General features: G+C 45.9%; 52 protein-coding genes, 5 tRNA genes and 3 rRNA genes (2 of these 60 running past the window's edge). 38 read left to right on the top strand and 22 right to left on the bottom strand.

Annotated elements, in window-relative coordinates; all coding sequences use genetic code 11:
• From mnmE to OCV24_RS14215, 17 genes are all read left to right on the top strand, one after another.
• Positions 1-733: the 3' portion of a tRNA uridine-5-carboxymethylaminomethyl(34) synthesis GTPase MnmE gene (mnmE, locus tag OCV24_RS14295; RefSeq protein ID WP_077681036.1), read on the top strand. Its footprint begins 629 nt before the window's first position; the window shows 733 of its 1362 coding nt (coding positions 630-1362); the start codon falls outside the window, past its left edge; the stop codon is at positions 731-733.
• A gap of 50 nt (positions 734-783) precedes the next feature.
• Entirely contained in the window at positions 784-1218 is a 435-nt protein-coding gene (gene mioC, locus OCV24_RS14290; RefSeq protein ID WP_046224858.1) for an FMN-binding protein MioC, read from the top strand.
• A gap of 483 nt (positions 1219-1701) precedes the next feature.
• Positions 1702-3597: a tRNA uridine-5-carboxymethylaminomethyl(34) synthesis enzyme MnmG gene (gene mnmG, locus OCV24_RS14285; protein WP_150879237.1), complete on the top strand. Its 1896-nt coding sequence runs from the start codon at positions 1702-1704 to the stop codon at positions 3595-3597.
• Positions 3597-4229 carry a 16S rRNA (guanine(527)-N(7))-methyltransferase RsmG gene (gene rsmG, locus OCV24_RS14280; RefSeq protein ID WP_046224856.1) on the top strand — a complete coding sequence of 211 codons (633 nt, stop codon included), beginning with the start codon at positions 3597-3599 and terminating at the stop codon, positions 4227-4229. The genes mnmG and rsmG overlap by 1 nt, the downstream gene beginning before the upstream one ends.
• A 14-nt stretch (positions 4230-4243) precedes the next feature.
• Complete coding sequence (locus tag OCV24_RS14275) at positions 4244-5017, top strand: ParA family protein (RefSeq protein WP_029626854.1); 774 nt, start codon at positions 4244-4246, stop codon at positions 5015-5017.
• Positions 5018-5040: 23 nt separating this feature from the next.
• On the top strand, positions 5041-5922 hold the full coding sequence (locus OCV24_RS14270; RefSeq protein ID WP_017055454.1) for a ParB/RepB/Spo0J family partition protein: 882 nt from the start codon (positions 5041-5043) through the stop codon (positions 5920-5922).
• Between the two features lie 192 nt (positions 5923-6114).
• The gene (locus OCV24_RS14265; RefSeq protein ID WP_010433210.1) at positions 6115-6504 is read left to right on the top strand and encodes a F0F1 ATP synthase subunit I; all 390 of its coding nucleotides are present in this window, start codon (positions 6115-6117) and stop codon (positions 6502-6504) included.
• A gap of 8 nt (positions 6505-6512) precedes the next feature.
• Positions 6513-7310: a F0F1 ATP synthase subunit A gene (gene atpB / locus OCV24_RS14260; RefSeq protein WP_009848124.1), complete on the top strand. Its 798-nt coding sequence runs from the start codon at positions 6513-6515 to the stop codon at positions 7308-7310.
• A 49-nt stretch (positions 7311-7359) separates the two neighbouring features.
• Positions 7360-7617 carry a F0F1 ATP synthase subunit C gene (gene atpE, locus OCV24_RS14255; protein ID WP_004411110.1) on the top strand — a complete coding sequence of 86 codons (258 nt, stop codon included), beginning with the start codon at positions 7360-7362 and terminating at the stop codon, positions 7615-7617.
• Positions 7618-7675: 58 nt separating this feature from the next.
• A complete protein-coding gene (atpF, locus tag OCV24_RS14250; protein WP_032547868.1) occupies positions 7676-8146 on the top strand; it encodes a F0F1 ATP synthase subunit B in 471 nt (156 codons plus the stop codon).
• A 15-nt stretch (positions 8147-8161) separates the two neighbouring features.
• Entirely contained in the window at positions 8162-8695 is a 534-nt protein-coding gene (gene atpH, locus OCV24_RS14245; protein WP_046224855.1) for a F0F1 ATP synthase subunit delta, read from the top strand.
• 13 nt (positions 8696-8708) lie between these two features.
• Positions 8709-10250: a F0F1 ATP synthase subunit alpha gene (gene atpA, locus OCV24_RS14240; RefSeq protein WP_010433235.1), complete on the top strand. Its 1542-nt coding sequence runs from the start codon at positions 8709-8711 to the stop codon at positions 10248-10250.
• Between the two features lie 48 nt (positions 10251-10298).
• A complete protein-coding gene (gene atpG / locus OCV24_RS14235; RefSeq protein ID WP_150879238.1) occupies positions 10299-11165 on the top strand; it encodes a F0F1 ATP synthase subunit gamma in 867 nt (288 codons plus the stop codon).
• Positions 11166-11199: 34 nt separating this feature from the next.
• Positions 11200-12603: a F0F1 ATP synthase subunit beta gene (atpD, locus tag OCV24_RS14230; RefSeq protein ID WP_048610850.1), complete on the top strand. Its 1404-nt coding sequence runs from the start codon at positions 11200-11202 to the stop codon at positions 12601-12603.
• Positions 12604-12621: 18 nt separating this feature from the next.
• Positions 12622-13044, top strand: a complete 423-nt coding sequence (locus OCV24_RS14225) for a F0F1 ATP synthase subunit epsilon (protein WP_017055450.1) — start codon at positions 12622-12624, stop codon at positions 13042-13044.
• A 183-nt stretch (positions 13045-13227) separates the two neighbouring features.
• Complete coding sequence (glmU, locus tag OCV24_RS14220; protein WP_136981368.1) at positions 13228-14589, top strand: bifunctional UDP-N-acetylglucosamine diphosphorylase/glucosamine-1-phosphate N-acetyltransferase GlmU; 1362 nt, start codon at positions 13228-13230, stop codon at positions 14587-14589.
• A gap of 222 nt (positions 14590-14811) precedes the next feature.
• Complete coding sequence (locus OCV24_RS14215) at positions 14812-16446, top strand: sensor domain-containing diguanylate cyclase (RefSeq protein WP_050546265.1); 1635 nt, start codon at positions 14812-14814, stop codon at positions 16444-16446.
• A gap of 70 nt (positions 16447-16516) precedes the next feature.
• Here the strand turns inward: OCV24_RS14215 and punC are convergent, their stop codons facing one another.
• On the bottom strand, positions 16517-17728 hold the full coding sequence (gene punC, locus OCV24_RS14210; RefSeq protein WP_150879240.1) for a purine nucleoside transporter PunC: 1212 nt from the start codon (positions 17726-17728) through the stop codon (positions 16517-16519).
• 163 nt (positions 17729-17891) lie between these two features.
• Between punC and punR the strand changes: the two genes are divergently transcribed.
• Positions 17892-18806 carry a DNA-binding transcriptional activator PunR gene (punR, locus tag OCV24_RS14205; RefSeq protein WP_017055446.1) on the top strand — a complete coding sequence of 305 codons (915 nt, stop codon included), beginning with the start codon at positions 17892-17894 and terminating at the stop codon, positions 18804-18806.
• A gap of 100 nt (positions 18807-18906) precedes the next feature.
• On the opposite strand, the gene ilvA is transcribed toward punR, so the two are convergent.
• From ilvA to ilvG, 5 genes are read right to left on the bottom strand one after another with little or no spacing between them, the layout of a single operon-like run.
• Positions 18907-20451 (bottom strand): threonine ammonia-lyase, biosynthetic, encoded by a 1545-nt coding sequence (gene ilvA, locus OCV24_RS14200; RefSeq protein WP_046224849.1) that lies wholly within the window; start codon positions 20449-20451, stop codon positions 18907-18909.
• 3 nt (positions 20452-20454) lie between these two features.
• Positions 20455-22296 carry a dihydroxy-acid dehydratase gene (gene ilvD, locus OCV24_RS14195; RefSeq protein WP_017055444.1) on the bottom strand — a complete coding sequence of 614 codons (1842 nt, stop codon included), beginning with the start codon at positions 22294-22296 and terminating at the stop codon, positions 20455-20457.
• A 33-nt stretch (positions 22297-22329) separates the two neighbouring features.
• Positions 22330-23298, bottom strand: coding sequence for a branched-chain amino acid transaminase (locus OCV24_RS14190; protein WP_102507254.1), 969 nt, complete (start codon positions 23296-23298; stop codon positions 22330-22332).
• A 12-nt stretch (positions 23299-23310) separates the two neighbouring features.
• Positions 23311-23595, bottom strand: coding sequence for an acetolactate synthase 2 small subunit (gene ilvM / locus OCV24_RS14185; protein WP_017055442.1), 285 nt, complete (start codon positions 23593-23595; stop codon positions 23311-23313).
• A gap of 1 nt (position 23596) precedes the next feature.
• Positions 23597-25243 carry an acetolactate synthase 2 catalytic subunit gene (ilvG, locus tag OCV24_RS14180; RefSeq protein ID WP_017055441.1) on the bottom strand — a complete coding sequence of 549 codons (1647 nt, stop codon included), beginning with the start codon at positions 25241-25243 and terminating at the stop codon, positions 23597-23599.
• Positions 25244-25714: 471 nt separating this feature from the next.
• On the opposite strand from ilvG, the gene OCV24_RS14175 reads away from it, so the two are divergent.
• A complete protein-coding gene (locus OCV24_RS14175) occupies positions 25715-27238 on the top strand; it encodes a YifB family Mg chelatase-like AAA ATPase (RefSeq protein ID WP_150879241.1) in 1524 nt (507 codons plus the stop codon).
• A 69-nt stretch (positions 27239-27307) separates the two neighbouring features.
• Here OCV24_RS14175 and OCV24_RS14170 read toward each other — a convergent pair whose 3' ends face one another.
• The 6 genes from OCV24_RS14170 to OCV24_RS14145 form a co-directional block, all read right to left on the bottom strand.
• Positions 27308-28264: a DUF2860 domain-containing protein gene (locus OCV24_RS14170; RefSeq protein ID WP_150879242.1), complete on the bottom strand. Its 957-nt coding sequence runs from the start codon at positions 28262-28264 to the stop codon at positions 27308-27310.
• A gap of 137 nt (positions 28265-28401) precedes the next feature.
• Positions 28402-29001 carry a thiol:disulfide interchange protein DsbA/DsbL gene (locus tag OCV24_RS14165; protein WP_017055438.1) on the bottom strand — a complete coding sequence of 200 codons (600 nt, stop codon included), beginning with the start codon at positions 28999-29001 and terminating at the stop codon, positions 28402-28404.
• Between the two features lie 55 nt (positions 29002-29056).
• A complete protein-coding gene (locus OCV24_RS14160) occupies positions 29057-30043 on the bottom strand; it encodes a serine/threonine protein kinase (protein ID WP_077681031.1) in 987 nt (328 codons plus the stop codon).
• Positions 30044-30116: 73 nt separating this feature from the next.
• Positions 30117-31535 carry a cytochrome c oxidase accessory protein CcoG gene (gene ccoG, locus OCV24_RS14155; protein WP_017055436.1) on the bottom strand — a complete coding sequence of 473 codons (1419 nt, stop codon included), beginning with the start codon at positions 31533-31535 and terminating at the stop codon, positions 30117-30119.
• Positions 31536-31863: 328 nt separating this feature from the next.
• Positions 31864-32127 carry a YihD family protein gene (locus OCV24_RS14150; RefSeq protein ID WP_017055435.1) on the bottom strand — a complete coding sequence of 88 codons (264 nt, stop codon included), beginning with the start codon at positions 32125-32127 and terminating at the stop codon, positions 31864-31866.
• Between the two features lie 131 nt (positions 32128-32258).
• A complete protein-coding gene (locus tag OCV24_RS14145) occupies positions 32259-32426 on the bottom strand; it encodes a hypothetical protein (protein WP_017055434.1) in 168 nt (55 codons plus the stop codon).
• A gap of 283 nt (positions 32427-32709) precedes the next feature.
• Here OCV24_RS14145 and OCV24_RS14140 point away from each other — a divergent pair, with 283 nt between their 5' ends.
• Both OCV24_RS14140 and trhA read left to right on the top strand, forming a co-directional pair.
• Positions 32710-33501, top strand: coding sequence for a sporulation protein (locus OCV24_RS14140; RefSeq protein ID WP_077681030.1), 792 nt, complete (start codon positions 32710-32712; stop codon positions 33499-33501).
• Positions 33502-33657: 156 nt separating this feature from the next.
• A complete protein-coding gene (gene trhA / locus OCV24_RS14135; protein ID WP_136998751.1) occupies positions 33658-34311 on the top strand; it encodes a PAQR family membrane homeostasis protein TrhA in 654 nt (217 codons plus the stop codon).
• Here the strand turns inward: trhA and OCV24_RS14130 are convergent.
• From OCV24_RS14130 to def, 6 genes are all read right to left on the bottom strand, one after another.
• On the bottom strand, positions 34308-34913 hold the full coding sequence (locus OCV24_RS14130; protein ID WP_150879243.1) for a DUF3157 family protein: 606 nt from the start codon (positions 34911-34913) through the stop codon (positions 34308-34310). The two genes, trhA and OCV24_RS14130, sit on opposite strands and share 4 nt — an antisense overlap.
• Positions 34914-34939: 26 nt before the next feature.
• A complete protein-coding gene (locus tag OCV24_RS14125) occupies positions 34940-36385 on the bottom strand; it encodes a TrkH family potassium uptake protein (RefSeq protein ID WP_150879244.1) in 1446 nt (481 codons plus the stop codon).
• An 80-nt stretch (positions 36386-36465) separates the two neighbouring features.
• Positions 36466-37842 (bottom strand): Trk system potassium transporter TrkA, encoded by a 1377-nt coding sequence (gene trkA / locus OCV24_RS14120; RefSeq protein ID WP_017055428.1) that lies wholly within the window; start codon positions 37840-37842, stop codon positions 36466-36468.
• 108 nt (positions 37843-37950) lie between these two features.
• On the bottom strand, positions 37951-39231 hold the full coding sequence (gene rsmB / locus OCV24_RS14115) for a 16S rRNA (cytosine(967)-C(5))-methyltransferase RsmB (protein ID WP_150879250.1): 1281 nt from the start codon (positions 39229-39231) through the stop codon (positions 37951-37953).
• Positions 39232-39350: 119 nt separating this feature from the next.
• Positions 39351-40298 (bottom strand): methionyl-tRNA formyltransferase, encoded by a 948-nt coding sequence (gene fmt, locus OCV24_RS14110; protein WP_150879245.1) that lies wholly within the window; start codon positions 40296-40298, stop codon positions 39351-39353.
• Between the two features lie 37 nt (positions 40299-40335).
• Positions 40336-40848, bottom strand: coding sequence for a peptide deformylase (gene def / locus OCV24_RS14105; RefSeq protein WP_004735769.1), 513 nt, complete (start codon positions 40846-40848; stop codon positions 40336-40338).
• Positions 40849-40988: 140 nt separating this feature from the next.
• On the opposite strand from def, the gene OCV24_RS14100 reads away from it, so the two are divergent.
• Genes OCV24_RS14100 through OCV24_RS14085 form a run of 4 tightly spaced genes read left to right on the top strand, consistent with a single transcriptional unit; the run spans position 40989 to position 44266 of the window.
• The gene (locus OCV24_RS14100; protein ID WP_150879247.1) at positions 40989-42095 is read left to right on the top strand and encodes a LysM peptidoglycan-binding domain-containing protein; all 1107 of its coding nucleotides are present in this window, start codon (positions 40989-40991) and stop codon (positions 42093-42095) included.
• On the top strand, positions 42092-43204 hold the full coding sequence (gene dprA / locus OCV24_RS14095) for a DNA-processing protein DprA (protein WP_150879248.1): 1113 nt from the start codon (positions 42092-42094) through the stop codon (positions 43202-43204). Before OCV24_RS14100 ends, dprA begins: the two co-directional genes overlap by 4 nt.
• A 3-nt stretch (positions 43205-43207) precedes the next feature.
• On the top strand, positions 43208-43684 hold the full coding sequence (locus tag OCV24_RS14090) for a DUF494 family protein (protein ID WP_077681026.1): 477 nt from the start codon (positions 43208-43210) through the stop codon (positions 43682-43684).
• 12 nt (positions 43685-43696) lie between these two features.
• Positions 43697-44266: a DNA topoisomerase family protein gene (locus tag OCV24_RS14085; protein ID WP_146443526.1), complete on the top strand. Its 570-nt coding sequence runs from the start codon at positions 43697-43699 to the stop codon at positions 44264-44266.
• Between the two features lie 104 nt (positions 44267-44370).
• Here the strand turns inward: OCV24_RS14085 and OCV24_RS14080 are convergent, their stop codons facing one another.
• Together OCV24_RS14080 and purE are read right to left on the bottom strand one after the other, a co-directional pair.
• Positions 44371-45501, bottom strand: coding sequence for a 5-(carboxyamino)imidazole ribonucleotide synthase (locus OCV24_RS14080; protein ID WP_150879249.1), 1131 nt, complete (start codon positions 45499-45501; stop codon positions 44371-44373).
• A gap of 5 nt (positions 45502-45506) precedes the next feature.
• Positions 45507-45992, bottom strand: a complete 486-nt coding sequence (gene purE, locus OCV24_RS14075) for a 5-(carboxyamino)imidazole ribonucleotide mutase (protein ID WP_004735777.1) — start codon at positions 45990-45992, stop codon at positions 45507-45509.
• 195 nt (positions 45993-46187) lie between these two features.
• Between purE and OCV24_RS14070 the strand changes: the two genes are divergently transcribed.
• From OCV24_RS14070 to OCV24_RS14055, 4 genes are all read left to right on the top strand, one after another.
• The gene (locus tag OCV24_RS14070; RefSeq protein ID WP_004735778.1) at positions 46188-46745 is read left to right on the top strand and encodes an L-threonylcarbamoyladenylate synthase; all 558 of its coding nucleotides are present in this window, start codon (positions 46188-46190) and stop codon (positions 46743-46745) included.
• Between the two features lie 19 nt (positions 46746-46764).
• A complete protein-coding gene (hemF, locus tag OCV24_RS14065) occupies positions 46765-47682 on the top strand; it encodes an oxygen-dependent coproporphyrinogen oxidase (protein WP_136981228.1) in 918 nt (305 codons plus the stop codon).
• A 74-nt stretch (positions 47683-47756) separates the two neighbouring features.
• On the top strand, positions 47757-48587 hold the full coding sequence (aroE, locus tag OCV24_RS14060; RefSeq protein WP_017055418.1) for a shikimate dehydrogenase: 831 nt from the start codon (positions 47757-47759) through the stop codon (positions 48585-48587).
• Between the two features lie 17 nt (positions 48588-48604).
• Entirely contained in the window at positions 48605-48874 is a 270-nt protein-coding gene (locus OCV24_RS14055; RefSeq protein ID WP_102507279.1) for a DUF1488 family protein, read from the top strand.
• Here the strand turns inward: OCV24_RS14055 and OCV24_RS14050 are convergent.
• Positions 48871-49416, bottom strand: a complete 546-nt coding sequence (locus tag OCV24_RS14050) for a gamma carbonic anhydrase family protein (protein ID WP_137033832.1) — start codon at positions 49414-49416, stop codon at positions 48871-48873. The genes OCV24_RS14055 and OCV24_RS14050 overlap by 4 nt on opposite strands.
• Before the next feature lie 582 nt (positions 49417-49998).
• Here OCV24_RS14050 and OCV24_RS14045 point away from each other — a divergent pair.
• The 8 genes from OCV24_RS14045 to OCV24_RS14010 all read left to right on the top strand — a co-directional run bounded on the left by OCV24_RS14045 (position 49999) and on the right by OCV24_RS14010 (position 55814).
• A 16S ribosomal RNA gene (locus OCV24_RS14045) occupies positions 49999-51551 on the top strand.
• Positions 51552-51674: 123 nt separating this feature from the next.
• Positions 51675-51750 (top strand) — tRNA-Glu (locus OCV24_RS14040).
• 2 nt (positions 51751-51752) lie between these two features.
• Positions 51753-51828: transfer RNA gene (locus OCV24_RS14035), tRNA-Lys, on the top strand.
• A 25-nt stretch (positions 51829-51853) separates the two neighbouring features.
• Positions 51854-51929 (top strand) — tRNA-Ala (locus OCV24_RS14030).
• A 31-nt stretch (positions 51930-51960) separates the two neighbouring features.
• Positions 51961-52036 (top strand) — tRNA-Val (locus tag OCV24_RS14025).
• Positions 52037-52471: 435 nt separating this feature from the next.
• Positions 52472-55364 (top strand): 23S ribosomal RNA (locus OCV24_RS14020).
• A gap of 137 nt (positions 55365-55501) precedes the next feature.
• Positions 55502-55617, top strand: a 5S ribosomal RNA gene (gene rrf, locus OCV24_RS14015).
• Together the 16S, 23S and 5S rRNA genes with 5 tRNA genes alongside form the textbook arrangement of a ribosomal RNA operon.
• Before the next feature lie 106 nt (positions 55618-55723).
• Positions 55724-55814, top strand: a tRNA-Ser gene (locus tag OCV24_RS14010).
• Between the two features lie 114 nt (positions 55815-55928).
• Here the strand turns inward: OCV24_RS14010 and ilvY are convergent.
• A complete protein-coding gene (gene ilvY, locus OCV24_RS14005) occupies positions 55929-56828 on the bottom strand; it encodes an HTH-type transcriptional activator IlvY (RefSeq protein WP_150879286.1) in 900 nt (299 codons plus the stop codon).
• Between the two features lie 146 nt (positions 56829-56974).
• Here ilvY and ilvC point away from each other — a divergent pair, with 146 nt between their 5' ends.
• Positions 56975-57671, top strand: partial view of a ketol-acid reductoisomerase gene (gene ilvC, locus OCV24_RS14000; RefSeq protein WP_136998772.1) — the 5' end (the start) only. It continues 788 nt past the right edge of the window; the window shows 697 of its 1485 coding nt (coding positions 1-697); it begins with the start codon at positions 56975-56977; its stop codon lies off the right edge, out of view.

The following is a 57671-nucleotide window of genomic DNA, read 5'->3' as shown; positions in this document are numbered from 1 at the left end:
AATCATGCGTGAAGGTATGAAGGTGGTGATAGCAGGCCGTCCAAACGCTGGGAAATCCAGTCTATTGAACGCACTATCAGGCAAAGAGTCTGCGATTGTGACCGATATTGCCGGTACCACACGAGATGTGCTTCGTGAACATATCCATATCGATGGCATGCCATTGCATATTATCGATACCGCAGGCCTACGTGATGCTTCCGATGAAGTAGAAAGAATCGGTATAGAACGCGCTTGGGAAGAAATTTCTCAGGCAGACCGTGTTTTATTTATGGTGGACGGAACGACTACAGGTGCCACTGATCCAAAAGATATTTGGCCAGATTTCGTTGATCGTTTACCAAATAACATAGGCATGACGGTGATTCGCAATAAAGCGGACCAAACCAGTGAAGAGCTAGGAATTTGTCACGTTAACGATCCGACCTTGATTCGCTTATCAGCTAAAACAGGCGAAGGTATCGATGCACTACGTAGCCATCTAAAAGAATGCATGGGCTTTGCTGGTGGCCATGAAGGTGGCTTCATGGCACGTCGCCGTCACTTGGACGCCTTAGAAAGAGCATCGGATCACCTAGATATCGGCAAACAACAGCTTGAAGGTTACATGGCAGGAGAGATCTTGGCGGAAGAGCTACGTATCACCCAACAGCATCTTAATGAGATTACTGGTGAGTTCAGCTCAGATGATCTTTTAGGTCGTATATTCTCTTCATTCTGTATTGGTAAATAACCTTTAAAAGCCGGCTTATGCTGGCTTTTTTTCTTAGTAAGGACAGCTTAATGATCCATATTATTACAGGCAGCACCTTGGGCGGTGCTGAATACGTTGGCGATCACCTTAATGATCTTCTTGAAGAACAAGGACATGAAATAACCCTGCATAATCAGCCAGATTACGATGATATTGCACAACAAGGCTTTTGGTTATTGGTGACTTCAACTCACGGTGCCGGTGAGTTCCCAGACAATATTAAGCCGTTTATCGACGCATTAACCCAGCATTCTCCAGACTTAAGCCAGGTTCGCTTTGCTGTCGTGGCACTAGGAGATTCAAGCTACGATACCTTTTGTTTAGCGGGAAAATCAGTCCACAGCCAACTGGAAAACCTCGGAGCACAGTCTATTTCAGACTGTTTTAGCATCGATGTATTGGAAACCCCTGTCCCTGAAGATGCAGCTGAAGCCTGGTTTAACGATCATATTGACCAGTTTTAACCGCTTCTTTCTTCCAAAAAGCGGCTTATGCCGCTTTTTTTACCTCCGAATATCGTGATTGTGAATAACTTTTTTTTCAAAAAAATGGAAAATCGACGGTTTATTTTCTATTTTCTCTGTGGATAAGATCATACATATACGGTGATTAACCTATAGTTATCCAAATAACAAGTTTTAGGATAATTTCCCCCTGTGAATAAGTAGCCATTTTGATCCCAGCTAATCCTCAACCTGATCAAAGTTAGATCACATCATTTGATCCAAAAAAGATCCATGATCTTGTTGATCATTTTTGACTTATCCACAGACACCCTCGATCCTAATAATAGATCTAATAAAAGATCTCTTTAAAGATCTTATCTATATTAATTAAAAACAGCTTTTTTGAAAAACTCCAAAAACGTTTTCTCAAGCAAGGAAAACAGGTAGTATATCGCTCCTTTTTATCTGTTTAGAAAACGTTTGAATACCTGAGGTCGGTTCATGCTTTATCACGAAAAATTTGACGTCATCGTTGTTGGTGGTGGCCATGCTGGAACGGAAGCCGCACTCGCATCTGCACGTACTGGTCAAAGTACGTTATTACTCACTCATAATATCGATACATTAGGACAAATGTCTTGTAACCCAGCTATCGGCGGGATCGGTAAAGGCCACTTGGTAAAAGAGGTCGATGCTATGGGTGGATTAATGGCGCAAGCTATTGATCATGCAGGTATTCAGTTCAGAACATTAAACGCATCAAAAGGTCCAGCAGTTCGTGCAACTCGTGCACAAGCTGACCGCATACTTTACAAATCCTTTGTTCGTAATGTGCTAGAAAACACACCGAATCTGACGTTGTTCCAACAATCGGTTGATGACTTGATCGTGGAACAGGATCAAGTGGTGGGCGTGGTGACACAGATGGGCCTTAAATTCCGTGCTAACGCAGTGGTACTGACGGTCGGCACATTCTTGGGTGGAAAGATCCATATTGGGATGGAAAGTTCATCGGGTGGTCGTGCGGGGGATCCACCATCGATCGCTCTTGCTGACCGACTTCGTGATCTTCCATTTAGAGTTGATCGCCTGAAAACAGGTACCCCTCCTCGTATCGATGCACGCAGTGTCGATTTTTCTGAGCTTGAGGTTCAACATGGTGATAACCCGACCCCTGTTTTCTCGTTCATGGGAAATCGAGCTCAACAGCCTCGCCAAATTCCATGTTACATCACACATACTAATGAAAATACGCATGATGTTATTCGTGCTAACCTAGACCGAAGCCCAATGTATGCAGGGGTGATTGAAGGCATTGGCCCTCGCTACTGTCCTTCGATTGAAGATAAAGTGATGCGTTTTGCTGACAAGAACAGCCATCAAATTTTCATTGAGCCTGAAGGTCTTACGACACACGAGCTATACCCTAATGGTATCTCAACCAGTCTGCCGTTTGACGTTCAAGTTAAAATCGTTCATTCAATGAAGGGGTTTGAAAATGCCCATATTGTTCGTCCTGGCTATGCGATTGAGTACGACTTCTTTGACCCTCGCGACCTAAAGCTGAGTTACGAAACTAAGTTTATTAAGGGGCTGTTTTTTGCGGGGCAGATTAACGGTACGACCGGTTATGAAGAAGCAGCTGCGCAAGGCTTGATGGCAGGTCTTAACGCGAGTTTATTTACGCAAGGCAAAGAAGCCTGGAGTCCACGTCGAGACCAAGCTTACATGGGCGTTCTTATTGATGACCTATCAACCATGGGCACTAAAGAACCTTACCGTATGTTTACGTCTCGTGCAGAATACCGTCTTTTGCTTCGTGAAGATAACGCTGATATTCGATTGACTGAGAAGTCTCGCGAGCTTGGCTTAGTGGACGATGCTCGTTGGGCTCGATTCAACGAGAAAGTGGAAAATATTGAGAAAGAGCGTCAACGTTTAAAAGAAACATGGATAAATCCAAAATCTGAAGATATCGGTGCGCTTAATCAGATCCTAAAAACACCAATGTCTCGAGAGGCAAGTGGTGAAGATCTTCTTCGTCGCCCTGAGATGACTTATTCACAGTTAACTGAATTGGATCGTTTTGCTCCAGCATTGGAAGATCAACAAGCATCTGAGCAAGTTGAGATCCAAGTGAAGTACGAAGGCTATATCCAACGCCAACAAGACGAAATTGCAAAATCACTTCGTCATGAAAATACCAAATTGCCTGCTGATATCGACTACAGCCAAATTAAAGGACTTTCTAACGAGGTGGTTCTCAAGCTCACAACCACTAAGCCAGACTCGATAGGTCTTGCTTCTCGTATTTCAGGGATTACGCCTGCGGCAATCTCAATTCTTTTGGTTTATCTGAAAAAGCATGGCCTGTTAAAAAAAGGTGAGGAGGCATAATGAGCGCATTACGCGAAAAACTGGATCACCTGATTGGTCAGACTGAACTTGAAGTCTCTGAAAAACAACGTGGCCAGTTGGTTAGTTATGTTGAATTACTCAACAAATGGAACAAAGCTTATAACTTAACATCGGTGCGTGACCCGTTAGAAATGATGGTGAAACATATCTTAGATAGCATCATTGTTAGTACCCACTTACAAGGCAAACGTTTTATTGATATAGGTACGGGGCCTGGATTGCCAGGGATTCCTCTCTCAATCATGAACCCAGACGGTGAGTTTTACTTGCTGGATAGCTTAGGTAAGCGTATTCGTTTTATTAAGCAGGTCGTTCATGAATTGGGTATCGATAACGTAGTACCGATTCAAAGCCGTGTTGAAGAATTTCAACCTGAAGAAAAGTTTGATGTCGTGCTCAGTCGCGCATTTGCGTCAATGACAGACATGGTAGAGTGGTGTCACCATTTACCTAAAGAGCAATCCGGTGTATTTTTGGCTCTTAAGGGACAACATCCTAAAGACGAAATCGACCTGTTACCTGAATGGTGTTCAGTGACAGACATTAAAGCTTTGCAAGTGCCAGAGCTTAATGGAGAGCGTCATCTAGTTACTTTATCGCGTCAGGGATAATCAGCGAGGCCATAGTGGGTAGAATTGTAGCAATTGCCAACCAGAAGGGCGGCGTAGGAAAAACAACAACTTGCATTAACTTAGCAGCATCAATGGCGGCAACAAAACGCAAGGTCTTGGTTGTTGACCTCGATCCTCAAGGTAATGCCACTATGGCAAGTGGTGTCGATAAATATCAAGTTGAAGCAACTGCTTACGATTTGTTAGTTGAAGACACCTCATTTGATGAGGTAGTTTGTCGAAGTACATCGGGCAATTACGATCTCATTGCTGCCAACGGTGATGTTACGGCGGCAGAAATTAAGTTAATGGAAGTGTTTGCCCGTGAAGTTCGCCTTAAGAGCGCACTGGCATCAGTTCGTGATAACTATGATTTCATCTTTATTGATTGCCCACCTTCTCTAAACCTTCTTACAATTAATGCAATGGCGGCAGCTGATTCCGTATTGGTTCCGATGCAATGTGAATATTTTGCTCTAGAAGGTTTAACGGCGTTGATGGATACCATCAGTAAGCTTGCAGCGGTCGTAAACGAGAACCTGAAGATCGAAGGTCTTCTGCGTACTATGTACGATCCTCGTAATCGCTTATCTAATGAAGTATCTGATCAGCTTAAAAAACATTTCGGTAATAAAGTTTATCGAACTGTCATCCCTAGAAATGTACGTTTGGCAGAAGCGCCGAGTCATGGCAAGCCAGCAATGTACTACGACAAATATTCTGCAGGCGCGAAGGCATACCTAGCTCTTGCTGGTGAAATGTTGCGTCGTGAAGAAGTCCCAGTATAGGTCTAACCAAAGGAATTCGCTCAATGTCTAAGCGTGGTTTAGGAAAGGGGCTAGATGCATTGCTTGCAACTAGCTCGTTGGCTCGTGAAAAACAGCACGTTGCTTCTCATAGTCAGGCTTTGTCGGCTGATGGGGAATTGACAGAGCTGGCTGTTGGTTGCTTAAAGCCAGGTGTTTATCAACCGCGTAAGGATATTGCGCCTGAAGCACTAGAAGAACTAGCAGCTTCAATCCAGTCTCAAGGCATTATTCAGCCAATCGTAGTACGCCCTTTAGCGCACGACCAGTTTGAGATTATCGCTGGTGAGCGTCGTTGGAGAGCGGCTCGTCAGGCTGGTTTGAAACAAGTGCCGTGTTTGATAAAGAGAGTGGAAGACAAGGCTGCTATTGCAATGGCATTGATCGAGAATATTCAACGTGAAGACTTGAATGTTATCGAAGAAGCACAAGCGCTAGAGCGCTTACAGAACGAATTTGAACTGACGCACCAAAAGGTTGCTGAGGTGATTGGTAAGTCACGTGCGACGGTCAGTAACTTACTGCGCTTGAATCAGTTGGCTGAACCTGTGAAGGCTTTAGTTGTATCAAAGCAACTTGAAATGGGGCACGCTCGAGCACTGCTTGCCCTTGAAGGTGATATCCAGGTTGAAGCGGCAAATACTGCGGTAAACAAGAAAATGACCGTGCGTCAAATTGAGCAGCTTGTTAAAAAATGCTTAAAACCAGAGGTTGAGACAGAATCGAAGCCTGAAGACACAGAAGCTATCGAACTTTCACGAAGACTTACGGAAAAATTGCAAGCAAACGTTTCAGTTACTCGTTCTGTTAGTGGTAAGTCAAAAGTGACGATTACTCTTGATGAGCCTCACAAATTAGAGCAACTTATTGCTAAACTAGAGTACTAAATGAGATAATTGATTTAGGTCAATTATGTAATAAATAAGTAATTTTGTACAAAAGTTGTAGGTTTGTATACAAAAATGTAAATGATTGCTGCATTGTTATTGCAATCGATTTGGCTGAACGTATAATTTTTGCCAATTTCTCAGCACGCTTTTAAGCGAGTGATTTAGTGGGCTTAAAAGAGGAACGAATACATGGTAGCGGCGTTAGCAAGACCAGGACGAGTGCTTGCAAAGCAAATGTTATTGATCGAGCTTAGCGCGGTTATATTAGTGGCAATAGGGTTAGGTTTAGCTGTTAATCCTGATTGGGGTTTTGCTGCATTGGTCGGTGGCGGTATTTTTGTCATTGCTAATGTGGTTTTTTGTGTGTGTGCTTTCCTATTTTGTGGAGCTCGCGCAACTAAGTTAGTTGCGGCGTCGTTCTATGCAGGCGAAGCTCTAAAAATCTTAATCACAGTTCTACTATTCTCTATTGTCTACATGTATATGCAGGTGGAATTAATTCCCCTCAAACTGACCTATTTACTGGTTCTAGGTATTAATATCTTTGCGCCAGTGCTTTTCATTAACAATAAAAAATAGGATGAGTTATGGCTGCGCCAACAGCATCCGGATACATTGAACACCATTTACAAAACCTTTCTTTAGCTAAGTTTGGTCTTGTAGAGGAAACAAGTTTCTGGAACGTACATATAGACAGTCTGTTTTTTTCGGTGTTGACAGGGATGTTATTCCTTTGGGTTTTTCGCTCAGTCGCTAAGAAAGCAACAGTAGGTGTACCTGGTAAGCTTCAGTGTTTTGTTGAAATGGTAGTGGAATTCGTTGGCGACAACGTTAAAGAAACTTTCCATGGTCGCAACCCTCTGATTGCCCCACTAGCACTGACTATATTCTGCTGGATTATCATTATGAACTTGATGGACTTAGTGCCAATCGATTTCTTACCATATCCAGCAGAGCATTGGTTAGGTATCCCTTACTTGAAAGTGGTTCCTACAGCTGATGTAAATATAACTATGGCAATGGCTTTGGGTGTTTTTGCTCTGATGATCTACTACAGCATCAAAGTGAAAGGCCTAGGCGGATTTGCTAAAGAATTGGCACTGCATCCATTTAATCACCCAATCATGATCCCATTTAACTTGGTACTTGAGGTAATTTCGTTATTAGCGAAGCCACTATCTCTAGGTATGCGTTTATTTGGTAATATGTTTGCGGGTGAGGTGGTGTTTATTCTTATCGCGGCAATGCTACCGTGGTACTTACAATGGGTAGGTGCACTACCTTGGGCTATCTTCCATATCTTAGTTATTTTGATTCAAGCGTTTGTTTTCATGATGTTGACAATCGTTTACTTATCAATGGCTCATGAAGATAGTGATCACTAAAAAATTTTTAAGCTTTATTCTAACTATTAATGTTAATCGGAGAACGTAAATGGAAACTGTACTAAGTTTTTCAGCAATCGCTGTTGCTATTATTGTTGGTCTTTGTGCCGTAGGTACTGCAATTGGTTTTGCTATTCTTGGTGGTAAATTCCTAGAAGGCGCTGCGCGTCAACCTGAAATGGCTCCAATGCTACAAGTTAAGATGTTCATCATCGCTGGTCTACTGGATGCTGTTCCAATGATCGGTATCGTAATCGCACTACTATTCACGTTTGCTAACCCATTTGTTGGTCAACTAGCAGGCTAATTAGCTTTTAATAGTTAATTAAATTTTTGTAGTTGATTCTTAACGAGGGGTAGCTGTTGTGAATATGAACGCAACTCTGCTGGGTCAAGCAATTGCTTTTACACTGTTTGTTTGGTTCTGCATGAAATATGTATGGCCGCCAATCATGCAAGCAATTGAAGAACGTCAGAAGAAAATTGCTGACGGTCTTGTAGCCGCTGAGCGCGCTGCTAAAGACTTGAACCTGGCACAAGCCAACGCTTCTGAGCAAATGAAGGAAGCGAAGCGCACTGCAACTGAGGTTATTGAACAGGCAAATAAACGTAAAGCTCAAATTATTGATGAAGCTCGCGAAGAGGCTCAGGCAGAACGCCAGAAAATCTTAGCGCACGCTGAAGCAGAACTTGAAGCTGAACGCACACGTGCCCGTGATGACCTGCGCAAACAAGTCGCAACTCTGGCTATAGCTGGTGCTGAGAAAATCCTTGAACGTACAATCGATAAAGATGTACACGATGATCTTCTTAACAACATTACTGCAAAACTTTAAAGCAAGGGGCTGTATATGTCTGATTTGACTACAATCGCACGCCCCTATGCTAAAGCAGCGTTTGACTTTGCGGTAGATAAAGGTGAGCTAGACCAATGGGGTCAGATGCTTACTTTTGCTGCCGAAGTGGCACAAAATGATGATGTTCATAATTTATTAAGCAGCTCTATGACTGCTGAAAAATTAGCTGAAATATTCATTGTAATTTGTGGCGAACAATTTGATGAATTCGGTCAAAACTTGATTAAAGTGATGGCTGAAAATGGTCGTTTAATGGCCTTTCCTGATGTGTGTAAACAGTTCTTATTGCTCAAACAAGAGCATGAAAAAGAGATCGACGTTGAAGTAACTTCAGCGGTTGAGCTTTCTAAAGAACAACGTGCAGATATCAGCAGCAAATTGGAACAGCGCTTAGCGCGCAAAGTTCAGCTGAATTGCAGTATAGATGAGACTCTACTTAGTGGAGTTATTATTCGAGCCGGAGACCTAGTCATCGATAACTCAGCGCGCAGTCGTCTAGACCGCCTGAGCGATGCATTGCAGTCTTAATGGGGATTGGAGCATGCAACTTAATTCCACTGAAATTAGCGATCTAATTAAACAACGTATTGAATCTTTCGACGTTGTTAGTGAAGCTCGCAATGAAGGTACTATCGTTTCTGTAAGCGATGGCATCCTTAGCATCCACGGCCTAGCGGACGTGATGCAAGGTGAAATGATCGAACTACCGGGTGGCCGTTACGCTCTAGCACTAAACTTGAACCGTGATTCGGTTGGTGCTGTTGTAATGGGCCCGTATGCTGACCTACAGGAAGGCATGAAAGTTACAGGTACTGGTCGTATTCTAGAAGTACCAGTAGGTCCTGAAATGCTTGGTCGTGTTGTAAACACGCTAGGTGAGCCAATTGATGGTAAAGGTCCAATCGAAGCTAAATTGACTTCGCCTGTAGAAATTATCGCACCAGGTGTAATCGACCGTAAATCGGTAGATCAACCTGTTCAAACTGGTTACAAGTCAGTTGACTCAATGATCCCTATCGGTCGTGGTCAACGTGAACTAGTAATCGGTGACCGTCAGACTGGTAAAACAGCCATGGCGATCGATGCGATTATTAACCAAAAAGATTCTGGTATTTTCTCTATCTACGTAGCTATCGGCCAAAAAGCGTCGACTATTGCTAACGTAGTTCGCAAACTAGAAGAGCACGGCGCACTAGCAAACACTGTTGTTGTTGTTGCATCTGCTTCTGAATCTGCAGCGCTGCAATACCTTGCACCGTATGCTGGTTGTGCGATGGGCGAATACTTCCGTGATCGCGGTGAAGATGCTCTGATTGTTTATGATGATCTATCTAAGCAAGCGGTAGCTTACCGTCAAATCTCGCTACTACTTAAGCGTCCACCAGGTCGTGAAGCGTTCCCAGGTGATGTTTTCTACCTTCACTCTCGTCTACTAGAGCGTGCTGCTCGTGTAAGCGAAGCATACGTAGAAAAATTCACTAACGGTGAAGTGACAGGCAAGACTGGTTCTTTAACTGCTCTACCTATCATCGAAACGCAAGCTGGTGACGTATCTGCATTCGTACCAACGAACGTAATCTCGATTACTGATGGTCAGATCTTCCTACAAACTGAGCTATTCAACGCGGGCGTACGTCCAGCTGTTGACCCAGGTATCTCAGTTTCTCGTGTAGGTGGTTCGGCGCAGACTAAAATCATCAAGAAGCTATCTGGTGGTATCCGTACTGCTCTAGCTCAATACCGTGAACTTGCAGCATTTGCTCAGTTCTCTTCGGATCTTGATGAAGCGACTAAGAAGCAGCTAGACCACGGTCAAAAAGTTACAGAACTGATGAAGCAGAAGCAATACGCTCCTATGTCTGTATTTGACCAAGCTCTAGTAATCTTCGCTGCAGAGCGTGGATACCTTCAAGACGTTGAACTTTCTAAAGTTCTAGACTTTGAAGCTGCTTTACTGTCGTTTGCTCGTGGTCAATATGCCGATCTAGCAACACAGATCGACACAACGGGTGCTTTCAATAAAGAAATCGAAGCTGAGCTGAAGAAGCTTGTTGACGATTTCAAGGCAACCCAGACCTGGTAATTGGTAGGTGGTCTTAGGGCCACCTCATACCATTAACGGAGAGTAACGATGGCCGGCGCAAAAGAGATACGTAATAAAATCGGTAGTGTTAAAAGCACACAGAAGATTACGAAAGCAATGGAAATGGTAGCAGCTTCAAAAATGCGTCGTTCTCAAGACGCAATGGAAGCTACTCGTCCATATGCAGAAACAATGCGTAAAGTGATCGGTCATTTGGCTAATGGTAGCCTCGAGTATAAGCATCCTTATCTTGAGGAACGTGAAGCCAAACGTGTTGGTTACATCATCGTTTCTACAGACCGTGGTCTTTGTGGTGGTTTGAACATTAACTTGTTCAAGAAAGCCATGAACGACATGAAAGATTGGTCTGAGAAAGGTGCTGATGTGGAGCTTGCAATTGTAGGTTCTAAAGCAACAGCATTTTTCAACAACAGCGGCGCGAAAGTAGCAGCTCAAGTTTCTGGTCTGGGTGATCGCCCAAGCCTTGAAGATTTGATTGGCTCTGTAAGCGTTATGCTGAAGAAATATGATGAAGGCGAGTTAGACCGCCTGTTCGTAGTGTTCAATAAGTTTGAAAACACTATGGTACAAGAACCAACGATCGATCAATTACTTCCTTTGCCTAAATCAAATAGCGAAGAAATGAAACGCAGTCATTCTTGGGATTACATTTATGAGCCCGAGCCAAAACCACTACTAGATGCACTATTGGTTCGCTATGTCGAATCTCAAGTGTACCAAGGTGTGGTTGAGAACCTTGCTTGTGAGCAAGCGGCTCGAATGATTGCAATGAAATCAGCAACAGATAACGCTGGTGACATTATTGATGACTTAGAACTTGTGTATAACAAAGCGCGTCAAGCGGCGATTACACAAGAACTTTCTGAGATCGTTTCAGGCGCAGCTGCGGTTTAAGCTTAGGTAAAACTAAATAGTTAGAGGATTAACGATGGCTACAGGTAAGATCGTACAGATCATCGGTGCGGTAGTCGACGTAGAGTTCCCACAGGGTGAAGTACCTCGTGTATACGACGCTCTGAATGTTAATGAAGTACAAGAACGTCTAGTTCTTGAAGTTCAGCAACAACTTGGCGGTGGCGTAGTTCGCGCAATCGTAATGGGTAGCTCTGATGGTTTACGTCGTGGTTTGACAGTTGAAAATACTGGCGCTCCAATCTCAGTACCAGTAGGTACTAAGACATTGGGTCGTATCATGAACGTCCTAGGTGACGCGATTGATGAGTGTGGCGAGATTGGTGCTGAAGAGCATTACGCCATTCACCGTGAAGCTCCAAGCTACGAAGAGCAGTCTAACGAGACAGCTCTTCTAGAAACTGGTGTTAAAGTAATCGACTTGATTTGTCCATTCGCTAAGGGTGGTAAAATCGGTCTATTCGGTGGTGCTGGTGTAGGTAAGACCGTTAACATGATGGAACTTATCAACAACATCGCACTTCAACACTCAGGCCTATCTGTATTTGCAGGTGTAGGTGAGCGTACTCGTGAAGGTAACGATTTCTACTTTGAGATGCAGGAAGCAGGTGTTGTAAACATCGAAAAACCTGAAGAATCAAAAGTAGCGATGGTTTACGGTCAGATGAACGAGCCACCAGGTAACCGTCTACGTGTTGCACTGACTGGTCTAACAATGGCAGAGCGCTTCCGTGACGAAGGTCGTGACGTTCTACTGTTCGTTGATAACATCTACCGTTACACACTAGCAGGTACTGAAGTATCAGCACTTCTAGGTCGTATGCCTTCTGCGGTAGGTTACCAACCTACACTAGCTGAAGAAATGGGTGTTCTACAAGAGCGTATCACGTCAACTAAATCTGGTTCTATCACGTCTGTACAGGCGGTATACGTACCAGCGGATGACTTGACTGACCCGTCTCCAGCAACAACGTTCGCTCACTTGGATGCAACGGTTGTACTTAACCGTAACATCGCATCTATGGGTCTATACCCAGCGATCGACCCGCTAGATTCTACTTCACGTCAACTGGATCCATTGGTAGTTGGACAAGAGCACTACGACATCGCTCGTGGCGTTCAGTCTACTCTTCAGCGCTATAAAGAGCTGAAAGATATCATTGCTATCCTAGGTATGGACGAGCTATCTGAAGAAGATAAGCAAGTTGTATCTCGTGCTCGTAAGATTGAGAAGTTCCTAACTCAGCCTTACCACGTAGCGGAAGTATTTACAGGTGACCCAGGCGTTTACGTACCTCTTAAAGAGACTCTACGTGGCTTCCAAGGTCTTCTATCTGGTGAATACGATGACATTCCAGAGCAAGCGTTCATGTACTGTGGTGCAATTGACGAAGCTATCGAGAATGCTAAGAAGCTATAAGGCTAACTAGGAGGCGATATGGCAGCAATAACCTTTCACCTAGACGTTGTAAGTGCAGAGAAACAAATTTTCTCAGGCCTTGTTGAGACGTTTCAGGTGACCGGTAGTGAGGGTGAACTTGGTATTTTCCATGGTCATACTCCACTGCTGACCGCTATCAAGCCTGGTATGGTGCGTATTGTTAAGCAACACGGCCACGAAGAAATTATTTATGTTTCTGGTGGTATGGTAGAAGTTCAGCCTGGTACAGCGACTGTACTAGCTGATACAGCTATCCGTGGTGAAGAGCTAGACGCAGCAAAGGCGGAAGAAGCTAAACGCAAGGCTGTGGAGAATATCCAAAATCAGCATGGCGACATAGACTTCGCACAAGCGGCCGGTGAACTGGCTAAAGCCATTGCTCAGTTACGAGTTATCGAACTGACAAAAAGGCGTCGTTAATCTTTTATAAGATTATCGATTCTGAGATAAAGGCGACCTAAGGGTCGCCTTTTTGTATTTTGGATATCTCAAAAATGCTCCGTTTACGTATAAGTACTGGTTAAATTGCTATTGCGATTTAATTCGTAAGCCAAAAACGGTTACAATATCGGCTTAATAAAAAAAATGTTGGATAGGTTTACAATGAAGTTTAGCGCAGTAATTCTCGCAGCGGGCAAAGGTACTCGCATGTATTCAAATACACCAAAGGTTCTGCATACACTTGCGGGCAAGCCAATGGTGAAACATGTTATCGATACCTGTAATGGTTTAGGTGCTCAAAACATCCATTTGGTCTACGGTCATGGTGGTGAGCAGATGCAGGCGACTCTAGCTGAAGAGTCTGTGAATTGGGCTCTGCAAGCCGAGCAGTTGGGTACTGGCCACGCTGTGGATCAGGCATCTGCACATTTCGCTGATGATGAAAAAGTACTAGTGCTATACGGTGATGTTCCATTGATTTCACCTCAAACCATTGAAAACCTATTAGACGCTCAACCAAACGGTGGCATCGCGCTACTTACGGTCGTGTTAGACAACCCAGTGGGCTACGGTCGCATTATTCGTCGTAATGGCCCTGTTGTCGCTATCGTTGAACAAAAAGACGCAACCGATGAACAGAAGCTTATCAAAGAGATTAATACCGGAGTGATGGTTGCTACTGGCGGTGATCTGAAGCGTTGGTTATCTGGCCTAAGCAACGACAACGCCCAAGGTGAATACTACCTGACTGACGTTATTGCAGCAGCTCACGATGAAGGTCGTGCGGTTGAAGCCGTGCATCCGATAAGTCCAATTGAAGTTGAAGGCGTTAACGACCGTTCTCAATTGGCTCGTCTAGAGCGAGCTTATCAAGCTGAGCAGGCTGATAAACTATTGAAACAAGGTGTTATGTTACGCGATCCAAGCCGCTTTGACCTACGCGGTGAACTGCAGTGCGGTATGGATGTTGAAATCGACACCAACGTTATTATTGAAGGCAGCGTAAGCATTGGCGACAACGTGATTATTGGTACGGGCTGTGTATTGAAAGACTGTGAAATTGATGACAACACCGTAATTCGTCCATACAGCGTAATTGAAGGTGCGACCGTTGGTGAAGACTGCACAGTTGGTCCTTTCACTCGTCTGCGTCCTGGTGCTGACATGCGTAACGATTCGCATGTAGGTAACTTTGTTGAAGTGAAGAACACTCGTCTTGGTGAGGGTTCTAAAGCTAATCACCTTACTTACCTAGGTGATGCGGAAATCGGTCAACGTGTCAATGTTGGTGCGGGCGCTATCACTTGTAATTATGATGGTGCAAATAAGTTTAAGACCATCATTGGCGATGACGTGTTTGTTGGTTCTGATAGTCAGTTGATCGCACCTGTGATTATTGGAAACGGCGCCACTGTTGGTGCAGGCTCGACGGTAACACGTGATGTTTCTGAAAATGAACTTGTTATCAGCCGCGCTAAAGAACGTAAGATAGCTAACTGGCAGCGTCCGGTTAAGAAAAAATAGTCGCTCAGTTTTGTTATTAGTGAAGTAATGAGAGCCAGTAGCTTAGCTACTGGCTTTTTTGTACCAGGTACTCATAGTTAATGAAACAATCTATTTGATGATTGTGTTTTTTAAACTGGTTGTTAATCTTCGAATATTACTCGGTGTGTTTAAGGTTGGTTTTTTGTGAGGCTGGTTGAAAAGAAATGGCAAACGTTGCCGATAATTATTTTATCTTTTTCAATGTTAATAGGCCTGTATGGTTTTTATATAACCTTGGAAAAGCTGGTGGTTGAGAATGAGCGTGACCATTTGGTTTCTCTAATGTCAGATGTTATTTATGAAATTCGCGAAGACAGCGAGCTATTTACGTCTGATATGGATGTCGATGATTACATTGGCAACCTGACTCAAGCCAATACACGATTAAGAATTCAGGTTATTAATCTTGATGGTGTCGTGATTGGTGATACGGATCTGTCTGACCATGCATTGGCTAGAGTTGAAAATCATGGTAACCGTCCTGAATTCAAGCAAGCACTTCAACAAGGCACGGGCAGTGATGTGCGCTTTAGTACCGTAACCTCAGTAGACCGAATTTATTATTCAATGAAAGAGAGCGTTAACGGGCAAGATTTCGTTGTGATAATTTCTTTGCCAATGCACCAACTTAAGCAGATGAATTTCCAATTAATGGGAATTCTAATTGGTATGGTATTGCTGAGCTTGAGTTTTTTGATTGGTACGTCTTATGTGAGCAACCGTCAAATCGTTCATAAAGTGGAAGAAGAGCAAAAGAAACAAGACGAGCGTATTCGCCAAAGAACCCATGAAATCGAACTGATGCACCGTCTAGCGAATATGCTTGCAGCGTGTAATAACATGGTGGAAGCCCAGCAGATTGTCTCTGATATTTTGCCGAGAATTTTAGGTAACGTGAACGGCAGTGTTTCTTTGATGAGGGCATCTCGAAATCAACTGATTACGCAACTTGATTGGGGAGATATATGGCCAGGAAGCGCAAGCTTTGCCCCTGAAGAATGCTGGTCGTTACGTAAAGGACGGGCTCACTTGTCTAATAATGATTTCCACTCATTGAGCTGTGGCCATATGCATGAAATGGACAACAACCAAACCCTCTGTATCCCGTTGACTGCCCACGGTAATACTATTGGTATAATGCATCTTTACTTTGGTCAGGGCGACATCAAAATTGACCCGATTACCGAACAGTTAGCTTTTAGTGTTTCAGAACATCTCGGTTTAGCGTTGGCTAATCTGAGCCTGCAAGAGAAGTTGCGTTCACAAGCCTTAAGCGACCCATTAACCGGCTTATTCAATCGTCGTTTCTTTGATCAGAAGTTAGAAGAGCACTCAATGAATTCTGCCACCAGCGATCAACCTTTGTCGCTATTGATGCTCGATTTAGATCACTTCAAACGTTTCAATGATAATTTTGGTCATGATGCGGGTGATTTCGTCTTAAAAGAGATCAGCACGCTGCTCAAACAAAGTGTGAGTGACGATGAGATAGCCTGCAGGTTGGGGGGGGAGGAGCTCGCAGTATTGCTTCCGCACTATTCAATGCAACAAGCGACGGAATTTGGTCAGACACTGTGTGATGCCGTGCGTTCTATGCACCTTGAACATAAAGGGCTTTCACTAGGTCAGTTAGGTGTTTCAATTGGTGTCGCTATGTACCCTAAGCCTGCATCTAATACCGAGTCTTTGGTGAAGATGGCAGATAAAGCGCTCTACATGGCGAAAGATATGGGACGTAGTCGAGTGGTTAACTATGATGAATACAGTCGTCATAAAGCGCCAGCTCTAGAAGTTGCCGATGGTGAAGAGGTTTCGACGTCGTTACCAAAACAGTAAGTTGATATTAAGCGCAGGTATAAAAAAGAGCGACTAATCTCGCTCTTTTTGGTTTTTATTAAGCTAGAAGCTAGTCTTGCTTCTCTTCTGTGACGACGCGAGAGTTATCCGGAGTTGCAAAGTGTTCTGATAGCTCTTTGTTCGAAACAATATAGCCAATCCACAGTGCACCCAAACAGATCACAACTGCGATACCTGTTGCGCTTAACGCTTGGCTAGCCATTGCTGCAACTAGTGCGCTTGAGAGGCCACTAATAGTAATTTGCAGGCTGTTTTGTAGACCCGCCGCTGTTGCCGGGCTTTGCTTAGCACTTGATAGCGCACGGTTTACTACGATTGGGTAAAGTGCACCATTTGCTACAGCAATCAAACAGAAAGGTGCTAATAGAGGCCAGATGGACGTCAGTTCCCACTGTGATGCGATAAAGATTAGCATCGCAGCAACACTGAACAAGCCAATAAGGTTTCTTAGTACCAAACCATCGCCGTATTTCTTCACAGCTTGTTTGCCGAAATAACCACCCGCCATGAATGCGATTGTCTGTGGAATAAAGCTAAGACCGATGTCTTTTGCTTCATAACCTAGTTGAGCCATGATCTCTGGCATACCAGTTAGATAAGCGAAGAACGCCGCCGAAGCCGAAGCAAACATCAGCACATTACCCATGTAAGGCTTTGATTTAAGCAACATCTTGATGTCTGTTTTGATCGATGTTTGTTTTACCTCAGGTGCTTCTTTTGGTTGAGCTATTGTCGTTACTGCTAACAATGCACCCATCAAGGTTAATGTGATGAAGATACTGTGCCAACCAAAGTTGTTCGCGAGTAATACACCTAATTGAGGTGCTAATGCTGGAGATAGCGCCACTAAAGGCATGATGGTCGCAAAAATTTGTTGGCTACTGCTCTGAGAGTAGCGCTTGATAACCATCGCTTGCCAAATTACTGCGGGAGCGCACACCCCGATCGCTTGAATGAAGCGCAGTGTCAGTAGGTGCCAGACCTCAGTACTGAACGCTAAGCCGAATGAGGCAATAGTGAATAGCATTAAGCCAACGGCTAACGTATTGCGGTGACCGTACTTGTCACTCGCGAGTCCCCAAAGAAGCTGACCCATTGCCATACCGCCAAGAAACACGGTTAACGACAATGCGATTTGTTCTGGGCCTGTTGCGAAATCGATCTCCATCGCCTTAAATGCAGGAAGGTACATATCGGTCGCAATAAAACCAAGCATTGAGAGAACTGCAAGGTAGACCAATTGAAATTTAGAAATATTCATAAAATGCCATTAAACTAAAAGTAGTGGTGTTTTTATCATCAAAAAAATTGTTTGATATAAAGGACTGAAAGCCCCTGTTTATTAATCATTACATTCTATTTTTCAAAACTGATAAAATAAAACGCTAAAATATGTAGTTATCAATCAAAAAATTTGAAGGCTTATGTTCTCTAAATCCTCTTTAGAAATGCTCGATACGGTTGCCCGCTTAGGCAGTTTTACTGCTGCGGCACAGCAACTGCACAAAGTGCCATCAGCGATCAGTTATGGGGTTAGACAGGTCGAACAAGAATTGGATGTTTTACTTTTCAGACGCTTACCGAGAAAGGTTGAACTGACGCCTGCTGGTGAACTGTTCATTGAAGAGGCTCGTGCGTTGCTGAGGCAGATGGAAGAGATTAGTGCTCAAACTCGACGAGCTGCTCGTGGCTGGAAGAAGACCCTGCGCCTAACGCTTGATAATGTGGTTAAGCTCGACAAAATGAAGCCGATGATTGAAGCGTTTTATCAAACGTTTGAGTTTGCCGAACTTCAGATCAACATGGAGGTATTCAATGGCTCTTGGGAAGCGATAGCACAGGGCAGGGCAGATATCGTGATTGGTGCCACTTCCGCGATTCCTGTCGGTGGTGACTTTGAGGTCAAAGATATGGGGAGATTAGACTGGGCATTTGTGATGTCACCAAGTCACCCGTGTGTCAGAGAGCAAAACCTCAATGAAGAATTCGTTAGCCAGTATCCAGCAATATGTTTGGATGATACCTCTAGTGTGTTACCTAAGCGACACACCGGGCACTATGCGAGTCAGAGACGTCTTCTATTACCTAATTGGTACAGTGCGATTGAGTGCCTTAAGAACGGTGTTGGAGTGGGCTACATGCCAAGACATATCGCTGCGCCTATTATTGAGCAGGGTTTGCTGGTGGAGAAGATCTTGCCAGAACCAAGCCCACAGAGCCATTGCTGTTTGGTTTGGCGAAAAGACGACAACCATAAATTGATCGAATGGATGGTCAAATATCTAGGATCAAGTGAACAGCTTCACCAAGATTGGTTGGATCATCGTAAGGCGATCTAATGATCTGTTTACAAGAAGATCCTTTTCAAGCTTGAGCTGAGTCAGCACCAATAAAAAGAGCGAGTAAATACTCGCTCTTTTTTGATTCGGTCGTTAACTCTTAAGACAAGAAGAACTTGTAGGAAGGGTTATCGGTTTCATCTTTACACTGATAACCAAGCTCTCGGAGGTGTGTCGAGAACTGAGCTAAATCATTATCACCTAGTTCAAAGCCACACAATACACGACCGTAATCGGCACCGTGGTTACGATAGTTGAACAAGCTGATGTTCCAGTGGGTACCTAAGGTATCAAGGAACTTAATTAAGGCACCTGGGTATTCCGGGAACTCAAAACTGTATAGGCGCTCTTTCAATGGTTTTGATGGTTTACCGCCAATCATATAACGAATGTGCAGTTTTGCCATCTCATCATCAGATAGATCGACAACTGGGTAGCCACCTTCTCGTAGGTCATTGATGATGTGTTCGAGTTCTTCTTGGCCACCTTGCAGACGTACACCAACGAAGATATTCGCGAGGCTTTCGTCGTTGTGGCGGTAGTTAAACTCAGTCACCGCTCGACCACCAATAATATTACAGAACTCTAGGAATGCCCCTTGTCGCTCTGGAATCGTCACAGCAAGTAGACCTTCTCGCTTCTCACCCAGCTCACAACGTTCAGAGACATAACGCAGACCGTGGAAGTTGGTGTTAGCACCAGACAGTACCGTTGCCAATTGCTTGTCTTGCAGTTGGTTCTGCTCAGCAAACTTCTTCAAGCCAGCCAGAGCAAGCGCTCCTGAAGGTTCAGCAATCGCACGAGTGTCTTCAAAGATGTCTTTCACCGCCGAGCAGATCTCATCACTAGAGACGGCAATGTGGCCATCGATGTACTGCTGACATAGGCGGAAGGTCTCTTCACCAATGCGTTTAACCGCAACGCCATCGGCAAACATGCTGACCTGATCCAGTACTACAGGTTCACCAGCATCGAGAGCCGCTTTCAAGCAAGCCGAATCTTCTGGTTCTACTGCAATGACTTTAATCTCTGGCATTAGCTGTTTTACCAATACAGCAACACCCGCAGCTAAGCCACCACCACCAACCGGCACAAAGATGTAATCCATGTGACCATTCTGTTGAAGCATTTCCATGCCCATGGTGCCTTGGCCTGCAATCACCAGCGGGTGATCGAAAGGAGGTACAAAGGTAAAGCCATGTTCAGCAGAAAGACGCTCGGCTTCTGCCTTGGCTTCATCAAAGTTGCTGCCGTGCAGAACCACGTTACCGCCAAAGCCACGTACCGCATCAACCTTGATATCTGGCGTGGTTTTTGGCATCACAATCGTGGTCTGAATACCCAGTTTAGAACCAGACAGCGCCATACCTTGAGCGTGATTACCCGCTGATGCAGCAATTACTCCAGCAGCTTTTTGTTGATCTGAAAGACTTGATACCATGTTGTAGGCACCACGCAGCTTGAACGAGTGGACTGGTTGACGGTCTTCTCGCTTTAGCTGAACCTGATTACCGATACGAGCGCTTAGACGTGGCATATCTTGTAGAGGTGTTACGATTGCCGCTTCGTAAACGGGGGCTCTCAAGATCTGACGCAGGTAATCTGCGCCAGTTTGTTGTTGGGGGCTGACCGAGTCATCACTCATAGATTAGCCCTCAAGCTTAGACTTATCACGAACAGCGCCTTTGTCGGCACTGGTCGCCATGCTTGCGTAAGCCTTCAGTGCGAAAGACACTTCACGCTGACGGTTTTCTGGTTTCCAGCCTAGTTCGTCTTGTTTAACACGACGCGCTTCAAGTTCAGCTTCAGGTACATCAAGTGTGATTGAACGGCTTGGGATGTCGATAGTGATGATGTCGCCAGTATTCACTAGGCCAATCACACCGCCACTGGCTGCTTCTGGAGAAGCGTGGCCGATAGACAGACCCGATGTACCACCAGAGAAACGACCATCTGTTAGCAGTGCACAAGACTTGCCTAGGCCCATCGATTTTAGGTAAGTGGTTGGGTAAAGCATTTCTTGCATGCCCGGACCACCTTTAGGACCTTCGTAACGAATAACAACCACTTCGCCCGCTTTTACTTTGCCGCCTAAGATGCCATCAACGGCACTGTCTTGGCTTTCAAATACGATAGCAGGGCCTTGGAATTTAAGGTTTTCTTCATCAACACCCGCAGTTTTAACGATACAACCATCAACGGCGATGTTACCTGAAAGTACCGCTAGGCCACCTTCTTGGCTGAATGCGTTCTCTTTGGTACGAATACAACCATCGACGCGGTCATCATCAAGGCGATCCCAACGGCAATCTTGTGAGAATGCCTTGGTAGTACGGATACCAGCAGGGCCAGCGCGGAAGAACTTAAGCACGGCTTCGTCTTCTGTCTGCATGATGTCGTATTGAGCAAGTTGCTCTTGCATGCTTAGACCAAGAACGGTGCGAGTTTGGTTGTTCAATAGACCGGCACGATCAAGCTCACCTAAGATAGCCATTACGCCACCAGCACGGTGAACGTCTTCCATGTGGTATTTAGGTGTTGAAGGCGCAACCTTACATAGGTGTGGAACGCGGCGAGACATCTCGTCGATATCACCCATATCAAAATCAATCTCACCTTCTTGAGCTGAAGCCAATAGGTGAAGAACGGTGTTACTAGAACCGCCCATTGCGATATCCAGTGCCATCGCGTTTTCAAATGCTGCGCGGTTAGCAATATTGCGCGGCAGTGCTGATTCGTCATCTTGCTCGTAATAACGCTTAGTTAGCTCAACAATGCGCTTACCTGCATTGATGAATAGCGCTTCACGATCGGCGTGCGTTGCTAGCATAGAACCGTTACCAGGTTGAGATAGGCCAAGTGCTTCGGTTAGACAGTTCATTGAGTTTGCCGTGAACATGCCTGAACAAGAGCCACAGGTAGGACACGCAGAGCGTTCTACTTGTTCACTTTGCTCATCAGAAATCGTTGGATCGGCACCTTGGATCATTGCGTCAACAAGGTCTAGCTTGATGATCTGATCTGAAAGTTTGGTTTTACCCGCTTCCATTGGACCGCCAGATACAAAGATCACTGGGATGTTAAGACGCATTGCAGCCATCATCATTCCCGGAGTGATTTTGTCACAGTTAGAGATACACACCATCGCATCGGCACAGTGCGCATTGACCATGTATTCTACTGAGTCTGCGATAAGCTCACGTGATGGCAGTGAGTACAGCATGCCGCCGTGACCCATTGCGATACCATCATCAACTGCGATGGTGTTGAATTCTTTAGCGATACCGCCCGCTTTCTCGATTTCACCCGCAACCAGTTGCCCCATGTCTTTAAGATGAACGTGGCCTGGTACGAATTGAGTGAAAGAGTTTACAACCGCGATGATTGGCTTACCGAAGTCATCATCTTTAACGCCAGTTGCACGCCATAAAGCGCGCGCACCAGCCATGTTGCGTCCGTGGGTAGTTGTTGCTGAACGATAGATTGGCATTGCTTAAATCCTTATAAAATATTTGGCTGTTGCTTACTGATTTGCTTGTGTTTGGTTTGCTGAAGTGTGGTCTGCTGGATAAACGTAATCTAACCAGCCCCACTTATCTTCAGTGGTGCCATTGAATAGACCAAAGTAAGCCGCTTGAACTTTTTCAGTGATAGGACCGCGTTTGCCTTCACCTACTGTAATTTTGTCTACGCTGCGAACCGGAACGATTTCTGCTGCTGTACCTGTCATGAATACTTCATCGGCAAGGTATAGCGCTTCACGAGCAATGTTCTCTTCACGGATCTCATACCCCATGTCTTTTGCTAGTGTCATGATCGAATCACGAGTGATACCCGGCAGAATTGCGCTGGTCGCTGGTGGCGTTGATAGCACGCCGTTACGTACCACAAAGATGTTCTCACCTGCGCCTTCAGAAAGATAACCATCGACACTTAGCGCGATACCTTCATCGTAACCATGACGACGCGCTTCACCACCAACCAGTAGTGAAGATAGGTAGTTACCACCGGCTTTTGCTGCGGTTGGGATGGTGTTTGGCGCTGCACGGTTCCAGCTAGAAATCATCGCATCAACGCCATTTTCTAGCGCTTCTTCGCCTAGATAAGAACCCCAAGGGAAAGCAGCGATGATCAGTTCCATCTCAGTGTTTTCTGGTGGGCATACGCCCAAGCCCACGTTACCGACAAAACCGAGAGGGCGGATGTACGCTGACTCTAGTTTATTTTGACGTAGCGTTTCGCGAGTCGCTTCCATAATTTCTTCCTCAGTAAAAGGAATAGGGAAGCGGTAGATTTTCGCTGAGTCTTTTAGTCGTCTTGCATGCTCTGGGTGACGGAAGATAACCGGCCCCTTTGGCGTGTTGTAACAACGAACACCTTCAAACACAGAAGTACCGTAGTGCATTGCGTGAGTCAGGACGTGAACGTTCGCCTCTGCCCAAGGAACCATCTCACCGTTAAACCAAATATAGTCTGCTGTTTTAGCTGTCATGTTTGCGGTTCCTTATGCGTTTATCTTTTGTTGTAAGTTGTTGTTTGGCAGTTCATTACGGCTGATCGAGATAACGTCAACGGTACGCACATCCCACAGCTTTTCGATTTGATTGACTAAGAAAGATATCGGACGGTCACTGTCGACAATGATCTCAACACTCGCCACTTTGCTTTCGTGGTTTTGAGTGCCCGCGACTTGCTTAACTATAAAGCCACGGTGGCGGATAACACGAAGAACACGCTCTAGTAGTACAGGCTTATCATCGGCTTTGATGTCTAATAGGTATCTTTTCATGTTATGTGTTCTCCAACATCTCACTGTTCGAAGCACCTGGCGGTACTAGTGGCCATACGTTTTCTTCTTCATCGATAAGAACATGAAGTAGGTAAGCGGTTTTGCTCTCTAGCATCTCTTTCAGTGCTGGCTCTACTTCTTCTTTACGCGTGATGGTTTTGCCTGGGATATCGAATGCTTTTGCGAGCATTACGAAATCTGGGTTGTCATCCAAGATGGTTTCACTGTGGCGGCCATCAAAGAACAGTGATTGCCATTGGCGAACCATGCCCAAGCGAGAGTTATTTAGAAGCACCATCTTTACTGGGATCTGACGGCGTTTCAGCGTGCCAAGCTCTTGCACGTTCATCATGAACGAGCCATCGCCAGAGATAAGAATTGATTGGTCATCAGGACGGCCAACCGATGCACCCATTGCAGCGGGCAAGCCAAAGCCCATGGTGCCTAAACCGGCAGAGGTGATGAAGTTTTGTGGATCGCGAGGCTGAATGTGTTGAGCTGCCCACATTTGGTGTTGGCCCACATCGGTTGAAACGATAGAGCTTGCTGGCATCATGTCTGACAGTTGTTTTAACAGTAGTGGAGCAAATATCAGATCGCCTGGGTGATCGTAGCGCCACTTGAATGAACTGCGTAGCCCTTCAGAGTGGTGGACCCAAGATGAGATGTCTTGGCTTAGTTCCAACTGAGGCATGATTTTGTTGATGTCACCACGAATTGGTGCATCGGCCAGACGCAGTTTACTGAACTCTGCCGCATCGATATCGATATGAATAACCTTCGCGTGCGGTGCAAAGGTATCAAGTTTTCCGGTTACCCGATCATCGAAACGAGCGCCAACAACAATCAGCAGATCGCTCTCTTGAACCACTAGGTTAGCAGCTTTGGTGCCGTGCATACCTAGCATACCAAGATAGTGTGGGTCGTCACGTTCGATGGTACCCAGGCCTTTCAGTGTGCTTACTGCTGGCATTGGGTTAAGGCGTAAGAACTCACGAACAGAGTCCGTCGCTTTAGCCAGTTGAACACCACCACCTACGTATAAAACAGGACGGGTCGCTTGAGACAAAAAGTACTGTGCCTGTTCAATGGCATCGGTTGTCGCAACAGGAATGGCTGGTGGAGTAAATTCAGGGAGAGTGTTAACAGGTGCTTCTGCCAATTGAACATCTTTAGCGATATCGACAATAACCGGACCGGGACGTCCTGCTTTTGCAACGATGAATGCTTCAGTTAATGTTGGCGCAAGATCTTCAATGTCGGTAACGAGGTAGCTGTGTTTAGTGCATGACAAAGACATACCAATCACATCCATTTCTTGGAATGCATCGGTGCCTATGTGGGAGCTAGCAACTTGGCCTGTTATAGCAACGAGTGGGATGGAATCCATAAAGGCGTCAGCAAGGCCAGTAACTAAGTTAGTTGCGCCTGGGCCTGAGGTTGCCATGCAAACCGCGACGTCTTGTGTTGCTCGAGCCATGCCGATCGCGGCCATAGCAGCGCCTTGCTCATGGCGACATAGGATATGTTCAACCCCGCCGTCATAGAGAGCATCGTAGATTGGCATGATGGCACCACCTGGGTAACCAAATACGGTCTCAATGCCTTGTTGCTTGAGTGCGGATACGACTAGTTCTGCGCCTTTCATCGTAGTTCCTCCGTATTACCTTTATTTTGGTAACTGTTTCCATTGTCTCTGCACATCTTGTGCTCCCATTCTTCCTGTAAATCGGCAAAGCCGAAAATAATAAAATTATAAAAATTGAGCCGTTAAATTAGAAAAAACCCCCGAACTTTTCAGTGCGGGGGTTTTTTCTAATTCGTGGTTACTTTTTTCCCACTCGCCCCCGCGCAGTCTCAATAATGACTACGATAATCAGGTTAATCAGTGCGTAAATGCGAGCGTTAAAAATCATAAAATTCGAGTTTTCTCGTTTATTGTCTTCAGTAAATGTCTACATCTCTAGTGTTATCACACAAATCTGTTGTATGACAAGGAAAATGTCATTCTTTTTTCACATTAAAACACCATTCCACCAAGCTATATAACAACTTGATAGCTTTGGTGTACAACGAATATCCAGAGCGAATACTTTTAAATCAAAGACAAAGGAAAGTTATGGGACTCGCGATAATTCATAGCCGAGCTAGTGTGGGTGTAGAAGCGCCAGAGGTGACCGTTGAGGTCCATATAAGCAATGGAATGCCCGGTTTTACGTTGGTGGGTCTGCCTGAAACAACGGTCAAGGAATCCAAAGACCGAGTCAGAAGCGCCATCATCAATTCTCGTTTTGAATTCCCATCAAAAAGAATCACGGTCAACCTCGCTCCCGCCGATTTACCTAAAGAAGGGGGCCGTTTCGACCTGCCCATCGCGCTTGGGATTTTGGTGGCATCGGATCAGCTTCCGACATCAAAAATAGCGCAACATGAATTCATCGGTGAGTTAGCGTTGTCAGGAGAGTTACGTTCAGTCAAAGGAGTGTTGCCAGCCACATTGGCGGCCGACAGTGTTGAGCGATGTTTGGTGGTTCCACACCACAACGGTGACCAGGCGGCCTTGGTCGGCAAAGGAGCACATAAATCGGCACAAACGTTATTGGAGGTTTGTTCGGATATGTGTGGGCAGGCTCAGCTTGGGTTGTATCGAACGGAGCATCATCACGTTGACGTGTCTGATAATCGTGATTTACAAGATATTATTGGCCAACAACAAGGCAAGCGCGCCTTAGAGATAGCAGCAGCTGGAAACCATAACTTGCTTTTCCTTGGTCCTCCTGGGACGGGGAAAACCATGCTCGCTTCTCGACTGCGTGACTTGCTACCTGAAATGAGTGATGACGAGGCAATGGAAACCGCTTCGGTGGCCTCGTTAACGCAACAAGAGATTAATCAATACAACTGGAAGCAACGACCTTTTCGATCTCCTCACCATTCAAGCTCAATGGCGGCATTGGTGGGTGGTGGCTCAGTGCCACGCCCCGGAGAGATTTCTTTGGCGCATAACGGTTTATTGTTCTTGGATGAGATGCCGGAGTTTGAGCGCAAAGTGCTTGATTCATTGCGAGAGCCACTAGAGTCGGGCGAGATAATCATTTCGCGCGCGGCGGGTAAGACTCGTTTTCCTGCGCGCTTTCAATTAGTCGGTGCACTCAACCCAAGCCCTACGGGTTACTACGAGGGAAATCAAGCGCGGGCTAACCCACAGATCATCCTGCGTTATCTCAATCGCTTGTCGGGACCATTACTTGATCGATTTGATATGTCATTAGAGATCCCTTTGTTACCTAAAGGAATGCTTGCTGAAGGAGGGGAGCGTGGAGAAACGACCCAAGTGGTTAAACTCCGAGTTAAACAAGCTCGTCAGTTGATGCTATCTAGGAATCATAAATCGAATGCGCTACTAGGTAGCCGAGAAATTGAAAAGTATTGCCCACTTCGACGTGAAGATGCGGAGTTTCTGGAAACCGCGCTGCATCGGTTGGGTTTATCGATTCGTGCTTATCACCGAATCATTAAGGTGGCACGAACCATTGCCGACCTTGACGGTAACGAGCAGATTGAAAAGAAGCATTTATCTGAGGCGCTGGGCTATCGAGCGATGGACCGCTTGTTGAAGCAACTCACGGCTCAAGCTGTGTAGTCGTAAATAGAAAGCCTGCTTGTGTGCAGGCTTTCGTTATTCAGGTTGGTTGCTATGAGTTAGCCGTGATTAGAACTTGTAGTTCAAGCCAACTGAAGCGATGTATTGTGACTCATCGTAGAAGGTAATGTTTGATTCGCTAGTACCGTAACCTGCAAGAGCAATAAACGACCAGTTTTCCCAGTCCATGAACTGTTCATATTCATACGCGGCGAATAGATTGATGTTGTCGTCGTTACGCTTCTTGTCGTAGATCGGGTTGCTTGCATCGTAAGAGCGTTGGCTGTAACCCGCTGTTAGCGCGTACTGGTGACGGCCCGTGCCACCAAATAAACTGACTTCTCCCCCGAATTGCTCGAATGAGTCTGCACCGCCTTCAGCGTCTGTTGATTGATAAATCAAAGACGGAACCAGCATCATGGTGCGGTTAATCGGTTGGCGGTACTGACCTTTTAGGTAGAAGGTATCTGCATCACGCTTTAGTTCTTCATATTCAACTAGGTCGTTATCCACATCTCTGGTCGCGAAAGCCATATCGACAGAGAACGCAGAGCCAGCAATACTATCCAGCTTTAGACGGAACGCATTACCGGTTTCGTCTGTTTTGCTACGAGCTTCTCCAACTTTGTATGGGTTAGCCCAAGTCTCATCAGACATAATGGTTGGCAGAATAGAAGCATCGATCACCATGCCAGATTCAAGTTGGTATTTATAACCCACTTCAAGCACCACGGTACCTGTTGCTACGTCATCACGTGCCGTACCCGTGTAAACTTGATGGTTCAACTTTTCACCAAAGGTGTAAGCAAGGTTACCTAAAGGAGCAATCAGAAATGAGCTTTCCGAAGAAGCCTTCTGATCTATGGATGAAAGATTGCTATCAGCATCGGTATTAAAGTTTGAGGTGGAAGAGGCAACCCCGGTATTGATAGAGATTTCACCACTGAAACCTTGTTGGTCTGCAAGCTTGGCAAAAGCGGGAGAAGCCGCAATACTCAATGCCAAGAGAGTTATTTTTATTTTCATTCAAGGGCTCCTTGCCCACCGGTTCTTAGGACGGGTTATTAATAGCAGTAAAGCTTTAAATTTCTAGGTTAATTATTTATCAATGATGATTTTTGAACAAGCATAAAAAAGGAAGCCGAAGCTTCCTTTATTAAACCTTATTTCTTCAATAAGAAGTTCACTAACTCGAAGTACTCATCGAGAGAACTGATACCTTGAGCGTCTATTAGGTAACGGTTGTTAACCACGACTGCTGGTACGCCTGAAAGGCCGCTATCTTTGAATGCTTTATCGAAACGGCGAACCATTGAATCAACTGCAAAGCCGTTGTACGCCGCGTCAAATTTCTTCGCGTTGATACCTTCATCTAAAAAGATTTGACGCAGTTCCGCTTCATCACGTGGTGGCTTGTTCATGTTGTGGATGCGGTTAAACATCACGGGTACCATTTTGTCTTCCACTTTCAGTGCAATCATCGTCGCGTAAGCTTTGCTCATTGGCATACCCATGTTGCCACCCATGAATGAAACATGGTTCTTCTGCAGTTTAGCGTTTGCAGGTAGCTGTTGTTTTAGCTGCTGGATGATAGGCTCAAAGCTATTACAATGTGGGCAGTAAAAAGAGAAGAACTCTGTCACCATTGGTTTTTTTGATGCTTCTAGATCGAGAACTTTGTAGTGTTCACCTTCGTTAAATTTCGCCGCGTGAGCGGAAAGGCTCAACATGATCAATGAGAAAAATGCGAATAGCTTTTTCATTTATCCAATCTCCATTATGTTTGAATTTTTATCTAGTTGTATGTTGCGATTGCGGTTACCACTGAGGCATTAACGAAAGTGGTGGCTCTTGCAGGGTAGCAATTTGCTCTTTACAAGCAAGTACTTGTTGCTCCCAATATTTCGGGTCATTAAACCACGGGAAGGCCAGAGGAAACGCCGGATCGTGCCATCGTTTTGCCAACCATGCCATGTAATGCACCATACGTAGACCACGTAGTGGTTCGATTAGTTTCAGTTGCGCGGTATTAAAATCGCAAAATTCTTGATAACTCTCTAGCAGAATATCCAGTTGCATTAGCTTATCTTGGCGTTCACCATTAAGCAGCATCCACAGATCTTGTATCGCAGGGCCGTTTCGTGCGTCATCAAGATCGACGAACATTGGCCCGTCACGCCACAGAATATTACCTGGGTGGCAGTCACCATGTAGGCGGATATTCTCAATATTGCTCGGCCATTGGCTCTCCAACTCTTTAATTAGAAGATCGACGTCATTGAAGAACGCGTTCTCCAGGTGTGTCGGGATAAACTGAGAGTTCTCTAGAATCTTACGAGGCTGATAAAGATACTCATCTAAGCTGATGGTCGGACGATGCTGGAATGCTCTTCCGGCACTCGCTTTATGAATACGACCAAGAAAACGTCCTACGCCTTCCAATTGATCTAGATTGTCGACTTCATATTGTCTGCCACCGACACTTTCAAATAGTGCGAATAGATAGCCTTGATATTCATGTAAGGTTGCGCCGTTGATCCGTATCGGTGGAGCAACCGGTAACTCTTGTTCGATCAGCTCTAACGCGAAATCGTGCTCTTCTTGGATCTGCGCTGTGTTCCAGCGCTGCGGGCGATAAAATTTAACCACGTAGCGTTTACGGTCTTCATCGATGAATTGATATACCCGGTTTTCGTAACTGTTGAGAGCGAGAAGCCCGGATTCAGCGCGAACTCCGATGCTCTCCAGTGCGTACCACATGAAGTCAGGAGTCAGGTTATCAAAGTTAAAGGCTTGCATCGTCATAGAATAAAAAAGGCTCATTACTGAGCCTTTTTCCATTTATTGGGGTGTTATACCAAGCACTAGGTGGCTGGTATCAGAGCTTCTTGATAAAGCGGCTTTCGACTTCCATCGTAAACTCTTCATTATCCGAGAGTATAAACTGAATTGTCGAAACTGGTGAGCTCAGTTTTTCTGGATCGACGCCTAAGCTGATAGGAAGGTTTAAAACTTCACCTGGCTCTACGGTAATGGTTTGTTTACCGTACCAGATAGAGTCTGGTAGCCCACTAACATCGAGCTTGTACTCTTGCTCTTGCTGAGTTTTGTTGATTACTTTCAAGTTGTAAGTATTTTCGACAAGCCCTTGGCTATTGATTTTAAATAGCTGGTTTCTATCTCGCAGAACGCTTAGGCCGGCAGGGTCAACACTCGCTATCTGTGCAAAGAACAAACCCAGCATAAGTATCAATATGGCTCCGTAGCCTAGCAGCTTAGGACGCATGACTTTGGTTGAGTGTCCTTCCAACCTGTGTTCTGTGGTGTAGCTGATCAGGCCTTTCTCGTAACCCATACGCTCCATGGTGTTGTCACAGGCATCAATACACGCGCCGCAGTTAATACATTCGTATTGCAGGCCATCACGGATATCGATACCCGTCGGGCAGACTTGAACACACAGGTTACAGTCAATACAGTCGCCTAGACCAAGCTCTTTTGGATCGGCTTTACGAGAGCGAGGGCCACGGCTTTCACCGCGCTCGGTGTTGTAACCAACGATGAAGGTGTCTTTATCGAACATTGCCGATTGGAAACGCGCGTAAGGACACATGTGCAGACAAACAATTGAACGCATCCAACCTGCATTGGCATAAGTACACCCAGCAAAGAACAGTACCCAAAACACCGGCCAGAAAGACGAGTTAAAGGTAAAGAAGCCAACCACTAGCTCTTTGATTGGGATGAAGTAACCAACAAAGGTTAAGCCCGTCGCAATGGCAATCGCCCACCATGCAATGTGTTTGAGGGTTTTTCTGAGAATTAAGTTGCTCGTCAGTTTACCCGAGTCTTGTTTTCTCCGCTTATTGGCAGCACCTTCCAGTTTCTCTTCAAACCAGATATACATAAAGGTCCAGACGGTTTGAGGGCAAAGGTAGCCACACCAAACCCGGCCTAAAAAGGTGGTGATAAAGAACAGACCAAATGCAGCAATCATGAAGAGGATCGCCAGTAGGGTGAGATCTTGTGGGTATAGCGTGGTGCCAAAGAAGTTGAACTGTTGGCTGCCGATATCGAGCAAGATCGCTTGTCGCTCACCAAATGAAATCCATGGGATAAGCGTAAAAAGTAAAAGTAAGAACCAACCGCCGTAACGACGCAACTGTTGGAATTTACCTTTGCTTTCTCGCACATAGATTCGGTTACTTGGGTTAAATCGATCTCCATTACCTTTATGTGTTTTTGGATTAAAGGTTTTAGGAGTCACATCTTTGATATCGATTTTATCCTGACTCATGGAATATCCTTTTTGTGGCATGTATACCCGGTTAAATCGGGTATTGACGACATTACTTTAAAGTATGGTTTAGAGAACCTGTAGAAATTGAGTTTGGTGCATTTGTTGTTATCACACTCACTCTTATTATTTTAGAAGATTCTTATGGGGGCGATTATAGCGACAATCTTGTTCTCATTTCTTTAACGCTATCAACCTTTAACAACAAAAGTCATAACAGTTGTGACGAAAAAATAGCGAACAGAAATAAAAAAGCGGCCAAGTGATCGCTTTTTTCATTGAGTTTTTTATCTGTAAGGTAGTTATAAAACTAAAGCAATAGAGATAATTAAAGGAGGCCGCGTGCTTTTAGAATGGCGGTTTTGAAATCATCTTCTTGGTCTTTTTTTAGGCCTGGGATCATTTCATCTTTTCCGCTGTTGCGCATTTTTAGATGGTAGATAAGAACATCGTCAGTCAGTTCTTCAAGCTTGCCTTGATAGCCCGCTTCTTTTGATAGCTTAATGATGAACTCTAATAGGTTAAGCTCTTGATCTTTCTGCCACTCAGGCTCCATCAGTTCAAGCAGTTCTTCAATGCGGTGACACTTCATACTTTATTTCTCCACAAATTTTATAATGATTTATGGGTAAAGTATCAAATTGAATCGGGAATACCAATGTGTAAACACATTTCAAGATGGGACTGGATAATAAAAAAGCGCAGTAAAAACTGCGCTTTTTGTTAAGCGGCTTTAATCACTTTTGTTGTAGTCGGTGCTAATAAAGCAGTCTTCTCAACTAGAGTCATTGTTGGAGCCATTTTTTTTGCCGTTGGAGCAGCAGCAAAGCCACTACGACGACGCATCGCACTGCGGTTGGTCTGCGAGAACCTGACAGCTGTTGGGCGCATTAAGTTACCTAACGGTCAGGCATATCCATTGCCAATCTAATGGCCTGATTTACCATGAGATCCGCCTCAATTGCTTGAAGAGTCACTCGTCTGGCTTTCGCCAATCCGAATAATAAATCAGGATAATGATATGCATGCATATCAGAGCCTAGACTATCACTATCTAAGTTATCGATCGACGCCTGTGTGATAAATAGACAATATTAGAGCTAAAATAGTGTGAGCAGTATATTTGAGTTTGAACCTCTTTCAGGCTTAAGATGATGTTTTAAAGGAGGTGCATATGTCGTTCTTAAAGAAAACGTTAGCAAGTTTTGGTATTGGGTCTGCCAAGGTGGATTCTGTATTGCAGCAGGAAGTGCTTTATCCAGGGCAAAAGGCGAGCATTATTGTGCATGTGTATGGTGGCGCTCAGCCACAGGAGATAGACAATATTGATCTTAGCTTATGCTGCCGTTACGTTAAAGAGGTCACCATGAACTCGCAAAAGCAAGAAGGTGGTCATAAACGCCGAATGCACCATACGTACTCGTTGGCCAAATGGAGCCTGCCGTATGCCTTTGTTATTCAGCCGGGTGAAACCCGTGACTTTGAATGTGAGTTTGATGTACCGCTTAATACACCGGTCACGATTGGTGATTCAAAGGTGTGGCTGGAAACCGGGCTCGATATTGCGATGGCGATTGACCCATCGGATAAAGACACCTTAACGGTTCGCCCAGATGCACTCCTTGATGGCATTTTTAACGAACTTGAAGCTCATGGGCTGCGCATTCGCCAAGTGGAGTGTGAAGCGGTAGAAGGCTTTGAATTGCCTTTTGTTCAAGAGTTCGAGTTTGTTCCGACGACGGGTCCTTATCATGGTCGTTGGCGTGAGCTTGAAGTGGTTGCTCATCGTGGTGACTCCGAGCTTAAGTTGTGGTTTGAGATAGACCGCAATCGCGACGGTGCCAAAGGCATGTTGGCGAGTTTATTAGGAGTGGGCCAGCTACAGCGTCAATTGAGTGTGCCATTGGATACCTCACCGGAAGAAGCCGGCAAGATGGTGCTTGAGTATTTAGATAGCGCCTCTTAGTCAGCTCTTTGGTTCTTTAGCTATAGAGAGCCAACCCTCATCACACAGTTTAGGCGTTATTAATGTCATAAAAGATGTCATAAAAATTTAAGCTTACACGTGTAAGCTTAATGTGCAATACTAGGCAAATCGAACATTTACTCTAGTAGGATAGTCATGTCTGCATCATCGGTGAGCGAATACTGTGACATCGAAGAACGTGCCAATGCAATAACTCATGGTCTGGGGGTTGTGCTTGGCGTGGTTGGTCTGATCTTGCTCCTGATTCGTGCGTTTGATTACCAAGCCGACATGTTGACGGTTGCCAGTATGGCAATCTATGGCAGCAGCATTATCCTGCTATTTCTTGCTTCCACGCTTTATCACTCGATCACCACAGAAAAAACCAAGCGTTTATTAAAAACCCTCGATCACTGTGCAATTTACTTACTCATCGCAGGTAGTTACACCCCGTTTTTATTGGTTGGCTTAAGAACCCCATTAGCGATGGGCTTGATGGCGGTTATCTGGGGAATTGCGCTGGTGGGTATCATCATGAAGATTGCTTTCGTCTACCGATTTAAGCGTCTATCGCTGTTCATTTACTTAGCGATGGGTTGGTTGTCGTTGATTGTGGTGTATCAACTGGCGATGAATATCGAGATGGGTGGTTTGGTGTTATTGGCGCTCGGCGGCGTGATCTACTCGTTGGGTGTTATTTTCTATGTGGCCAAACGCATCCCTTACAACCACGCCATCTGGCACTTGTTTGTTTTGGCGGGCTGCGCTTGCCATTTCTTCGCTATCTATCTGTATGTGACTCCGGTTTAGCGAGCCAGTACCTCGGTAATCTCAGCTTTGATCTGATATTCAGGGTGTTGTTCTAGGTCGAGCTTGATTAGCTCACCTTCTTCCCCCGTCTTTGGTCGCAGGTATGTGTCGGCCATTCGTTTGATTGATTTCCACACAGCAACCTCTTCTTCTGCCAACAACTCACCTTGTGCAGTAAACACGCTGATGTTAAGTGATACCAAAATGACCGCTTGAGTGCCTTGGTTAGTGATGGCTGTCGGAATGATAAGCTCACCATCTTCATAGCGACTGGCACCCAGTACAACATCCACTCCTGATTGAGAGAGCTGTAAGCTTGGCTTCTTACTATTAACCACAATCGTAGTGCCACGCGTGTTCGTTGCAACAGGTACGGCTACGACAGGGGCTGCTGCAATAGGCGCTGCTGAAACAGGCACTGCGATCTCTGATGTTGTCGCTGCTGCTTCCGTTTGCTTCGGTGCCACGTATTGCCAAGTAAAATCATCTTTGAGTAACACTTGTTTGCCATCAGGCAATGTGACCATTTGCTCAGCAAAGGCAGAACTTACGAATACTGAGTTTGCGAGCAATGCGCCAGCGAGAAGTGCGTATGATTTCATCTGTGTTTCCTTGATTTTGTGCTTGGTTAACGTCGCCAAAAGGCTGGGAAAAATAGAACAATGAGCGTCAATATCTCAAGTCGCCCCATCAGCATTCCTAAGCTTAGCAACCATTTAGCGGCGTCGGGCAGTGGAGCAAAGTTCCCGGTTGGACCGATCACGCTGCCCATGCCTGGACCAACGTTGGCAACGGCTGTGATAGCGCCAGATATACTGGTCACAGGATCAAGCCCCATGGCGCTCAAGCCGCCTGCAATTAAGATAATCGTAATAAAGAACATCAAACCAAATGCCACGAGTGAACGCACAATGTCGTCATTTACGGGGCGTTGGTTGTAGCGTTGAACAAATACCCCCGATGGGTGGATCAGCTTCATCATTTGTTTGTGAAGCATAGTCATCGCGATCTGGAAGCGGAAGATTTTAATACCACCTGAGGTCGATCCCGAGCAGGCTCCCGCCATCATTAGGAAGGCAAACAGTGTGGTTGGCAGTGCTCCCCAAGCAGTGAAGTCTTCTAAGCCAAAACCGGTTGTGGTGACGACTGATACAATATTGAACATTGAGACACGCATTGCATCCAATACCGTGTAGCCATCTCTCATGACCAACCATGTGGAGATCACGGCACTGGCAACCAAGAATAGGTAAGCGAAACCTCTTACTTGAGCATCTTTATAGATCGGTGCGAGTTTTCTACTGCGCAGCGCACTGACAAAGAGTAGGAAAGGCAGACCACCAAGAAACATGAACGCCGTTCCTACCCAATGGGCGCTGTTAGAGAAGTGGTTCATTGAGCCATCGGAAGTCGAGTAACCGCCAGTCGAGAGTGTTGTGAATGCGTGATTGATGGCATCAAAGACGCTCATGCCAGCAAACAAGTAACTCACTAAGCACAAGCCTGTCAGTACCAGATAAACCGCCACGATGTTCTTCGCGACCGTTTTTGCTCGTGGGCTACTTTTATCTGACCAATCGGATGATTCGGTTTGGAACAGGCGCATACCACCGACGTTGAGCATTGGTAGAACCGCTACCGCCATAACGATGAAGCCGATACCACCTAACCATTGCAGTATAGAACGCCACAACAGAATGCTTGGTGCCATGCTGTCTAAGCCGCTTAATACGGTTGAGCCTGTCGTGGTGATACCCGACATGGTTTCGAAGTAGGCGTCAGTGAAGCTGATGTGGTTGATGAAGACAAACGGCAGTGCAGCAAAGGCACTGGCTATCGTCCATACCAGAGAGGTGATCAGGAACATGTCCCGCACCCCAAGTCGGAACTTAGCTGAACGGCCCAAACTCAAGCAGATGAACGCGACTATGTGCGTGATCACTACCGACTGACCAAACTCGAGGAAGCCACCGGTGCCTGTGAAAAAGGCAACCAATGTAGGGATGTACATGAAAAGGGCGAGTTTTGATAACACTAACCCTATCACTAATAATATCGGACGAAAGTTGACCATAGCTTAATAGACCATCGCTTTGAGCCGGAGCGTCGTTCTCACAAGAAGAAAGTTGCGAGAACAAGCTTACGAGAACAAGGCTATAAGAAGAACGGGCTCGGTTGGAATAGAGACTCAACATCTGGTACGTATTTCTTGTCCACTAGGAACATCACTACGTGGTCATCCTGTTCGATTACGGTTCTATCGTGCGCGATAAGTACTTCTTCTCCGCGAACAATCGCACCAATAGTGGTGCCCGGTGGTAGTTTAATGTCGCCAATCGCTCGGCCAACCACTTTAGATGTGGTTTCGTCGCCGTGAGCAATGGCTTCGATCGCTTCAGCAGCGCCGCGACGTAGAGAGGATACGTTGACAATATCAGCACGACGAACGTGAGTAAGCAGCGCAGAAATGGTCGCTTGTTGTGGAGAGATAGCAATATCAATCACACCACCCTGAACAAGGTCTACGTAAGCACCACGCTGAATCAGTACCATTACTTTCTTGGCACCCATTCGCTTAGCCAGCATTGCTGACATGATGTTGGTTTCATCTTCATTGGTTAGGGCAATGAACACGTCCACCTGATCGATGTTCTCTTCTGTTAGCAGCTCTTGGTCTGCTGCATCGCCACAGAATACAATGGTGTTTTCTAACTCTTCAGATAGCTTCTCCGCTCGTGTGGGACTGCGTTCTATCAGCTTGATGCTGTAGCTTTGCTCAAGGCGTTTTGCCAAACTTGCGCCAATGTTACCACCACCGACAATCATGATGCGGCGGTAAGGCTTTTCTAGGCGCTGTAGTTCACTCATTACTGAGCGAATATGATTACTTGCCGCGACGAAGAAAACCTCATCATCGGCTTCGATGATGGTGGTGCCTTGTGGACGAATAGGGCGACCTTGTCGGAAAATAGCGGCAACACGAGTATCGATGTGCGGCATGTGTTCACGCAAAGCAGAAAGTGCATTACCGACCAGTGGGCCACCGTAGTAAGCTTTTACTGCTACTAGGCTAACTTTCTGTTCAGCAAAGCTCACAACCTGCAGTGCACCTGGGTATTGAATTAGGCGCTCGATGTAGCTGGTCACTAGCTCTTCGGGGGCAATCAGGTGATCGACTGGGATAGCCCCTGATTTGAATAGCGCTTCTTTCTCTTCTAGGTATTGAGGAGAGCGGATACGGGCAATACGATTTGGCGTGTTGAACAGAGAGAAGGCAACCTGACATGCCGCCATGTTGGTTTCATCCATGTTGGTTACCGCAACCAACATGTCGGCATCTTGCGCACCCGCTTCACGTAATGTTCTTGGGTGGCTGGCATAACCGTTTACAACCCGAAGGTCGTATTTATCCTGAAGTTCACGTAGTCGGTTAGCGTTACGATCGACAATGGTGATGTCGTTGTTTTCGCCAACTAGGTTTTCAGCAAGGGTACCGCCAACTTGTCCAGCACCTAGGATAATGATCTTCATAGCCTTTCTCTTATTTTTGCCGTTGTAATTCTAATGATCTCATTTTGCTTCGATAATGCACTAGAAAGAAACAGCGGCTAAGAATCCAATTCTTAGCCGCTGTTAGTGTTATGCCTGTTTTACTAGAACTGCATAGTAGAAGCCATCCATATCTTCTTCTCCAGGCAGTATTTGACGACCCGGGTTTTCGATATCAGAGCCAACCAGCGTTGCGTTCTCGGTACGCTCTAAGAATGCTTTCACTTGCAGCACGTTTTCTTGCGGCGTGATAGAACATGTCGCATAAACCATGGTGCCGCCTTCTTTGAGCTGGCGCCACATTGCATCCAAAATCTCACTTTGCAGTTCCGCTAGCGCATCAATATCAGAGGCACGACGTAGCCACTTGATGTCAGGATGACGGCGAATTACCCCCGTCGCTGAACATGGAGCATCAAGTAGGATGCGGTCGAACTGGCTGCCTGTCCACCACTCTTCAGGATAGCGAGCATCACCACAGATCACGTCGGCACGCAGTTGTAGGCGTTCAAGGTTATCGTAAACACGGTCTAGGCGTTTAATATCACTGTCAATCGCAACCACTTCAGTGTCTTGAGTATGTTCAAGAATGTGTGCAGTTTTACCGCCAGGAGCAGCACAGCAATCAAGGATTAGCTCACCATCTTTTGGTGTTAGGTAATCAACAGAAAGCTGAGCGGCAGCGTCTTGCACTGATACCCAGCCTCGGTCGAAACCAGGAAGCAAAGTAACATCACAAGGTGACGCTAATTTTATGGCATCAGCCGCTTCAGGGTGCAGTGTGTATTCAATGTTTTCGTTTTTAAGCAGTTCAACATACTCGTCACGAGTGTGGTGTTGGCGGTTTACGCGCAGCCACATTGGTGCCTTGCTGTTGTTTGCTTCAACTAATTGCTCCCACTGATCTGGGTAGCTTTCTTGAAGCATTTTTAGGATCCAGCTTGGATGGCTGTATTTGCCCGCATTGTGGCTAACGGCTTTCTCGTCTAGTTCTTCTTGATCGCGCAGATAGCTGCGAAGTACGGCATTGATCAAACCACTGAGGCTTGGGCCGCGTAGTGTTTTGGTTGCTTCAACTGTTTCAGCAACGGCGGCATGCGAAGGAATTCGCATAAAGCTCAACTGATAAATGCCTACTAAGATCAGGTGATGGAAGACGCGCTTTTTACCTTTAAGCGAGTTTTCCATCAGTTCGTTAGCGATTGACTCTAAGCGAGGCAGGTAACGAAGTGCGCCGTAGCAAATCTCTTGCAGTAGAGCATGGTCTCGCGGACGGATCGTTTTTTGAGCCGCAGGGAGAGCGTGTGAAAGAGAGTGGCCTTTATCGACAACTTGGAATAGGACATTTGCAGCAGCAGCGCGAACATTCATGAGGGGTACCGAATATTTATTTGAATACATGAGGGCATCTCTGCCCTCGTAAAGGTTTTCTAAACTGTGTTTTTACAAGCTACACATTTTTAAGTGCATATTGAGTAGCTTTAAAGCGGTTAAGAAAGTTGAGTACCAACTTCAAACCAGCTTGCACGTGAGTTCAATATGTCTTGAACTGACATGGCTTTTTTACCTGGAACTTGCAGTTGTTCAAGAACAAGTACGCCTTGCCCTGTCGCTACATAGATACCAGTTTTATCCGCTTGCAGAATGGTACCTGCAGGCTTATCAGAAGTTTGCTCTGCCACACGGCTTTGCCATACTTTAATGCTGTTCTCAGCAGCTTCAAAGTGGCTCATTGGCCATGGGTTGAAGGCACGAACGCAGCGCTCAATATGCGCAGCTTCATCACTCCAGTTGATACGAGCTTCTTCTTTGCTTAGCTTCTTCGCGTAGTTAGCAAGCTCATCGTCTTGCTTCTCTGCAACCGCTTTGCTAGAAGCGATGTCAGCTAAACACTCAACAAGAGCGTCAGGGCCAAGACCCGCTAACTTCTCGTACATTGATGCGCTGGTATCTGTCGCTTCGATAGGCAGCGTCGCTATACTTAGCATGTCGCCAGTATCTAGGCCGATATCCATCTGCATGATCGTTACGCCTGTCTCTTTATCACCCGCCCAGATAGAGCGTTGAATCGGAGCAGCACCACGCCAGCGCGGTAGGATAGAGCCATGTACGTTGATACAACCTAAGCGAGGCGTATCTAATACAACCTGCGGAAGCAATAAGCCGTAAGCGACAACAACCATGATGTCAGCGTTCAATTCAGCTAGCTCTTGCTTAGCCTCATCTGACTTGAAGTTTTCTGGTTGGTAAACCGGAATGTTATTTTCAAGTGCGATGTTTTTTACTGGGCTCGCAGTGAGTTTTTTACCGCGGCCTGCTGGGCGATCTGGCTGTGTGTAAACAGCAACAACTTCATGCTCCGAAGACAACAACGCCGCCAAGTGACGGGCGGCGAAATCCGGAGTACCTGCAAAGACAATTCTTAAAGACTGACGCAAGGTAGGCTTCCTTCTAATTTAGTAATAGCAGCGGTTATTAACCTTGTTTCTCGTTGAAACGCTTAATTTTCGCTAGCTTATCTTGGATACGTTTACGCTTTAGTGGCGATAGGTAATCAACAAACAACTTGCCTTCTAGGTGGTCAAGCTCGTGTTGAACACAAATAGCCAGAAGGTCGTCAGCGTCGAATGTGAATTCATTGCCTTCACGGTCTAATGCTTTAACTGTTACTTCTGCTGCGCGAGGTACTAGAGCTCGAGCGCCAGGTACAGATAGGCAGCCTTCTTCGATGCCGTCTTCGCCACGTTTGTCGGTAATTTCAGGGTTGATCAGAACCATAGGCTCGTCACGTGTTTCTGAAATATCGATAACAACGATGCGCTGGTGGAAATCTACTTGCGTTGCAGCAAGGCCGATACCTTCTTCGTCGTACATGGTTTCAATCATGTCATCAACGAACTTTTGAATCTCTGGGGTAACTTCTTTTACCGGTTTCGCCACGGTACGTAGACGATCATCTGGTAATGTTAATACTTGTAATACAGACATATACACTCGAAATATTGAACTGTGCCGAAACAGCTTAAACCTTGTTGGCTCAATTCTAGACATTTTAGAGGCCAAATGACAGCATCCTGAAGGTAATTCTCTAGTCAGATGTCATATATTGAGACCGAGGAACCTAGGTCATGCGTCATTTTTTACCCACTTTTTCTCTTATTTGTGCTTCGTTTTCGTTCGCCGCTACGGCTGAAAATAGTGAGCAACCTTTAACCATTAAACAAGGCGCACCCGAGGCGTATGTGGTGGTTAAGGGGGATACCTTATGGGATATCTCCGCGATGTATCTCGATAGCCCTTGGTTGTGGCCAAGGCTATGGCAGGTAAACCCTGAAATAGAAAACCCTCACCTTATTTATCCAGGAGATAAATTGTCTTTGGTTTGGATTAATGGTGAACCGGTATTGAGTCTTAAACCTGTTATCAAGTTGAGTCCTAAGATTCGCGTCTCTGAGAAGAAAGCGGTGCCTACCGTCAATGAGGGACTGGTTCTGCCGTATTTACAGTCTGATCGCTTGGTAGATCAGCAAGATATCGAATCGGCTCAACGAGTTCTAGGGACCAGTGATGGCAAGCGATTCCTGTCTGGCGAAGATAGGTTGTTCATCTCGGGGAACCAGCAACATCAAAAATGGGGTATCTACCGTTCTGTCGAAACGTACCAACGACAAAAACCTCAAGCGAGTATGACCTCTTTGCGTTTGGTCGCCACGGCGCGTTTGAAAGAGGTGGATGCTGAATATAGTAGCTTGCAGATAGAGACGCAGCTACAAGAGGTGTTGCTTAATGATCTTGTTCTGCCTGAGCTTGGTGTTGATCAAATGAAGCTTTCAACTACGTTTTATCCTGCGCCTAGTTATGCGGGTCAGTTTGCCAATATTTTAGGCTCGTTAGAGGGTAATCAATACAGCGCTAAGAATCAGGTTGTCGTTATTAATAAAGGCTCAAAGGATAACCTTCGTCAGGGAACTATGTTTACCCTCAGCGAAAGCGGAGCTATGGTGTTTGGTAAGCAAGGTGAATACAGCTATAACGAGTCTGTTGCAAGTAACAAAGTGCAGTTGCCAAGTACCTCGCTCGGTAGTTTGATGGTCATTCGCCCTTATGAGTATTTTAGTCTAGCCTTGATCACTCAGAGCACTAAACCAGTTAGCAATGAGATTCTAGCGGTATCCCCTTTGGATCTTGCTGTGGCTGAAGAGGGTTATTCTCAAGAGGTTAATATTGCCGAGTGAATGAGCAACAACTGAGCGCTTGGCTAACTCTGAGTTTTGTTCCGCAACTGGGAGGCAAGCGCCTTTCTCGCCTGCTGAGTATTGACTCTCCTTCCAATATTGTTGGTTACTCCAGCCAGCAGCTACAAGCTATTGGGTTGTCAGCTAAGCAAACCTCCTATTTAAGAGAGCAAGCCCCAAGAGAAGTGGAGGCTTGCTTAGTATGGCAAGCAAGGCAGCCTAATCATCACATCATTACCCCAAATTGCCCTCATTACCCTAAACTGCTGAATGAGACCGCCTCTGCGCCAAGCGTGCTTTTCGTTAAAGGTCACGTTGAAAAACTGATTGAGCCTCAAATCGCTATGGTCGGCAGTCGCAATGCCAGTATCGAAGGGCTGCAAACCGCGAAGTCTTTCGCCAAAGAGTTCGTTCAAAACGGTTTGATTGTCACCAGTGGCTTAGCGCTCGGTATTGATGGTTATGCTCATGATGGTGCTCTAGATAAAGGAGGGGAAACTTTTGCTGTGTTGGGATCAGGCTTGGGCTCCATTTACCCTGCACGTCACCGAAATCTAGCGGATAGAATTTGTGAGAATGGCGCGCTGATCTCAGAATTCCGCCCAAGCGCTAAACCTCGACCTGAACATTTCCCTCGGCGTAACCGTATTATAAGTGGGTTGTCTTTGGGGACTCTCGTTGTTGAGGCTGCTGAGAAAAGCGGTTCTTTGATTACAGCTCGCTATGCTATGGAGCAAGGCCGAGAAGTGTTTGCGCTTCCTGGCTCAATTCATAGCCCAACCAGCCGCGGAGGCAATAGCTTAATCAAAACTGGCGCATGTTTGGTACAGAGCGCTCAAGATGTTCTGATTGAAATAAAGAGTCTGTTAGACTGGTCTATAGAGCAGCAGCCCAGCTTATTCGAACTTACGCCGAATGAGGATGAAAATGAACAATTGCCATTTCCACAGCTGTTAGCTAACGTAGGGTTAGAAGCGACACCCGTTGATATTTTGGCACAGAGAACCCATATACCTGTGCATGAGGTCATGATGCAGCTTTTGGAGCTTGAGCTCTCAGGGCATGTTGTTGCAGTTTCCGGTGGCTATATTCGAAAGGGGAGAGGCTAAGCTATGATGATGGACATACTGATGTACTTGTTTGAAACCTACATCCATAGCGATTCTGAATTGCAGGTGGATCAAGATGAGCTGGAAGATGAGCTTATTCGAGCAGGGTTTCGCCAAGATGATATTTATAAGGCCCTCCATTGGTTAGAAGATCTTGCGGCATTGCAAGATACCGAGAACCAAGCGGCGATTAGTGTGTGCTCCAATACCTCGATGCGTATTTATACCAGTCGAGAGATTTCACGTATTAATATGGAGTGTCGAGGTTTCTTACTGTTCCTTGAACAGATCAACGTGCTCACGACAGAAATTCGTGAAATGGTGATTGATCGTGTTATGGGGCTTGAGACCAACGAATTTGAATTGGATGATCTGAAATGGATTATCTTAATGGTGCTATTTAATGTGCCGGGTAATGAAAGTGCTTACACGCAAATGGAAGAGCTGTTGTACACCAAAGAGCAAGGTATCTTGCATTAATACAGGCTTGTCATGAGTAGTAAGATTGATAATCAGCTTTTTTCAGCACATGAACATGCGTTAGAGCATGAACCATGTCCACAGTGTGGTGGGGAGCTTCAGCTTCGCCATGGTAAGCACGGCCCATTTTTAGGCTGTAAGCAGTATCCGAGCTGTGGTTACATCAAGCCTCTTCATCAAAATGATGGTCATGTGGTGAAAGAGCTGGGCGTGCCGTGTCCTAAATGCCAAAACGAATTGGTATTAAGGCAAGGTCGCTTTGGGATGTTCATTGGTTGTAGTAGTTACCCAACGTGTAATCACATCGAATCTTTGGACCAACCAAAAGAACAACCTGAAGAGCAGCCACTTGTAGCCTGCCCTGAGTGTAGTCGAGGCCATTTGGTTGAGCGTAAATCTCGCTACGGCAAAACCTTCTATGCGTGCGATAACTACCCTAAGTGTAAGTTTGCCGTTAATCAGCCACCTGTTATAGGTCGTTGTGAACAGTGCCAGTTCCCGCTGTTGCTGGAAAAGAGAACGGCCAGTGGCACTAAGAAGCAATGTGCTGATCGCAAGTGTCATCACATTCAATCTCAGTAGTAATACCAATCACAGTAAGTGAATGATCAGAAATAAAAAACGGCGCTCAATGAGCGCCGTTTCTACATCCAATGAACTTTTTATATCAATAAGCCAATGTAGGCTTATTTCATCTGCTCAGCAAACTCATGCACAGCAGGGTAAGCTTGCTTATCAAGAATGTCTGCCAGTGAGCACAACGCTCTTTGCAGCTCTGCGTTGTAGTCAGCGCTCACGTTAATGTGGCCCATCTTTCGACCCGCACGCTTCTCTTTGCCATACCAATGAACATGACAGCCATCTTGAGCCAGAATATCTTCAGGTAGGGTATCTTCACCAAGAATGTTGATCATTGCGGTTGGGCGAATCAGTTTGGTGCTGCCTAGTGGCATACCACATACGGCACGTAGGTGGTTCTCAAACTGACAAGTCTCTGCGCCTTGTTGCGTCCAGTGGCCAGAGTTATGAACACGTGGTGCAATCTCATTAACCAGCAGTGAACCTTGAACATCAAAGAACTCAAGTGCAAGCACGCCAATGTAGTCCAAACGTTCTGCAACTGCGGTGAACATGGTTTTCGCTTGCTCTTGCAGTTCAATGTCATCAATGGCTGTTGATAAGCTCAACACGCCATCGGTGTGAACATTCTCAGCCAGTGGATACACTTGAATCTCGCCATTGGTACCACGAGCACCAACCAGTGATACTTCGCGGTCAAACGGAACAAACTCTTCAGCCACAATGGCTTGGTTGTTGGTTGCGGCAATGCACTCGGCCATTTCTGTCCAAGTCGCGTCAACATTGTCTAATGTCTTTAAGCGCCATTGACCTTTGCCATCGTAGCCGCCAAGTGTGCTCTTCAAGACCATTGGCAAGCCTACGTGAGCAATCGCAGCGTCAAAGTCTTCGCGAGAGTTAATCACGTAGTATTTGGCATTTTTCACATTTGCTTCGTCTAACAGTGCTTTTTCAAGGCGACGATCACCGCCAGCTTTGATTGCTTCTGTTGTCGGTAAGAACTTACCACTGCGTTCACACACCTCAAGTACATCGTGAGGGATATGTTCGAATTCAGCAGTAATGACGTCCGCACGCTCAATCGCGGTGTCTAAGCCGTTGCCTAGAATCGCTTGCGTTAATGGGTGAACAATATTTTTGCTGCCAACATCAAAAGCAGAAATTTCAATATTCAGCGGTGCCCCCGCTAGGGACATCATGCGAGCAAGTTGGCCCGCGCCTAACACAAGAACATGCATGGGAATTAGTCCTCTGCAGGGTTTGGATTAGCCAGAACCGTTTCTGTTTGCTCAGAGCGGAACGCTTCGACTTTCGCCATCACTTCTTCATTGTGTGTACCAATGATTTGAGCTGCTAGTATACCTGCATTGGCAGCGCCAGCTTCACCGATAGCCAAAGTACCTACTGCGATACCTTTTGGCATCTGCACGATAGAAAGCAGCGAGTCCATGCCCTTCAGTGCTTTAGACTGAACGGGAACACCCAAAACAGGTACGCTTGTGAAAGCAGCAGCCATACCTGGAAGGTGTGCAGCGCCGCCAGCACCTGCAATAATCACTTTAATACCGCGCTCTTTCGCACTGGTTGCGTAGTCTGCAAGCAACTGAGGTGTGCGGTGAGCAGAAACCACTTTTGTTTCGTACGCCACGCCAAACTGATCCAACATTTCTGCAGCTAGCTTCATTGTTGGCCAATCAGATTTAGAACCCATGATAATACCGACAGTCATCTCAAACTCCTTCAGGTACGATTTAATTAGTGATTAGATATTTTGCGCGCATTATACGGGGAAAATTGCTTAAGGAAAACGTTTGCGTAAGTCTAAGTTGTTAATTGATACATTTTATAAACAAATAGCTTTAGTCACAGTGAATGATAATTTGTACACTTAGCGAGTTCGATAACAGAATTAATGAGGCAACCCTTGGATAACTTTCAACATACTTTGCAGGCATTACAACAAGGTGAAGTCATTGCTTACCCGACCGAAGGCGTTTTTGGGGTCGGTTGTGATCCCGATAATCCACAAGCCATTAAGAAATTGCTCGATTTAAAACAGCGGCCGATGGAGAAAGGGTTGATCCTAATTGCTGCGAGTTACGAGCAGTTGCTGCCCTATATTGACGAAAGCCAGTTGACGGAAGCGCAGTTAGCGACCGTAAAAGCAACATGGCCAGGACCTGTGACTTGGATAATGCCAACCAGCAGTAAAGTGACGGACTGGGTCAGTGGCCAATTTGAATCCATCGCGGTGCGAGTGACTGATCACCCTTTAGTTCAAAGAATGTGTAATGAATTCGGTAAGCCGTTAACCTCGACCAGTGCTAACCTGACAGGTGAACCGCCTTGTATGACGACTGAAGAAGTTCAACAGCAACTGGGTCAACATTTGGTGGCTATTTTAGAAGGTCAAACGGGTGGTCGTGAGAAGCCAAGCGAAATTAGAGATGCAAAAACGTCGAAAATATTAAGACAGGGTTAAACCCTGCAGAGGAAGAAAGATGTCAGCAATTGATAAAGAAGCAGTAAAACAGTTTTTACTGAGTCTACAAGATTCGATTTGCCAGCAGCTTGAGCAAGCTGATGGCACAGCACTGTTTGAAGAAGATGCATGGGAGCGTGAACCTGGCGAACGCCTTGGTGGCGGTGGTCGAACTCGTGTGATGACCAATGGTGCGGTATTTGAGCAAGGTGGGGTTAACTTTTCTCATGTCGCTGGTAAGGCTATGCCTGCCTCAGCCACAGCTCACCGTCCTGAATTAGCCGGACGTAAGTTTGAAGCTATGGGTGTCTCATTAGTTATCCACCCTAAAAACCCATATGTCCCAACCTCACACGCGAACGTTCGATTCTTCATTGCGGAAAAAGAAGGGGAAGACCCAATTTGGTGGTTTGGTGGTGGTTTTGACTTAACGCCATTTTATCCTTTCGATGAAGACTGCCAATCTTGGCATCAAACCGCTAAAGACCTGTGTGCGCCGTTTGGTGATGACGTTTATCAAGAACACAAGGAATGGTGTGATAAGTACTTCTATCTGCCTCACCGTGATGAAACACGTGGTGTGGGTGGGCTGTTCTTTGATGATCTGAATGAGTGGGGCTTTGAAAAGAGCTTTGCTTATATGCAGGCGGTCGGTGAAGGTTTTGCAGCCGCATACTTACCAATTGTAGAACGACGCAAACAGACGCCTTATGGTGAGCGCGAGCGTGATTTCCAACTTTATCGTCGTGGTCGCTATGTTGAATTTAACTTAGTGTATGACCGTGGCACCCTATTTGGTTTGCAAAGCGGTGGTCGTACAGAATCAATATTAATGTCGATGCCGCCATTGGCTCGCTGGGAATATCGCTACGAACCTCAAGCGGGTTCACCAGAAGATCTGCTTTATAGCGACTACCTAAAGCCTCGAGTTTGGTAGTTCTTCCTTCCTTATAGGGATAGTGATAGGGTCATCTATATAGATGACCTTTTTTATTTCTGTTAGGTAAGGATATGACACAGCAAGTAGATCGTTATGCCGTTTTCGGTAACCCTATTGGGCAAAGCAAATCGCCATTCATTCACACATTATTTGCTCGCCAAACCAGCCAACAACTTACCTATACAGCATTACAGCCAGAGCATGGTGAATTTATCACTGCTGCGAAAGCCTTTTTCAGTGAAGGTGGTCGAGGATGTAATGTCACAGCGCCTTTTAAAGAAGATGCCTATCAGTTTGCCAATCGCCTAACTGAGAGGGCTGAATTGGCTGGTGCCGTAAACACACTTAAGAAGCTCGATGACGGAGAAATCATTGGTGATAACACCGATGGCGAGGGTTTAGTTCAAGACCTGCTTCAACATCAAGTTGCGTTAAAAGGAGCTCGCGTTCTTCTTCTTGGCGCTGGTGGTGCTGCGAGAGGGGTGATTCAACCTCTTCTCGACCAAAAGCCACAACAGCTGGTGGTCGCTAATCGAACCAGCTCCAAGGCTGAACTTCTGGCTGAGATGTTTTCTTCGCATGGCAATATCAAGGGGATGGGGCTAAGTGATGTTAATGAAGGCTTTGATGTCATTATTAACTCTACTTCGTCTGGTCTAAGCGGACAGATTCCTGAAGTGTCTGATGCTATTTTCAATTCTAATAGCGCCGTTTATGACATGGTTTACGGATCTGGAACCACAGTATTTAATCAATGGGCATTAGATAACGGTGTTCATGCTGCTTATGATGGTTTGGGTATGCTAGTGGGGCAGGCAGCAGAGAGCTTTATGCTGTGGCGTGGCCTTCGTCCTGGAACAAAACAGATTTTAAGAGAATTACGTAAAAACCTAGAGATGTAATGAGGTATTTATAAAAAATGAATCAATCAATTCTATTTCCGGATATCCAAGATTGGGATGAAGCAAGTCAATCTATCACCTTCCCAGCACAACAGTCGGGTGCATTGATCGAATGTGTCTTATCTATTGAAGAATTATCACGATTGGCAGGTAAAGTGATAGAAGAGGGCGATCAAGCTTTAGCTATCTTTTCAGAGTTACGTTTCGATATTGAAGAGCTAGCGGAAGAGTTAATAGAAGAAGAGGAGTATGACTCCTCTAATCGAATTCAGATTAAAGTGCTTTAAACAGGAAGCACAGAGTCTAGATAGTCATTTTTATTCTGAACATAGTTGTCAGCCGACTTCTGCAAGAAAGCACGTTCTTTATCATTTAATGGACGTGCTTGCTTAACTGGGCTTCCTACATAGAGATAACCACTCTCAAGTACCTTGTTAGGTGGAACCAAACTTCCCGCACCAATCATTACTTCTTGTTCGATAACCACACCATCCAGCACAATAGCTCCCATACCAACAAGTACACGATCTTCAATCGTGCAGCCATGCAGCATTACTTTATGCCCGATAGTGACATCATTACCTATTAATAGAGGATAACCGTCAGGGTTTTCAGCATTCTTATGGGTGACGTGCAAGACACTACCATCTTGGATGTTCGTTCTCTCTCCAATATGAATGTGGTTCACATCCCCTCGAGCAGCAACCAAAGGCCACACGCTAGAGTCGTTACCGATTTTGATATCACCAACCAGTACCGAACTTGTATCTATATAGACACCTTGTCCAATCTGAGGGGATATTCCTTTATAACTGCGTATTGAACTCATAAATCCTCCTTTATATAGGCACCTTAAGCCCTTAATTAAGGGGAATACTAGTGAAAATGGAGTGTTTTGAACAAAAAATGCTCGAACAATCAAAAAAGTAAGAAAAACTTCAAAAAGGGCTTGCCAGTGTGATCGAAATCCCTATAATCCCACCTCGCTGACACGGGATGGCTTCAATAGAAACCATCCCGTGTCAGCAGGTCAAATTAGCCAAGCTAAACGCTTGAAAAAAAGTTTTGAAAATAGTGGTTGACACTAAAACTTAAATCGCTAGAATGGCCGTCCGATTTGAGCGAAGCTCAAAAAGGAAAAGCTCTTTAACAATTTAAACCTATCAATCTGTGTGGGCACTCGTTGATGAATATCAAAACGTTATTGGTTCTTTTTCGAAAGAGCGTAATAGCAGTTACTTCGGTAACACAATGATTTCAATGAACTGAGTGACCAATACGAATAACTTCGGTTATTTGGCACAGTCAATTCATTACCATTCTGTTGGAATGGTAATAGCTTTAGAATTACATGTTCATTTTCGAATGAATATTAGTTTTGAAGTCAGTATTCGTTGAGTCACAAAATCTTAAATTGAAGAGTTTGATCATGGCTCAGATTGAACGCTGGCGGCAGGCCTAACACATGCAAGTCGAGCGGAAACGACACTAACAATCCTTCGGGTGCGTTAATGGGCGTCGAGCGGCGGACGGGTGAGTAATGCCTAGGAAATTGCCTTGATGTGGGGGATAACCATTGGAAACGATGGCTAATACCGCATGATGCCTACGGGCCAAAGAGGGGGACCTTCGGGCCTCTCGCGTCAAGATATGCCTAGGTGGGATTAGCTAGTTGGTGAGGTAATGGCTCACCAAGGCGACGATCCCTAGCTGGTCTGAGAGGATGATCAGCCACACTGGAACTGAGACACGGTCCAGACTCCTACGGGAGGCAGCAGTGGGGAATATTGCACAATGGGCGCAAGCCTGATGCAGCCATGCCGCGTGTATGAAGAAGGCCTTCGGGTTGTAAAGTACTTTCAGTTGTGAGGAAGGGGGTGTTGTTAATAGCAACATCTCTTGACGTTAGCAACAGAAGAAGCACCGGCTAACTCCGTGCCAGCAGCCGCGGTAATACGGAGGGTGCGAGCGTTAATCGGAATTACTGGGCGTAAAGCGCATGCAGGTGGTTCATTAAGTCAGATGTGAAAGCCCGGGGCTCAACCTCGGAACTGCATTTGAAACTGGTGAACTAGAGTACTGTAGAGGGGGGTAGAATTTCAGGTGTAGCGGTGAAATGCGTAGAGATCTGAAGGAATACCAGTGGCGAAGGCGGCCCCCTGGACAGATACTGACACTCAGATGCGAAAGCGTGGGGAGCAAACAGGATTAGATACCCTGGTAGTCCACGCCGTAAACGATGTCTACTTGGAGGTTGTGGCCTTGAGCCGTGGCTTTCGGAGCTAACGCGTTAAGTAGACCGCCTGGGGAGTACGGTCGCAAGATTAAAACTCAAATGAATTGACGGGGGCCCGCACAAGCGGTGGAGCATGTGGTTTAATTCGATGCAACGCGAAGAACCTTACCTACTCTTGACATCCAGAGAATCCAGCGGAGACGCAGGAGTGCCTTCGGGAGCTCTGAGACAGGTGCTGCATGGCTGTCGTCAGCTCGTGTTGTGAAATGTTGGGTTAAGTCCCGCAACGAGCGCAACCCTTATCCTTGTTTGCCAGCGAGTCATGTCGGGAACTCCAGGGAGACTGCCGGTGATAAACCGGAGGAAGGTGGGGACGACGTCAAGTCATCATGGCCCTTACGAGTAGGGCTACACACGTGCTACAATGGCGCATACAGAGGGCAGCGAGCCAGCGATGGTAAGCGAATCCCAAAAAGTGCGTCGTAGTCCGGATTGGAGTCTGCAACTCGACTCCATGAAGTCGGAATCGCTAGTAATCGTGAATCAGAATGTCACGGTGAATACGTTCCCGGGCCTTGTACACACCGCCCGTCACACCATGGGAGTGGGCTGCAAAAGAAGTAGGTAGTCTAACCTTCGGGAGGACGCTTACCACTTTGTGGTTCATGACTGGGGTGAAGTCGTAACAAGGTAGCCCTAGGGGAACCTGGGGCTGGATCACCTCCTTATACGAAGATATTGACGATGAGTGTCCACACAGATTGATTAGGTTTAGAAAAGCAAAGAGACGAAGAACTCCCAAGTTCTTCAAAGTTTGTTTCTACTTTTGAAAGTGGAGATGAATTAGCAGTGTCCCGTTCGTCTAGAGGCCTAGGACACCGCCCTTTCACGGCGGTAACAGGGGTTCGACTCCCCTACGGGATACCATTGGGTCGTTAGCTCAGTTGGTAGAGCAGTTGACTTTTAATCAATTGGTCGCAGGTTCGAATCCTGCACGACCCACCATTTCCTCCCAAGGAAATAAAATATTGGGGCTATAGCTCAGCTGGGAGAGCGCCTGCCTTGCACGCAGGAGGTCTGCGGTTCGATCCCGCATAGCTCCACCATTCTTTCTCACGAAGGAATTAAAACTTTCGTGGGCGATTAGCTCAGTTGGGAGAGCACCTGCCTTACAAGCAGGGGGTCACTGGTTCGAGCCCGGTATCGCCCACCATCTTTAAGCGTTCTTTGATGACAATGGTCTGATGAGAGCTTTTAAAAATGGTTTCGAAAGCTTTATGTTTAGAAACTCTTGCTCTTTAACAATTTGGAAAGCTGACTGATTACTTAATTGGTTTTCACTTTAAAAAGTGAAATCAAACAGCTCAAGGCTGTGATTAAGTTAATCAAATTTAAAAGTTCTCAATGTTTATCTTTTATTAGATAAACACAACAAACACATTCAAGTGTCTTGTATTCGATTCAAACTTAGTTTGAATCACAATTGAGTCCGGCAAACAGTCGTTGAGAATTAACCCTTCTTGATGACAACCAAAAACCTTGGTTGCTTTTTGTCTTCACTCCCGCTTTGTCTTCACTTTTAAAAGTGAAAATAAAAAGGAAAGTGAAAGCAAATTTGTATCATACACAAGACCCTTTCGGGTTGTATGGTTAAGTGACTAAGCGTACACGGTGGATGCCTTGGCAGTCAGAGGCGATGAAAGGCGTAATAACTTGCGATAAGCCCAGATTAGGTAGTAATAACCTTTTGAGTCTGGGATTCCTGAATGGGGAAACCCACGTGCACAAGCACGTATCCTGTTGTGAATACATAGCAGCAGGAGGCAAACCGGGGGAACTGAAACATCTAAGTACCCCGAGGAAGAGAAATCAACCGAGATTCCGAAAGTAGCGGCGAGCGAAATTGGATTAGCCCTTAAGCTTTTAATGATGCAGGTGAAGCCTCTGGAAAGTGGCGCAGTAAAGGGTGATAGCCCCGTAACCGACACATCATCATCAGTGAAATCGAGTAAGGCGGGACACGTGATATCCTGTCTGAATATGGGGGGACCATCCTCCAAGGCTAAATACTACTGACTGACCGATAGTGAACCAGTACCGTGAGGGAAAGGCGAAAAGAACCCCTGTGAGGGGAGTGAAATAGAACCTGAAACCGTGTACGTACAAGCAGTAGGAGCACCTTCGTGGTGTGACTGCGTACCTTTTGTATAATGGGTCAGCGACTTAATTTTAGTAGCAAGGTTAACCGTTTAGGGGAGCCGTAGGGAAACCGAGTCTTAACTGGGCGTACAGTTGCTAGGATTAGACCCGAAACCAGGTGATCTAGCCATGGGCAGGTTGAAGGTTGAGTAACATCAACTGGAGGACCGAACCGACTAATGTTGAAAAATTAGCGGATGACTTGTGGCTAGGGGTGAAAGGCCAATCAAACCTGGAGATAGCTGGTTCTCCCCGAAAGCTATTTAGGTAGCGCCTCGGACGAATACTACTGGGGGTAGAGCACTGTTAAGGCTAGGGGGTCATCCCGACTTACCAACCCTTTGCAAACTCCGAATACCAGTAAGTACTATCCGGGAGACACACGGCGGGTGCTAACGTCCGTCGTGGAGAGGGAAACAACCCAGACCGCCAGCTAAGGTCCCAAAGTATAGCTAAGTGGGAAACGATGTGGGAAGGCTCAGACAGCCAGGATGTTGGCTTAGAAGCAGCCATCATTTAAAGAAAGCGTAATAGCTCACTGGTCGAGTCGGCCTGCGCGGAAGATGTAACGGGGCTAAGCTATACACCGAAGCTGCGGCTACGTACCTTAGGGTATGTGGGGTAGGGGAGCGTTCTGTAAGCCGTTGAAGGTGGTCTGTAAGGGCTGCTGGAGGTATCAGAAGTGCGAATGCTGACATGAGTAACGATAAAGGGAGTGAAAAACTCCCTCGCCGGAAGACCAAGGGTTCCTGTCCAACGTTAATCGGGGCAGGGTAAGTCGACTCCTAAGGCGAGGCCGAAAGGCGTAGTCGATGGGAAACGGGTTAATATTCCCGTACTTCTTACAATTGCGATGGGGGGACGGAGAAGGCTAGGTGGGCCTGGCGACGGTTGTCCAGGTTCAAGTATGTAGGCGGAAAGTTTAGGTAAATCCGGACTTTCTTAACGCTGAGATACGATGTCGAGCACCTACGGGTGTGAAGTCATTGATGCCATGCTTCCAGGAAAAGCCTCTAAGCTTCAGATTGTAAGGAATCGTACCCCAAACCGACACAGGTGGTCGGGTAGAGAATACCAAGGCGCTTGAGAGAACTCGGGTGAAGGAACTAGGCAAAATGGTACCGTAACTTCGGGAGAAGGTACGCTCTTATCAGTGAAGTCCCTTGCGGATGGAGCAGACGAGAGTCGCAGATACCAGGTGGCTGCAACTGTTTATTAAAAACACAGCACTGTGCAAAATCGTAAGATGACGTATACGGTGTGACGCCTGCCCGGTGCCGGAAGGTTAATTGATGGGGTTAGACTTCGGTCGAAGCTCTTGATCGAAGCCCCGGTAAACGGCGGCCGTAACTATAACGGTCCTAAGGTAGCGAAATTCCTTGTCGGGTAAGTTCCGACCTGCACGAATGGCGTAATGATGGCCACGCTGTCTCCACCCGAGACTCAGTGAAATTGAAATCGCTGTGAAGATGCAGTGTACCCGCGGCTAGACGGAAAGACCCCGTGAACCTTTACTACAGCTTGGCACTGAACATTGAACCTACATGTGTAGGATAGGTGGGAGACTATGAAATTGCGTCGCTAGATGTGATGGAGTCGTCCTTGAAATACCACCCTTGTAGTTTTGATGTTCTAACGTTGGTCCCTGAATCGGGATTACGGACAGTGCCTGGTGGGTAGTTTGACTGGGGCGGTCTCCTCCCAAAGAGTAACGGAGGAGCACGAAGGTGGGCTAAACACGGTTGGACATCGTGTGGTTAGTGCAATGGCATAAGCCCGCTTGACTGCGAGAATGACAATTCGAGCAGGTGCGAAAGCAGGTCATAGTGATCCGGTGGTTCTGAATGGAAGGGCCATCGCTCAACGGATAAAAGGTACTCCGGGGATAACAGGCTGATACCGCCCAAGAGTTCATATCGACGGCGGTGTTTGGCACCTCGATGTCGGCTCATCACATCCTGGGGCTGAAGTCGGTCCCAAGGGTATGGCTGTTCGCCATTTAAAGTGGTACGCGAGCTGGGTTTAGAACGTCGTGAGACAGTTCGGTCCCTATCTGCCGTGGGCGTTGGAAAATTGAAAGGGGCTGCTCCTAGTACGAGAGGACCGGAGTGGACGAACCTCTGGTGTTCGGGTTGTCATGCCAATGGCATTGCCCGGTAGCTACGTTCGGAATCGATAAGCGCTGAAAGCATCTAAGCGCGAAGCGAGCCTTGAGATGAGTTTTCCCTGGCACTATAAGTGTCCTAAAGGGTTGTCGTAGACTACGACGTTGATAGGCAGGGTGTGTAAGTGCTGCGAGGCATTGAGCTAACCTGTACTAATTGCCCGTGAGGCTTAACCATACAACACCCAAGGGGTTTTGTGGACTCAAAGAAACAGACCTTGAATGCGTTTGAAGAGACTTTTATTACTCTATTGAATAGAGAAACAGCTTTCCGAATTATTAATTGTCGCAGAGGCGTCAATTAAACAGAATTTGCTTGGCGACCATAGCATTGTGGACCCACCTGACTCCATGCCGAACTCAGTAGTGAAACACAATAGCGCCGATGGTAGTGTGGGGCTTCCCCATGTGAGAGTAGGACATCGCCAGGCTCTTATTTATTTTCACTTTTTTGAAAGTGAAGACAAAAAGGTATCGTTACCTGTGTATACATGTAACAACATCTACAGTGTACTAATCTGTTGATGACAATTTTTTGGAGGGATGGCTGAGTGGTCGAAAGCACCGGTCTTGAAAACCGGCAACCGTTAATAGCGGTTCTAGGGTTCAAATCCCTATCCCTCCACCACCATTAAAAAGCCCGCTGAGAAATCAGCGGGCTTTTTTCATATCTGTCGTTTAGCAAAACAAAAAGAGCACTAACGTGCTCTTTACCTGTGACTCCACACCAGCTTGTTATCACTTATAGATAACTAGTCTGCAGGTATTTTCCTTCGGCGACCTGCCAAAATGCTCTAATTAATGGGTTTTCTAATTGCGCGCGCTTACAGCACACCCCTAGTTCAAATGGTTTGATTGGCTCTATCTTTAAGCGGTCTACTTTGTCACGTACAGGACTGTTGTTGATGACGACATCTGGAGCAATACCGACTCCACAACCTAGTGCAACCATACTTACAATCGCCTCATGGCCTGACACCTGAGCGTAAATATTGGGCTTTATCTTCATTTTTTTGAACCATGTATTGGCTCGGTCACGCGCTGTACCAGCTTCAGGGATTATAAAAGGTATTGCATTCCATTTGGGTTTGTCAGATTGCAATTGTTGGCTAAAGCTACTGACACCGGATGGAATAATAACTGATAGTGGAATATCACTGATGGTTTCGAATTCTAATCTTGAAGGAAGGATGTCTGGCTTCGCAGAGATCGCAATATCCGCCTCATCATTCAATATCTTATCGATGGATTGAGCTGGATCACCAGTAGATAGCTTGAATTCAATATAGGGATGAATTGCCCTGAATTCAGTTATTAGCTCAGGAAGATGACTATAACTAGCCGTTACTGAGCAAAATATGCGAATTTCCCCTTTAAGTTCCTGCTCTCCACCTTTTAGATGAAGGTTATATTGCTGCCACTCTCCAACAATGCTCAATGCAACAGGCAATAGGTGTTTGCCTGCTGGGGTGAGATCAACACTGCGGTTGTCTCTGATAAGCAATTCTTGCCCCGTCTCCTCTTCAAGTTTTTGTACCTGACGACTCAGCGCTGAAGGACTGACGTGCATAGCAGCAGCGGTTTTGCTGAAACTCTTGCTGTCACATAAATGTATAAATAATTGTAGAGACTTTATGTTCATGTTCTGCGATCGTTTCCATGTTGCATTTATTGCAATAACTAATTGTGAATATATCACTTTCAGCAACGGAGTGTCTGTTTTAGTATGAAGTCATTCGATAGAGAGATATCGACCTTACGGACTTATTTTTAAAGGAGTGCCCTACAATGGCTAACTATTTCAATACATTAAACCTTCGTGAGCAACTAGACCAATTAGGTCGCTGCCGTTTCATGGATCGTGAAGAATTTACGACTGAAGTTGAATACCTTGAAGGTAAGAAGATCGTCATTGTTGGCTGTGGTGCTCAAGGCCTGAACCAAGGTCTAAACATGCGTGATTCTGGTCTAGATGTATCTTACGCTCTACGCCAAGCGGCAATTGATGAGAAGCGTCAATCATTCAAGAACGCTGACGAAAACGGCTTTGCAGTTGGTAGCTACGAAACGTTAATCCCTCAAGCAGACCTAGTGATTAACCTTACTCCTGATAAGCAACACACTAATGTTGTTGAGACAGTAATGCCTCTAATGAAACAAGGTGCTGCTCTTGGTTACTCTCATGGTTTCAACGTTGTTGAAGAAGGCATGCAATTACGTGCTGACCTTACCGTTGTAATGGTTGCACCTAAGTGCCCAGGCTCTGAAGTACGTGAAGAGTACAAGCGTGGCTTCGGTGTTCCAACATTGATCGCGGTTCACCCAGAAAATGACCCTAAGGGCGAAGGCTGGGATATCGCTAAAGCTTGGGCTGCTGGTACAGGTGGTCACCGTGCAGGTTGTCTAGAATCTTCATTCGTAGCGGAAGTTAAATCTGACCTTATGGGTGAGCAAACCATTCTATGTGGCATGCTACAAGCAGGTT

Origin of the sequence: Vibrio kanaloae, assembly GCF_024347535.1 — a bacterium.
Classification (GTDB): Bacteria; Pseudomonadota; Gammaproteobacteria; order Enterobacterales; family Vibrionaceae; genus Vibrio; species Vibrio kanaloae.
The sequence above is the reverse complement of the archived record's forward strand: the minus strand, read 5'-3'. Positions and strand labels throughout refer to the sequence as shown.

Bases quoted from the DNA above. Each gene is read 5' to 3' on its own strand.
- ilvM (WP_017055442.1), bottom strand. From the start codon at position 23,595: ATGAAAAGATACCTATTAGACATCAAAGCCGATGATAAGCCTGTACTA.
- OCV24_RS14215 (WP_050546265.1), top strand. From the start codon at position 14,812: ATGTTAATAGGCCTGTATGGTTTTTATATAACCTTGGAAAAGCTGGTG.
- ilvY (WP_150879286.1), bottom strand. From the start codon at position 56,828: ATGAACATAAAGTCTCTACAATTATTTATACATTTATGTGACAGCAAG.
- OCV24_RS14130 (WP_150879243.1), bottom strand. From the start codon at position 34,913: ATGAAATCATACGCACTTCTCGCTGGCGCATTGCTCGCAAACTCAGTA.
- aroE (WP_017055418.1), top strand. From the start codon at position 47,757: ATGACACAGCAAGTAGATCGTTATGCCGTTTTCGGTAACCCTATTGGG.
- trhA (WP_136998751.1), top strand. From the start codon at position 33,658: ATGTCTGCATCATCGGTGAGCGAATACTGTGACATCGAAGAACGTGCC.
- OCV24_RS14175 (WP_150879241.1), top strand. From the start codon at position 25,715: ATGGGACTCGCGATAATTCATAGCCGAGCTAGTGTGGGTGTAGAAGCG.
- OCV24_RS14140 (WP_077681030.1), top strand. From the start codon at position 32,710: ATGTCGTTCTTAAAGAAAACGTTAGCAAGTTTTGGTATTGGGTCTGCC.
- OCV24_RS14265 (WP_010433210.1), top strand. From the start codon at position 6,115: ATGGTAGCGGCGTTAGCAAGACCAGGACGAGTGCTTGCAAAGCAAATG.
- atpG (WP_150879238.1), top strand. From the start codon at position 10,299: ATGGCCGGCGCAAAAGAGATACGTAATAAAATCGGTAGTGTTAAAAGC.
- OCV24_RS14150 (WP_017055435.1), bottom strand. From the start codon at position 32,127: ATGAAGTGTCACCGCATTGAAGAACTGCTTGAACTGATGGAGCCTGAG.
- ilvG (WP_017055441.1), bottom strand. From the start codon at position 25,243: ATGAAAGGCGCAGAACTAGTCGTATCCGCACTCAAGCAACAAGGCATT.
- OCV24_RS14165 (WP_017055438.1), bottom strand. From the start codon at position 29,001: ATGAAAAAGCTATTCGCATTTTTCTCATTGATCATGTTGAGCCTTTCC.
- OCV24_RS14055 (WP_102507279.1), top strand. From the start codon at position 48,605: ATGAATCAATCAATTCTATTTCCGGATATCCAAGATTGGGATGAAGCA.
- mioC (WP_046224858.1), top strand. From the start codon at position 784: ATGATCCATATTATTACAGGCAGCACCTTGGGCGGTGCTGAATACGTT.
- OCV24_RS14050 (WP_137033832.1), bottom strand. From the start codon at position 49,416: ATGAGTTCAATACGCAGTTATAAAGGAATATCCCCTCAGATTGGACAA.
- OCV24_RS14270 (WP_017055454.1), top strand. From the start codon at position 5,041: ATGTCTAAGCGTGGTTTAGGAAAGGGGCTAGATGCATTGCTTGCAACT.
- OCV24_RS14170 (WP_150879242.1), bottom strand. From the start codon at position 28,264: ATGAAAATAAAAATAACTCTCTTGGCATTGAGTATTGCGGCTTCTCCC.
- mnmG (WP_150879237.1), top strand. From the start codon at position 1,702: ATGCTTTATCACGAAAAATTTGACGTCATCGTTGTTGGTGGTGGCCAT.
- OCV24_RS14085 (WP_146443526.1), top strand. From the start codon at position 43,697: ATGAGTAGTAAGATTGATAATCAGCTTTTTTCAGCACATGAACATGCG.
- OCV24_RS14100 (WP_150879247.1), top strand. From the start codon at position 40,989: ATGCGTCATTTTTTACCCACTTTTTCTCTTATTTGTGCTTCGTTTTCG.
- ilvD (WP_017055444.1), bottom strand. From the start codon at position 22,296: ATGCCAATCTATCGTTCAGCAACAACTACCCACGGACGCAACATGGCT.
- OCV24_RS14225 (WP_017055450.1), top strand. From the start codon at position 12,622: ATGGCAGCAATAACCTTTCACCTAGACGTTGTAAGTGCAGAGAAACAA.
- OCV24_RS14090 (WP_077681026.1), top strand. From the start codon at position 43,208: ATGATGATGGACATACTGATGTACTTGTTTGAAACCTACATCCATAGC.
- trkA (WP_017055428.1), bottom strand. From the start codon at position 37,842: ATGAAGATCATTATCCTAGGTGCTGGACAAGTTGGCGGTACCCTTGCT.
- purE (WP_004735777.1), bottom strand. From the start codon at position 45,992: ATGACTGTCGGTATTATCATGGGTTCTAAATCTGATTGGCCAACAATG.
- punR (WP_017055446.1), top strand. From the start codon at position 17,892: ATGTTCTCTAAATCCTCTTTAGAAATGCTCGATACGGTTGCCCGCTTA.
- OCV24_RS14125 (WP_150879244.1), bottom strand. From the start codon at position 36,385: ATGGTCAACTTTCGTCCGATATTATTAGTGATAGGGTTAGTGTTATCA.
- OCV24_RS14080 (WP_150879249.1), bottom strand. From the start codon at position 45,501: ATGCATGTTCTTGTGTTAGGCGCGGGCCAACTTGCTCGCATGATGTCC.
- OCV24_RS14145 (WP_017055434.1), bottom strand. From the start codon at position 32,426: ATGCGCCCAACAGCTGTCAGGTTCTCGCAGACCAACCGCAGTGCGATG.
- atpB (WP_009848124.1), top strand. From the start codon at position 6,513: ATGGCTGCGCCAACAGCATCCGGATACATTGAACACCATTTACAAAAC.
- rsmB (WP_150879250.1), bottom strand. From the start codon at position 39,231: ATGAATGTTCGCGCTGCTGCTGCAAATGTCCTATTCCAAGTTGTCGAT.
- hemF (WP_136981228.1), top strand. From the start codon at position 46,765: ATGTCAGCAATTGATAAAGAAGCAGTAAAACAGTTTTTACTGAGTCTA.
- rsmG (WP_046224856.1), top strand. From the start codon at position 3,597: ATGAGCGCATTACGCGAAAAACTGGATCACCTGATTGGTCAGACTGAA.
- ilvA (WP_046224849.1), bottom strand. From the start codon at position 20,451: ATGAGTGATGACTCGGTCAGCCCCCAACAACAAACTGGCGCAGATTAC.
- atpA (WP_010433235.1), top strand. From the start codon at position 8,709: ATGCAACTTAATTCCACTGAAATTAGCGATCTAATTAAACAACGTATT.
- OCV24_RS14160 (WP_077681031.1), bottom strand. From the start codon at position 30,043: ATGACGATGCAAGCCTTTAACTTTGATAACCTGACTCCTGACTTCATG.
- OCV24_RS14190 (WP_102507254.1), bottom strand. From the start codon at position 23,298: ATGACAGCTAAAACAGCAGACTATATTTGGTTTAACGGTGAGATGGTT.
- atpE (WP_004411110.1), top strand. From the start codon at position 7,360: ATGGAAACTGTACTAAGTTTTTCAGCAATCGCTGTTGCTATTATTGTT.
- glmU (WP_136981368.1), top strand. From the start codon at position 13,228: ATGAAGTTTAGCGCAGTAATTCTCGCAGCGGGCAAAGGTACTCGCATG.
- atpH (WP_046224855.1), top strand. From the start codon at position 8,162: ATGTCTGATTTGACTACAATCGCACGCCCCTATGCTAAAGCAGCGTTT.
- punC (WP_150879240.1), bottom strand. From the start codon at position 17,728: ATGAATATTTCTAAATTTCAATTGGTCTACCTTGCAGTTCTCTCAATG.
- ccoG (WP_017055436.1), bottom strand. From the start codon at position 31,535: ATGAGTCAGGATAAAATCGATATCAAAGATGTGACTCCTAAAACCTTT.
- def (WP_004735769.1), bottom strand. From the start codon at position 40,848: ATGTCTGTATTACAAGTATTAACATTACCAGATGATCGTCTACGTACC.
- atpD (WP_048610850.1), top strand. From the start codon at position 11,200: ATGGCTACAGGTAAGATCGTACAGATCATCGGTGCGGTAGTCGACGTA.